Consider the following 48,191-nt stretch of genomic DNA (forward strand, 5'->3'; position numbering starts at 1 on the left):
AAGAAATTATTCTTGGGTTCATTCCCTTGAATATTATTGAAGCAATGGCAGAAGCAAACATGATTCAAGTAATTATTTTTTCTTTACTGTTCGGATTGGCCTTAAGTTTAATTAAAGAAGAAAAAACCAATCAGCTTATTCTGGAGTGGATTATCGCTTTTAACAATGTAATCTTAAAAATGGTTACTTTGATTATGAAGGCAGCTCCAATTGGAATCTTCTGTCTAATCGCTTCGGTGGTTGGTGAAGCAGGGATTCAAGTTTTAGGTACCCTAGTTCGATTTTTAGTAACTTTAGGTATTGCTTCACTCATCTTTTTAGTCATTTGGCTATTGATCACTGCTTGGTATTGTAAAGTAGGAGTTTTTCGTTTGGTAAAAAACATGTGGCGTATGTCCGTGATTTCTTTTACGACAACTTCTTCTGCAGTTTCGCTACCCGTCCAAATTGAAGACAGCCGAGAAAAATTGGGGATTAGTGATCGGATATCCAAGCTGGTTGTTCCATTAGGAATGAGTTTAAACAGCAATGGTTTGGCAATGTTCCTGTCTCTTTCCGTAATTACCTTTACACAGTTTTATAATGTTGAATTAAGCGTCGGCAAGCTTATCCAAATAGTTCTTTTGTCTACTTTGGCTTGTTTAGGAACGATTGTTGTTCCGGGAGGAGGCTTGGTTGCATTAGCCACTGTTATGCCAATGCTGGGATTACCAACAGAAAGCATCGCCTTGTTGGCAGGAATAGACTGGTTTTCCGGAATGTTCCGAACTTTGTTGAATGTGGATGCAGATGTTACTGTGGCAATGATCATTGCTTGTGACGAAAATGAATTAGACTACGCAATATTCAATGGAGAAAAAAGATTTTCAGATGATGCCAAGGAATTTAAGATAGGAGATATATAAAAAAATACTGTAGACTGCCCATCAAAAAAAGATGGGTAGTTTTTTGATGATGTTTGGTTAATTTAAGCAGCTTTGTAATAGCGATAATGAAACTTCATAGGTGTCATTATTTGCATATTTTCATTGATATCGTTCATTGTTATAATATTCGATGTATTGAATAATCATAGTGATAAGCGCTTTACGGTCTGTAAACTCATGGATATAATACTTTTCCCGCTTAAGCCCTCAAACAAGCCTTCTAATTTCTGATTTGAAGTTTTTGTGAGTAGTATACAGCTTGAGCCGGTTTGATAATCACTTTGGGCTGCTCCATTTAAACTGATTTTATGACTAAGATAGCTCTCTACAATTTTTAAGTGCTCTTCTGGCGCGTACTTCATTTGTATCTTTCCCATATAAAATACCCCTATCTAGGGTTTAATTATTTCTTTGTCCTAGATAAGGATAATACACTATAATGTTCTGTTATTATTTCACCCGTCTATTTCGCTGTCTTCTGCGTGCTCTCTTTCTTTTTGGTTTTTCAATGGTGGTTACAAAAAGGATAAAGGCGCTTGTACAGAATACAAAGAATAAAGCACCTGTTTTGAAGCCTTCTGGAAGATAGACCAGTTTAAGGGTATGCTTGCCGGCACTGACAGGAACACTGATAAACGCATTTTTAAATACTTCTATTGGTACTTTTTTTCCATCAATATAAGCTGTCCATCCTTTATCATAAGGGATGGTTGTAAGAACCATTTGATCTTCTTCTGCTGAAAAAGTACCGGTTGCTTTTCGGCCGCTGACTGTTAAATTCACACTATTGTCTTGAATCTCCTTCACAGCAGATTCAAAAGCAGCCGTATCAAGACCAACAACTTTTGGCTCCATAAAACTGACTGCTTCAGTTCCATAAAAACTGACAGTAAATGTGACAGTTGTTGGAACTTCATAGTAGCCGATATTGTAATATTGACCGGTGATATTAATCTGTGATTTCTGGGTGGTACCGTTGACCATCATTGTAGCAGTGGAACTTTGCAGCTGACCGAAATCTGTTGGAAACAGGCTAAGATAAGCTTGAGTATTAGCAGGAACATTAACGGTCCAGGTAATTTCTTTTGCAACATTGCTTTGTGTTTCACGATACGTTACAGAAGAAGCATTTTCTTCGATTTTTACATTTTGCTGATTTGTAATTGTCGGTGTATAAAATGTGAAAAAGTTCTGCTGTTGTTGAGAAAGAGCATTAATCAGATTTGATTGACTAGTCAGGTTATCCGTTTCTGGCTGCTCTATGTCATAGATTGATTCATTTGCCAGAAAACCTAAAGGCAGAGCATAACTGTTTTCATACAAGCCATATTCTCCAGAACGGGCTGTTTCCGTATAGCCGAATTTTAATGGATTGTCCTTGGATAGATTGTATTGTATACCCATCAGCGCATCCATGAGCAGAGTATTATTTGGATAGCGCGTATTCAAGCTGGTTCCTCTTGAGCGAAATCCAAGTGTATTCAAATAGGCTGATGAATTTCGGTTACGTATGGAAGAAAACAGGCTGATTCCGCTGTAGCCGTAATTAATACTGTCATTTGAAGAAACGGGGTTCAAATTTTCCAGTCGATAAAACGAATCATTTTCCTCTTTTGTCTGATCTACCAGTTTTTTGATATCCGGATAAGGTTCGGTGTACAAGCTTCTGGAAGCATAGTTCCAATCATCCAGCACGCCGTTAATCATGGCGCTTGTGTTAATAAACGCCTCTGCACAGACGACCAGCAGCAACAGAATGGATAAGTAGCGACCAGGTATTTTCTTCAACTGATAAAACGCAATTCCTGCTGTATAAAGAATCAAAAATAAAACAGTGATAACAAACGTAGTGAGTGAGATATAATCATAACTTCCAGTGGGTGCTGAACCTTCTGCGAGTGCGAAAAGGGCAATAACCAAAATGGCTGTCCCGGTGAAAATTCCCAGATCGTCTGTTTTAAATTTTTCCCAGCCATAGCCGGCCAGTAGGACAACCAGAAATGAAAACAGGAAGCTGTAACGAAATAGGAACATATTTGGTGCGTGCATTCCGTGCCAGAAAAGATTCAGCGGGACAATGTAAAAGCTGGCAATCAGCACAACAAACAAGCTGCCAAAAAGCAGTTTATTTTTTAATGGTGTCTGCCGGGTGACAAAGTAAAAAATACAAAACAGCAAAGGAAGAAGTCCGGCGTAAATAAAAGGGATAGAACCATATTTTGTCGTATCATAAACACCGACCATGTTTTTCATGACAATATCCCAGAAGGCTGTTGCTTCTGTTTTAAATTTAGTTACTTCCGTCAGCGTTTCACCATTAAAACGTAAATCAAAAATTGTTGGCAGTATGATAATCATAGACGCTCCGCCGGCAAGTAATGAAGTGATTCCATAAGGCAGAATGGACTGTTTATATTGTTTCCAGTTAGTAAACAACCGAACAATGAAATAAAGGAACGAAAAAATACCAATCATAAAGCCCATATAGAAATTTGAAATAAACAGCAGCAGATAGCTGACAAACAGAAGTGTGATTTTTTTCTGATCCATAACACGGTGGATGCCCCAAATAATCAGCGGCAAATAGACAAATGCATCCAGCCACATGATCAGCTCAGAATGAGCTGTGGCAAACGACATCAATGCATATGGGACACTTAGTGTGACATGTGCCCACTTTTTAATGTCAAATGTATGAGAAGCCAGAAACCAGAAAGACAGTCCTGCAGATCCTATTTTTAACAGAGTAATCAGATACAAGGCATCAGGCATATTTTGATTGCTGAAGAAAAAGACAAGCGGAGTAAACAGCCCGCCCAGATAATAAGAAATCAAAGATAAATAGTTCAGCCCTAAAGAGGCATTCCAGGTATAAAAAATACTTTGTTTTCCATGAAGCATGTTGTTGAAGCTCGCATGAAAATTTGAGAACTGAGAAAAAGCATCACTGGCAAGAACACTTCGGCTGCTGCCGGGATAAATACCGATACTTAGATATACAAAGACCATTATAAAAAAAGGGATAAAGAAGCTGGCAGCCATATAACGCCAATTTTCCTTAATAAAATTCTGTAGTTTATTTTTCATTAAAAGACCTCACAGCACAATTAGTATTCGTATCATCTAGTTTAGCATATTCAAATAAAATATAGCTAATAGAAGGAAAATTTCATAAAATATTCAAGAATTTTAAGCTGTATATGAAAATACTAGAATCCAAAGTTAAGTAAATCTTGAGAAACGAAGATCAAGATCCATTTTTTCTTGGCTTTCTGTTTGAAGAGATCAAGTGAAAGAAAATTAACAGCCGCAGAGTCAGTCTATATGTCCACAGCTGTTTGTTTATAATTGATGAGGAAGTTCAATGAGTCAGGTAACAGAGTTTTCATACTGTCAATGCACCTAAAGATTTTATAAGATGCAGGACTAGATAGGCGATGTCATTATTCGATAAATCAAAATCATAGGTTTCAGTAATAAATTTTCGAATATTTTCAGCAATACTGAATGCTTCCCGATGATTTTCCTCTAAAAAAAAATAAAGGTCATTATCTGATGTACTGTAGTCTATTTCTTTTTGTTGGATTTTGAGGGCTAGAAACTTAATATGATGAAGGAAGCTGGTGCGGCTGGATTCAAAAAACTGCGTTGAAACCTTAAGGCGGCAACTAATAATTTCCAGAAGGGAATGAATCAGTTCAATAAAGGACAGAATGTTTTCCGGCTGATTGGAATATTGCCAATTAGTGCGCAATACTGCTTCCAAAAGGCGAAGAAAATCATGATTGGCTAAAGAGCATTCAGAAATTAAATTGATTTCTGCAAAAGCCTCTTTTGTAAACAAATACTCTTCGTTGAATAAAAGTCGGATTATTTTTAGATAAGGCTCAGGGAATTGAAAATGGTTGTCAGCTTTATAATATGTATAAGCGCACAGTTCCCTTTTCAGAATATCACTTCTGTGCAACAAATATTTTTTCTCATAAAGAGTTACTAACCTCTCAATCATAGTTGCCTTCATTCTATCAGATTGTATGTTGGAAGGATTCATCTCAACTTTTTTTAATTGTTTTTGCATAATCGAAACCCCTTTCATATTAAATAGTGTAAACTGTATAGTAACCAGACAGTCAAGAGATGAATTTGAACAGGAGAGTAAATAAATGCAGAAAGAGGAAAAAGGCAATTATTTATCTATCGGAGAATTTGCCAAACGGTCCGGAATAAAAAGGAAAACATTAATTTATTATGATCAGATTGATTTGTTAAAACCAAGAGTTGTCCACAGCAACGGTTATCGCTATTACCATTATCATCAATTGTATACAGTGAATATGATTCATTTTTTTAAGGAAATTGGTATGTCGCTGGAAGAAATCAAAGAATATAATAAAATGAAAGCTGCCAGTCAGATTAGCGATCTGATTCAAAGACAGAGGGAAGAAGCCAGACAGAAACAAATGTTTTACCGTCGAATGGAACAAATGCTTGATTTGCAGCTTCAAACTCTGGAAGAAACGGAAATGTTTGAAGAGAAAAAGATATCTGTAAAGTATTCTGATGAGGTTCCTTTATTTTTCAGCAGTCATGTAAAATGTTTTTATGAAGGGGCAAGATCAAGATTTTCAGTTTCTTTAAATGATTTTTATCAGGAATGTATTGCAGCTGGTTATGAATTTCCTTATCCTTCAGGAATGCTTGTCATGTCAGAAGGAAAACAGGAGATAAGAGCTTCTGAGACCAAATACTATATCAAAATTCCAGAATCTGCTGATTTTCGACCAGAAGGAAATTATTTAACATGTTATTCCAGAGGGGTCTTTGATTACGAAGAAGGGTACAGAAAATTACTTGCTTTTGCTGCAGAACGTAATCTCTCACTTAAAGGAAATCTCTATGTGGATTTTATTCAAAACGAGCTGGTAGCTCCAAATTTTGATGATTTCATTCTTAAAATGATGATAAAGGTAAAATGATGGAAATTTTTTAAAGTCAAAATAGTACATATTAAAATAACAGGCTGTGCTATACTATTTTGAAAAAAGGATGGGATGGTTATGGGAAAGATTCAATTGGTTGCTCCTTCTATGGAGTATGAAGAACAAATCAGAGAGTATAGAAATGAGTTTTTAGCGAATAGCGATAGTATGGATGGGACTTCATTTTTACGTGAATATGAAGATATTCAGGACTGGCTGGACTTTATTGAACGCAATACCCGAGAAGAAACGGTGACAGAAGGTTTAGTACCGGCAACTGAATTTTTAGCCGTTCGAGTGAGTGATAATAAATTGGTCGGAATGATTGACATTCGTCATACATTAAATGATTTTCTGCTGAAATTTGGCGGTCATATCGGGTACAGCGTTCGCAGAAGCGAATGGAATCAGGGCTATGCCAAAGAAATGTTGAAACAAGCGCTGTTTTTTACTCAGAAACTCGGACTGGAAAAGGTTTTGGTAACTTGTAACAAAACGAATATCGCTTCTGCAAAAGTGATTCAGGCGAATGGTGGATTATTGGAAAATGAACTGCTGGAAGACGGTGAACCTGTGCAAAGATATTGGATTGATCTTTAAAAAGAAAAACTGAAAGTTTTTTTACGTGAATGAAAAAAGAGACAAACAAAGAGCTGCTCCCCAAACGATTGAAATTTTGGAAGCAGCTCTTTCCTGATTTTTCATTAATTCAGCCATTGTTCGACTTTTGCATAACCTTGACCCACAGTCTCCAAAGAATGGGTGTCAGAACCATAAATAAAAGGAATGCCCAAAATAGAAGCTTTTTCAAGAATCCATGCCTGTGGATAACTTTGTTGATAACCTGTTTTAATGAAGCCGGCAGTGTTTAAATCAAGCTGATAATTCTCCTTTTTGACTGCTGCCAAAAGCTTGTCGAGAACGGTCAGACTTTTTACCGAATAATCAGTTGCTTCATCAAAGAAATGTTCGAATTTTTGGCATAGAGAGATGTGTCCGAGTCGAGTGGGCTTCCACTTTCCGAGATCTGCCTGCAATGATGCAAGAACCCTTTGATAGTAAAGGGTTTGCGCTTTTTGGAATGATCCGTAAAAGTCACAAATTCCGTCCTGATATTCTTCAAAAGTATAATCGATGCCTCTTAAGCCGTTTTTCCCTGGAAGGAAATGAACAGAGAGGATACCGTCGTCTGTCAAAGGACCATATTCATTTAAAAAGTCGGTCGTCCATGCTTCATACTCGGAGAAATAATCCAGTTCGAAGCCAATGTGGATAACTATTTCAGAAGCATATTTTTTTCTTAATTTTTCCATTTTTTTAAAATAGTTATCCACATCATTTAAAGCCATAGAAGCAGTTGTCCACATTTCCGGTTCGCCGGCAGCAATTTCTGTAATTGAAGGAGGCAGAGGAGCATGTTCTGTTATGCTGTATTCTTTAAAGCCAAGTTGTATGGCTTTTTGAATAAGCTGTTCCGTATCTTCAACTATTCCGTGTGGACAGTATTCTGTATGGGTATGTCCATCGTACTTCATTTTTGCCCTCCGTTCTTAGTGACGGTATTGACCATCTCCGTAAACAATATATTTTGTGGATGTCAGCTCTTCCAGTCCCATTGGACCTCTTGCGTGAAGCTTTTGGGTGCTGATTCCTATTTCTGCTCCGAAGCCAAAGACAAAGCCGTCTGTGAAACGGGTCGAAGCATTGGCATAAACAGCAGCAGCATCTACCTGCTTCAAAAACTGCTGAGTTGCAAAATAGTTATCACTGACAATACTTTCTGAATGTTTGGTATTGTATTTATTGATGTGCTCAATCGCTTCATCAAGAGAATTTACCACTTTTACAGCAAGAATATAGTCTAAAAACTCGGTTGCCCAGTCTTCTTCAGTTGCCGGCACAGATTGCTTAAAGATAGCGAGTGCTTGTTCATCGGCCCGCAGTTCCACACTATACTCATTCAATGCTTTTTCAATAACTGGTAAAAAGTCTGCAGCAACATCCTTGTGAATTAGCAGTGTCTCCGCTGCATTACAGACGGAAGGACGCTGGCATTTAGCGTTGACAATAATATCTGTGGCCATTTTGAGCTGAGCATCTTTGTCAATGTAGATATGACAGTTGCCTGTCCCAGTTTCAATGACAGGAACTGTAGCTGTTTTCAGGACAGCATTAATGAGACTTGCTCCTCCGCGAGGAATCAATACATCCAGATAGCCATTTAAAGTCATCAATTTTTGAGCTGTTTCTCTGGAAGTATCATCGACAAATTGAATGGCGAAAGGAGAAAATTTCTGAGCTTCCAAGGCTTTCTGAAGAATACTCACCAGAATTTGATTGGAATGGAACGCTTCTTTTCCTCCTCTGAGGATCACCGCATTACCGGACTTGAAGCACAAGCTGGCAGCATCCGTTGTCACATTAGGTCGTGATTCATAAATGATACCGATAACGCCAAGTGGAACACGTTGTTTGCCAATCATCAATCCATCTTCATTTTTCCACATTTTCTCCACTTCACCAATTGGGTCATCAAGTGCGGCAACCTGACGGATTCCATCTGCCATATCTGAAATACGTTCCTCTGTCAGACGCAGGCGGTCCTGCATGGTTTCAGTAATGCTGTTTTCTTCTGCCTGAGCCAGATCTTTTTGGTTTGCTTCCAAGATAACAGCAGTCTTTTTTTCTATTTGATCTGCCATAAACAGCAATAATTCATTTTTTCGTTTTGTGTCCAGCTGTCCCAGCTGATAGGCTGCCTGTTTTGCCTGTTTTCCAAGTTGAATCAAATCAGTCATTCTTTTTTCTCCTTTCGATAAATAACGTGCCAATTGTTTCTCCTGCTAAAATATCAAAAATTATTTTGGGCTGCTTTCCATTTGCCAAAACCATCATACTGTTGTGCTCAAGTACCCGTTCTGCCGCTTTCAATTTACTGTACATACCGCCTGTGCCGAAACGGCTGCCTTTTCCTCCTGCCTGTTCCAGCAGCGTGTTATTAATCTGATTGATTTCAGAATAGAGTATGGCAGATTTATTTGTTACAGGATTATCAGAAAAGAAGCCGTCAATATCTGAGAGCATTACCAGTGCATCTGCATTAATCAGCTGTGTTACGATGGCAGAGAGCTGATCGTTGTCGCCAAATTTTGTCAGGTGATCCAGTTCATCAATTGCAACGGTGTCATTTTCGTTGATGACTGGAATAATGTTCATATGAAGCAGCTGCTCCATGGTATTCACAACATTTCGTCGACTTTCCGGGAATTCAATCACATCTCTAGTCAATAACAACTGTGCAATCTGCTGACTGTAGGTAGAAAAGCGCCGGTTATAAATATTCATCAGCTCAGCCTGTCCGACAGCTGCAACCGCTTGCTGTTCCGGAATGGTTGGCGGGCGCTGGTCCATATTCAGTTTGTGCAGCCCTACTCCAATCGCTCCAGAAGAAACCAGAATGATTTCTTTCCCCTGATTTTTTAAATCAGTCAGTGTAAATGCCAGCTGATCGATGGCACTTAGATTGATTGTTCCGTTGGGATAGATTAATGTACTGGTTCCCACTTTAATAACGATTCGATTTGCTTTTTTTAATTGTCTGCGCATAATAATCCTCCGCTGTTTTTGATAAACCAGCTGTATTCTGACAACGACTGCGGCTGATAACATTAAGTGAATGATGGGGCCTCTCTGAGTTAATTTTCCGACAGTTTTCTTATGTATTTGCTGTTTATCTTTTAGATGGTAAGAAAGCCGGGACTATAAATTACAGGCCCAGCTTCCAGTTGTCTTCTATTTTACTGCTTTATTGCTGTTTTGTCTCTAGATCATGTAAAAATAGTCCGCTTAATAGTTTTGGTTCGAACCACGTTGATTTTGGCGGCATAATTTTTCCCGCATCTGCAACATTTAAAAGGTCATCCATCGTGGTCGGGTATACGGCAAATGCAGCTGTCCACTGCTTGCTGTCCACCAGTCTTTCAAGCTCAGTCATCCCGCGAATTCCGCCGACAAAGTCGATACGTTTATCGGTACGGACATCCTGAATGTCAAAAATATCAGCAAATACATACTTTTGAAGCAGTGAAACATCCAGTCCATCTACCGGATCCTCTGATAATATCTGAGGTTTGGCTTTCAGTTCATACCACTGCCCATTTAAATAAAGCCCAAAATGTTTTGGCTGAGCAGGTTTCCCTTTATCAGTAGTGCTAACGGTAAAGTTTTCTTCAAGCTGTTCCATAAAATTTTCAGGAATCGGAGCATTCACAATCCGATTGTAATCTAAAATTTCCAGTTCTTCTTTTGGAAAAATGACTGACAGGAAATAATTTACTTCGTCTTCATCGCCAATTTCAGGATGAGCTTCCTTAATTTTCTTCCCAACCTTTACAGCTGATTCTGTCCGATGATGCCCATCTGCAATATACAGTGCCGGTACTTCCGTTTCAAAGGTTGTAACAAATGTTTGAATGACTGCCTCGTCATCGATTACCCAAACTTTATGAGTCACGTCATGAAAGCTGGTGAAGTCGTAAACAGGTGAATGATTCTGCTTCCAGTTGTCCATGGCTTGTTGAATGTTCTGGTGAGCCCGGTAGGTAAGGAAAATCGGGCTGGTATTTGCATCACAGGCTTCGATATGTCTAATTCTGTCTATTTCTTTTTCCGGACGGGTAAATTCATGTTTCTTAATTTTTCCCTCTTCGTACTCCTCAATGGAAGTACAAGTGACGAGACCTGTTTGAGAACGTCCATTCATAATCAATTCATAAAGATATAAGGCAGGCTGTTTTTCTTCAATCAGCCATTGCTCAGATAAAAATTTCCTCAGATTTTCTGCTGCTTTTGTATAAACCTGATCATCGTAAGGAGACAGAGTATCAGGCAAATCAATTTCTGCTTTATCAATATGAAGATAAGAATAGGGATTATCTTTTCCAAGTTCACGTGCTTCTGCAGAATTTAATACGTCGTAAGGCAATGTGGCGATCTGTTCGCCATGTTCTGCAGAAGGACGAATACTCTTAAATGGATGAATTCGGACCATTAATAGCTCACCGCCTCAATATTTTTAATCGTTCTGACTTTTATGATATGCTCTGCCTGTTGAATTTTTTGAGCGGCATCATGAATTTTCTGTTCGTCTGTTTCAGCAATATCAACCAGCGTATAAGCATAGTCATCACGGCTTCGGTTAATCATTGTATCAATGTTAATACCTAAGTCTGCGATTCCTGTTGAAATCTGTCCCAGCATATTTGGTACATTTTTATGAATAATAGTGAAACGGTAAGGTGAATTAAATGCCATTTCCACTGTAGGAAAATTGACAGAACGCTTAATATTTCCAGTCTCAAGGAATTTTTTTAACGTACGGGCTGCCATTTTTGCGCAGTTGATTTCCGCTTCCTCTGTAGAAGCACCCAAGTGCGGCAGCACCATGATTTTTTCGTTAGCCAGCAGTCTTTCATCGGCAAAATCAGTGACGAAATTATTGATCTCGCCTGTGTTAACTGCATCAAGCACAGCCTCTGTATCAACCAGCTCGCCACGTGCAAAATTCAGAAGCACCGCAGTCTTCTTCATTTTTGCCAACTCGTCTTTTCCAATTAGATGATGGGTATTTTCAGTTAACGGTACATGAATGGTGATGAAATCACAATTATTGAAAATTTCATCCATATTCTGAGCACGTTTCACCCGACGTGAAATACTCCAGGCAGTGTCTACAGAAACAAAAGGATCATAGCCGGTAACATCCATTCCCAGACGATAAGCATCATTTGCAACCATAGCGCCAATAGCACCAAGTCCGATGACGCCCAGTTTTTTACCTTCCAGCTCTGTTCCTGCAAATTGTTTTTTCTCGGCTTCTGCCTGACTTTCGATATCCGGACCTGAAAGCGTCTGAACCCAATTTGCGCCTTTGAGAACAGGGCGAACAGACAGCAGCAGGCAGGCAATAACCAGTTCTTTTACTGCATTAGCATTGGCGCCAGGTGTATTGAATACAACGATACCGTTTTCAGTACATTTTTGTACAGGAATGTTGTTTGTACCGGCACCGGCTCTAGCGACACCGAGAATAGAGTTCGGAAAATCGTAATTATGAAGTTTCTGGCTGCGCAGGATTACTCCAGCAGGTTGCTCTGTTTGATTGACTGTAAACAGAGGGTCTTCAAAACGAGCTAATCCTTCCGGGGCGATGGCATTGAATGTTTTAATATCGAACATCTTAGTTGTTTCCTCCATTTTCTGCTTCAAATTTTTTCATAAATGCTGTGAGAGCTTCTACACCTTTTTTTGGAAAAGCGTTGTACAGACTGGCACGCATGCCTCCTACGGAACGGTGTCCTTTTAGGTTTTCAAATCCTTCAGTGACTGCTTCCTGATTGAATTTTTTATCTAAATCATCACTTCCGGTAATAAACGGAATATTATTGATAGATCGATCTTTCGGATTTACAGGGGAAGAAAACAAGGCAGAAGCATCAATTTCATTATATAAAAGAGCTGCTTTTTCTTTGTTTCGTTTCTCCATTTGTGAAACGCCGCCGTTTTCTTTGATCCATTCAAAGACCAGCTTTGCCATATAAATTGCATAGGTCGGCGGTGTATTGTACAGGGAATCATTTTTGGCCTGAATATTATAGTCCAGCATGGCACTCAAAACCTCGGACTGACCAATCAGATCTTCTCTGACAATGACCACGGTTAAGCCGGCAGGTCCGATATTTTTCTGTGCTCCTGCGTAGATTAGTCCGAAGTCGGCAACATTGTAGTTAATGGACAAAATGTTGGAAGACATATCCGCAACAATCGGCACATCACCAGTATCGGGCAGCTTATAATAGGCAGTCCCTTCAATGGTGTTGTTTGTTGTGATATGAACATAGGCTGCATCCTGCGGCACATCTTCTTTTTTGATCTCAGGTATATAAGAAAAGTTTTTATCTTCGCTTGAAGCAATGACTTCAATGTTCACATTTCCAAGTTTTTTTGCTTCACTTATCGCTTTTTTAGACCATGAACCGGTATTAACATAGATCGCTTTTTTATTTTGAGCAAGATTTAGCGGAACCATTGTAAACTGCAGACTGGCTCCTCCCTGTAAAAACAGAACTTTGTAGTTGTCAGGGATATTCATCAATTCTCTTAACAGTGCTTCTGCCTGCTGAATAATGGTCTCAAACAAGGAGGAACGATGGCTCAACTCCATAACGGACATTCCGCTGTTTTGATAGTTTACCAATTCGGATTGTGCTTTTTCCAAAACACTTTTTGGTAAAACTGCTGGGCCTGCTGAAAAATTATAAATTGTTTTCATACATTTCTCTCCTTCTTCTTACCGTTTAGACGATAATAAATGTGAAAATCATTATAACAGAAAGCTAACATTAAAAAAAGATTAAAAACGATTGTTTTTTTGTAATTTTCGAAAAATGTTCGGTTAAATACTGAAAACAATCTGAAAATGCAATAAAATCAATTTCTGTATGCTAATGTATAGGATTCATTTTTAGAGAAAAGCTAGTCATAATGGTGAAAAATAGAGGCAGTTCATTCGAATTAAGGTGAGTAATTTTTTTATCAGTCTTTTTATTATTTGAACTTGAAACAGATAAGAAAGTCTTTGAATTATTCAATATCTCAACAGAATAAATGTAAATTTATCTAGAAAAGCGGTTGATTTTACAGAAGTTAAAGTTTCGTTTCAGAAAAATCCTTAATTCCAAAAAAAATCATCACAATTTTTTCACAAATAGAATCTATACTGGGAAGTGTTAGAAAGACAAAATAATTTTCAAGTGTATAACTCCTAAATTAAACAGCTGACGACCGGTGGGTTGTCAGCTGTGTGTGTTTTAAGCTGGAAGACCGCCTGTTCGCGTAATGAACGGACGGTCTCTTTCTATTTCTCATCACTATTATTATTTTGATTTTGTGCAGCCAGCAAATCACGAATTTCCTGTAGATAGTCTTCTGCTGTAGGAGAATCGATTTCTTCTTTATTCTGTCTATTCATTTTATTTGCTGCTTTAACAATCAGGAACAGTACAAAAGCTGTGATAACAAAGGTAATAATGGCACTAATGACATCACCAATATAAAAAGGTACGCCTCTAATTTTAAAGATCATGGAACCGAAGGCATCATCTGCACTGCTCTTGCCGGTTATTAATAAGATAATTAAATTGACAATAGGGGTAATCAGCCCCTCAACGATCTTAGTGACAATAGCAGTAAATGCACTCCCGATCACAACCCCAACAGCTAAATCAAGAACACTGCCTCTCATCATAAATTCTTTGAATTCTTTGAACATTCTATCTCCTCCTCTGTGACATTAGTATACCCAAGTTTAGAAAATTTTTAAATGAATAAAGTCTGGAGCCTTCAAAGAGCCGGAAGCTATGCTATAATTGAGAGTAGACACAGGAAGTTAAAAAAGTATTTAATTCCCTTGTTATTCTTGAATTTAGGATAGAATTTGATTAAGATAAAACAACAAAAGAAAGGTCTGAAATAATGACAGTTAAACTAGCTAAAGGTGTGAACCTTCATGTTCTTCCAACTGAAAAATATAAAACGATACGCATTTTTATGCGTTTTAATACAAAATTAGATCGTAAAATCATTACTAAACGTACATTGTTGTCCAGTTTGATGGAAACAAATAGTCTCAATTACCCAGATCAGACTCTGATGAGTGAAAAGCTGGCCGAATTATATGGAGCCGGCTTTGGATTGAACGTAAATAAAAAAGGAAATCTGCACTGGCTGAATCTTTCCATGAGTATCGTCAATGATAAATATCTAAATGGTACAGATGTATTGGGAGAGGCTGTTTCCTTTATTAAAGAAATTGTGTTTTTTCCACATATTATTGAAGATCATTTTGATCAGGAAACATTCGACAGGGAAAAAGAGAATACCGCTGCTTATTTGAAGAGTGTGAATGAAGACAAACAAACCTATGCGGCATTGTCACTGCAGAATCTTTACTTCAGTGATTCAGAAGATCAGCGAATTCCGAGCTTTGGAACACTGGAAGATCTTGAAAAAGAAACTGCGCAAAGTATGGCTGCCTATTATAGTCAAATGATTCGTGAGGATCAGGTGGATATTTTTGTTCTTGGTGATGTGGAAGAGAAACAGATTCATCAATTGTTTTCAGCACTGCCTTTTACTGACCGAGAAGAAGGGATAGGTGAAATTTACTATCATCATTCCATTAGTAATGTTATTAAAGAACGTTCAGATCAGGAAGAGTTGGCACAATCCAAATTGAATATCGGTTATGATACGAATATTTTTTACGGAGATCAGGATTATTTTTCCCTGCAGATTTTTAACGGTGTTTTTGGCGGATTTCCGCATTCCAAACTGTTTATGAATGTTCGGGAAAAAGAAAATTTGGCCTACTATGCATCCAGCAGTTTAGACACCTTTCGTGGGATGCTGACTGTTCAGACAGGGATAGATGGCAGAAATCGCGAGAAGGTATTGCGTCTGGTGGCGACGGAGCTGGAAAATATGCGTCGAGGACAGATCACGGAAGAAGAACTATCTCAAACAAAAGCTATGCTGAAAAATCAGTACCTGCTTTCACTGGACAACGGGGCTGCAGTTTTGGAATCGGCCTACATGGATTTCCTTCTGCCTGAAACACAATTATCAGCGGAAGAGTGGATTCGTCGGATGGAGGCTGTCACGATTAAAGACATACAGAAGATTGCTGAAGGAATAAGCATGCAGGCAATTTTCTTTTTGGAAGGGGAGCAGAAGAATGGATAAAAAAGTCTATCCGCAGATTAACGAAGTTCTTTATACAGAACGTCTGGATAACGGCTTAACGGTATATTTGCTGCCTAAAAATGACTATCATAAAACATATGGACTGTTTACGACGAATTATGGTTCGATTGACAATGAATTTGTTCCTCTCGGAGAAAATAAATTCACTCGTGTTCCTGATGGTATCGCTCATTTTCTGGAGCATAAGATGTTTGAGAAAGAAACCGGGGATGTCTTTCAGGACTTTGGCAGACAGGGAGCTTCTGCTAACGCATTCACAAGCTTTACTAAAACCAGCTACCTATTTTCAACAACAGATCAGGTGAAAAAGAATTTGGAAACACTGCTTGATTTTGTTCAGGAGCCTTATTTTACTGAAGAAACAGTAGAAAAAGAAAAAGGAATTATCGGACAGGAAATTCAAATGTATCAGGATGATCCAAATTGGCGGTTGTTTTTTGGTATTCTTGGCAATCTTTATCCCAAGCATCCGCTGCATATTGATATTGCAGGAACTGTTGAAAGCATCGATAAAATCACGGCGGAAGATTTGTATACATGCTATCATACCTTCTATCATCCTAGTAACATGACACTGTTTATTGTAGGGAAAATGAATCCGGATGAAATGATGTCCTTTATCAGAGCAAATCAGGGAAAAAAGAGCTTTGCGAAAGCTGTGCCGATCAAGCGCCATTTTCCTCAGGAAACAGCTGCGGACATTGTTCGGGAAAGCTCCATTGAAATGCCGATACAGCGTACAAAAATACTGGTAGGTTTAAAAGGGTTGGAAGATCTTCCAACAGACGGTCTGCAGTTGATAAAGTATAAAACATCTGTGAATCTGCTGCTTCAGCTGCTGTTTGGAAATACATCAAAAAATTATCTTTCTCTTTATAATGAAGGTCTGCTTGATGACAGCTTCAGCTATGAATTTAATTTGGATAGAAGCTTTCATTTCGCTGACATTGGCGGAGACAGCGATCGTCCGGATGAACTGGCTGAAGCGATTGAAAAGATTTTACTGACTTATGGAGAAAGTGCTGAATTAACGGAAGAGAATCTGAATCTTTTAAAGAAAAAAATGATCGGAAAATACTTCCAGTCACTGAATTCACTGGAGTATATTGCCAACCAGTTTTCTCAGTCTTTGTTTGGTGATGTAACACTATTTGATATGCTATCTGTGATTGACCAAATTCAGATGTCAGATATTAAAGAAGCGGCAGAGACTTTTATCAGAGAAGATGGGCTAAGCAGATTTTACATATATCCTAAGGAGCAGTAACTTTTTAATTGCAAAAGGATTGTAAAATATAAAAAATCGGAGCGATACTGATGAAAAATGTATTGATTATGGGTGCAAGCGGAGGCATTGGAGCAGCTGTTGCAAAGAAACTGTCGGCAGAAGGCTGGTCTCTGTGTTGTCACTACAATAAAAATAAAAAAAATAGAAAATTTGATTGAAAACTTTCAAAATTGTTATCCTCAGCAAGATTTTTTTATGTTATCCTTAGATATGTTGGATGAGCAGCAGCTGCCGTCTTTTTTTAACGGTCTGTTTCAAGTGGATGCCATTGTTTTTGCAGGTGGATTTACCTGTTATGGTTTATTAACAGATCAGGCAGAGACGGAAATTTCGAGCTTGCTGAACATTCATTTAAAAGTACCCATTTTGATTTGCCGAAAGCTGCAGAATAAATTGAGCCAAAGCGGTCACGGACGAATTGTGTTTATAGGTTCTGTCTATGGTCAGTTAGGCAGCAGTATGGAAGCTGTTTACAAGCTGTGTTAAGGGGGAGCAGGAAGCGTTTGTCCAAGCTTACAGCAAGGAAATTACAAGTCTGGAATTACTGTGAATGCAGTAGCTCCCGACGCAGTGGAGACAGCAATGAATCAACAATGGACAGATGAAGAAATAAAAGAAATAGAAGAGAATATAGCATTGGAGAGAATGGCCCGGCCGGAAGAAATTGCTGGAGCTGCAGCATTTTTACTCTCTGATCAAGCTGATTATATAACTAGAGCGACTATTCCTGTCAACGGCGGATGGTATTGAGGAATTTAGAAAGACTGGAGAAGATGAACGAGTGGCCAGCGTTAACATAGGACAAAAATTAAGAGAAGCACGACTACAAATGAATATGTCGTTAGATGAGCTGCAGCAAATTACCAAGATTCAAAAGCGCTATCTAATGGAAATTGAAGAAAATAATTTCGATTCTATGCCCGGAACTTTTTATGTCCGTGCGTTTATTCGTCAATATGCCAGTGCTGTAAACCTTGATGGTGAAGAGCTCATTAATCATTTTGATGGCAAGGATCTTCCAGAAGAAACTGAAGCTGCGACGGAATATCAGACACTGGAAGAATCGAGATTGCAAATTTACGAAGAAGAGCATGATAATCGTCTGCTTAAGAGTTTGCCGGCAATTATTCTGTCGCTATTTGGGTTGGCAATTGCCATTGTTGTTTTTTATATTATGTGGCAGGATCAAAAAGCAAATCCGATTATTGAACCGCCTGCTTCCAGCATTGTGGTGGAACGATCTTCAGAGGAAAGCTCGTCTGTTGAAAGTACCAGTACGGAGCCGCCGGAAAGTAGTTCATCTGAACCGGAGCAGAGCTCAACAACAGAAAGCTCTAAAGAGAAGCAGGCAGTTGTAACCTATCAGAATGAAGCAAACAGAATTGTGAATATGACTGCGACAGATGTACCTAAGCCAGGTAAATTTTCATTTACAGCTACTACAGGTAATTGCTGGGTTGGGGTGATTATTAATGGCGCCTATATGTTCCAGTCAACAATTCCAGCCGGACAGACACAGGAATATGAGATTCCTGCGGATGTAACCAGTCTGACAATTGCATTGGGTGCTTCAGAGTACATTGATATGAAGCTGAATGGACAATCAATCCTATTTAATCCTAACAATACCGGAATCGGTGAAAGAAATATTATTTTGACTCTTGCGTATCAGCAATAAGAAATTTAATCATGGAGAGGTTGTTCCAAAAGCATTCAGCTCCGAGAACCAAGGGCAGAAACGCTCACTACTTGTAAGCTATAAACTGTAACGAGTGTTTATGCAAGAAAACATCAAATAGTAGGATGGTATGCGAAGCGACTCTCTGATGAATGTGCAGAGATTGAAACACTGGAACACGCTTATTTGTTTTAGGAGAGGTTGTGACAGAAGTGTTCTGTCTCAAGAAATAAGTCGGACTATACGAAAATAGCTACTCATATTTTCAGTATAGTTCGACTTATTTCCGAATAAACGGTGTTCCAGTCTTTGTATGATTCGAGCATTCGAAGAAGCGTAGAAGCAAGTTCCTCCATGCTTCGAGGATCGGAATGAAGTCCTTCAATTCTTAATGGCTCTGCCGTTTAGAAAGTGATGAGATCGAAACGAAGTGTAGTGTAGTGAGCACCGCAGACGCAGAAAAATGGATACAGCTTAACGTTTTGTCTCGAGAATCGTTAGACTCGTAGAGACAGCAGTTCTTCTACGCTCCGCATACTGTTCTACTATCATAGGATAAAAAGGGTTTATCGTGACAGTGAAGAGTGAATAACGTAAAATAGAAATGGAAAGTGAGGGGAAAAATTTGAATTTGCCAAATAAATTAACAGTACTTAGAATCTGTATGATTCCAGTATTTATTTTAGTCGTCAGTCTGCCATTAAATTGGGGAACACTGACAATCGGAGATACGACTCTTGAAATCACACAATTGACAGCTGCAATTATTTTTGCTGTTGCCAGTGTAACAGACTGGTTGGACGGAAAGATTGCCAGAGCTCGGGGATTAGTAACGAATTTTGGGAAATTTGCAGATCCTTTGGCTGATAAAATGCTGGTTATGACCGCGTTTATTGTCTTGGTTGGACAGGGCAAAGCAGCTGCATGGATTGTTGCAGTTATTGTCTGCCGGGAACTTGCAGTAACAGGACTTCGTTTGCTTTTAGTTGAAGATGGTGAAGTGATGGCTGCAGCTTGGCCGGGAAAAGTAAAAACAGCTACACAAATGGTTGCCATTATTCTGTTGTTTATCAACAATATTCCATTTAATCTGATTGGAATTCCGGTAGATGTACTTATGCTTTATCTATGTCTGATATTTACTATCTATTCCGGAGTTGACTATTTTATAAAGAATTCAAAAGTGTTTAAAGGATCAATGTAGGAAAATATGCAATAAAAAAGAAGTGTTCGTCTGATTAGAGACGGAGCACTTCTTTTTTTAATCTCTTATTGTTTTAAAATGGCAGCCATTGTCCGGCAACAAAGGTGAATGTTGCAGCAGCTACAGCAATCAGCAGGCAAGTAACTCCAAGTATAAAAGCTGTTTGTTTTCTAGCTGTTGCCCGTTTGCGTGTTTGTTTTAATTTGCTGCTCTTCGTTTGAGAATATATCAACAACAGAATGGATAGAATGAGAAAGACTATACTGATTGCATACTCTTTCCATCTTTGCCTTATTTTACCAACAAAAGAGGTTGGAGAGGCAGCATTATTTCCCTCCTTATCAGCACCAGTGTCAGCTGCGGCTGTATCAGTGTTTTCAGTTTTCTTTTCCTGATAAGAGATACTTGGCGCAGGCAAACTTGGAGAAACCTTCTCCAGCTGGTTTGACAAAAGCAGCTGTTGATTGTCAGAAAGTATAAATTCGGGCTGTGTTCCTTTTCGCAACAGTCCATAAAAATCTTGTTCTAAAATAATTTCTTTATTATTAACGGTCTGAGTGCCGGCGGGTAGAACTATTTTATATTCAAAGTTGTTGAAGCCATAGTCAAACAAAGCATTCCCAAATACATGCCGATAGTTTTCACTTTCAGCATCTTCCCAGCTGCCAACGCCAAGAACCACTTCAATCAGCCGCATATCCCCTCTTTTTGCTGTTGCCGCATAGTTAAATGCAGCTTCCGGGCTTGCCCCTGTTTTTAACCCGTCTTCTCCTTCATAACCATAACTGTTGCCGGGAATAGAACGGTTTGAGTTTTCCAAAACTTCTGCGTACTCTGTATTTTCCATAACTGTTACTTGAAATTTATTTGTATATTCCAGAACCTCTGGGTGGTCTTTTAATAAATGATAGAACATCAAAGCAAGGTCTCTTGCAGTGGATGTATTATCTGCCTCAGGATCAATTCCTTCTGGGACATAGTAACCGTTAAATGCACTGGCGGCAGCTCCACTTGGGTTATAAAAAGTAGTGTTGGTCATTCCTAGTGTTTTGGCTTTTTCGTTCATCACTGTGATGAATGCTGCGGCATCGTTGCTTGTTATCAAGTTGGCGAGCATCACAGTTGCAGCATTGGATGAAGCCAGCGTTGTCATGTAGAGCAGGTCAGTAACTGGATAGGCTGCTCCTGCGACAATTGTTGTATTGCTTAGTTCATAAATTTGTGAAATTGCGGCATCACTTTCTGTTGCTGTCACTTGGGTATCCAAAGTCAGTTTGCCTTCTTTAATTGCATCAAGCACCAGATAGACAGTCATCATCTTGGCAATACTTGCAGGATACCAAGCTAAATCCACCTGATCTGCCCAAATAACTTGCCCGGAATTTGCTTCAATCACAATGGAGGCAGCAGGACGATAAACATCATCCACTGTATACCCGGCATTGCGGGCGATGGACATAATATCCTCAGCAATACTCTCTTGCTGAGTGGTGGTGGTTTCTGTTTCTGGAGCAGTTCCATCTTCAGCAAAGCTGACTAGGGGAAACAGCGCCGTAATTGATAGAATAAATAAACTAGATAATACCATCAAATGACTCAATTTACTTTTATGCATAATAACTCCTTTTCTCATTTGAAACCAGTTCATCATTAATACTTGAAAATGAACTGTTTCTATTTTTCAGGTCCGATGACCGTTATTTCTAAGCGATAGAATCGCTAAAAACTAAAGGCACTCCTTTTCTTATTTGAAACCAGTTCATCATTAATACTTGAAAATGAACTGCTTTTATTTTGCAGAATCGTGAGGTCCTACATTCTTTTTTTACTCTAAAAAGTATTTTTATTGGGCTAAACTCCTATGATTTATTGTTCTGCTTGTCATGCTATTTCATTTTATATTCGTCAAAACACAAAATTTTTTAAATCGTACTGTAAGGAAGTCTATACCATTATAATGCATTCCAGTCTTATAAAACCAGTTATTTTAGAAAAAAATGAACGATCAACTGATTAAATTTTCTAAATACACCGCAGATAAAAAGACTGTCTTCTATTTACTCTAATAAGTTGAAGAGGATGGATGTATCTTCTAAAAACTTCTTTTCACTTCCCTTAAAGGAAACAGCTATAACTAGAGACTGATTATTTCACTGCTTCTGCTTATCTGAACATCTATAGTTCTATTTTAAATGAAAATAGAAGAAAATTGGGTACTTTTTTGCAATTAATCTAATTAAGGTACAAAAAATTTGTAGAAGCCGGAAGCAAAAAGTTTTAACTTACTAAAAGTAAGTGATATAATTAAGTTAAGTTAGAGATATTAGGAGGCGGTCTCATGATGGCACAAACATTTACAATTAACAATGCAGCCCATATAGGAACTGTTGGGCTGAAAGTAGCCAATCTATCAAAGCAAGTGGCTTTTTATACAGAGATTATCGGTTTGGATATACTGGGAAAAGATGGTGACAGTGCAGTATTGGGTATTAAAGGCAATAGTACGGAATTGCTGAAGTTAAAAGAAGTACAGAATCCCAATATGAAAGCAAAAAAGGCTGGTCTATATCACACAGCTTTTCTTCTGCCGACAAGAAAAGATTTGGGCAATACACTTTTTTCCCTGTTGAAAAACAATACTGCAATTATTGGGGCGTCTGATCATGGTTATAGCGAGGCTGTCTATCTGGAAGATCCGGAAGGTAACGGGATCGAAATTTATAGCGATAAACCGGAAACAGAATGGGATGTTCGCCCAGACGGACAAATTATCGGTATCACAGTCGAAATGGATGCAGAAGGTGTTTTGGCAAGTCGTGATGAAAAAACAGATAAATTCCCTGTAGGTACAAAAATAGGGCACATTCATCTTTCTGTTTCAGATCTGGAGCAAACTGAAAATTTCTATATGAACACATTAGGCATGGGGTTGAAAGATCACTTTGGTCAATATGCCAGCTTTTTTGCAGCAGGAAGCTATCATCACCACATTGGAACAAATGTCTGGACAGGAAGAGGATTGCCGGCTCCTGATGAAAAAGATCTTGGACTCGATTTCTTTACGATACTTGTTCCGGATAAAGCCGCTTTGACTAAGGTAAAAAGGAATGTGGAAAAGAATGGAGAAATAATCATCAGTGAGACGGAAGCTTCTATTTTGCTGCCGGACCCAAGCGGAATTAACGTACGAATTGAAATAGAGTAACAAGCAGGTAAAAGTATGTAATTCAGGAACTGTTATCCAAGAGAGGGCAGTTCCTTTTTCATAATCTAAAGAAGCGTCTATCTAATTTATTTATTTTCATAATTAAGATATGCTAATTGAAAAATAAATTTCTTTTCAGAAATAAATTTTACAAGTTAAATAATAATGTAAATAACTGCAGGTCGAATACTCTGGATTTTATAAAGAATAATAGGGTGCAAAAAGAGTAATTCCTTTTTTTCTGCTATACTTTAGTGGAGGAGGTGTGTCATCGTGAATGTACTAAAACTGGTTTCTTCTGATAAGTATGATATTGCTTCAGCTATTCAGGTCAGCACTTTGCCATTACCTTTCTATAAAGAACATTCTGCTGCGCATCAGCAGTTTTTGGAACAGTTGGAAATAATGGAGGCAGATCATTATGTCGTGCTGAAAAACAGTCAGCCTGTGCTGTTTGCGACAATATCAGGAGAAAGTATTGTCAACTTAATGACGAGAGATATTTCCTGGATGAATTGGAAACTGATTTTCGATGGATTGGAACTCATCGGTAAAACAAGGTTTCAATCTGAAATACGAATGACATTTGCGCAGCCGTTATCACATATGGAACAAGCTGTATTGGAGAAGCATGAGTATTTTTTTACTGATGACGGAACAGCAAGCAGGAAACTTCATTACCACACGGCACTGGTTTTGGGTGGCGGTGGAGCAAGAGGCGCGTATCAGATCGGGGTCTGGCAGGCACTAAAAGAACTTGAAATTCCATTTGAGCTGATTACCGGAACATCAGTCGGTGCATTAAACGGGGCTTTGATTATTCAGGATGATTTTGAACGGGCCAAAGAAATGTGGGAAAAAATTGAGACTAAGAAAATCCTTTCTTTTCCAATGAAGGTGTCATCGAAAAATACATTGTCTGAATTATTGGGACAAATCGCTTCCTTCACTTTGGCAGCCATACAATCAAAGGGAGTTTCAACTCAACCTTTACAGCAGTTGCTGGATGATACCTTTTCAGAAGAAAAGCTCAAATCGGCAAAACAGGAATTTTATATAGTAACAACAGAGCTGCCTGGTGTGACTGAGCGGGTAATTCATTTCAATTCTTGTAAGAATAACCAGCAGAAACAATGGCTTTTGGCATCATCTTCTTTTTTTCCGGCAATGGCTGCTGCAGTGATTGATGAAAAATTTTATATTGATGGCGGTTATAGAAATAATGTTCCGATAGATGTTGCTTTTCAAAATGGAGCTACAGAATATATTGTAGCAGATGTAAAGGGACCGGGCTTTTCAAAACGAACGGAACTGCCGGACTCGCAACTGAAAATTGTGCTGAAAACCCCATGGACATTGGGGAATGTGCTGTTGTTTGATGGGATACGTTCAAAGGTAAATATCCAGCTGGGCTATTTGGAAACCATGAAAGCATTTCAAAAATATAGCGGTTATTGGTATACTTTTGATGAAGATTTAAAAAAAGCAGTCTCCATTCAGAAAAGCTTTTTCCGCTATATAAAAAAGAATTATTCACTGTCTTTGTGGAAAAACGGGGAATCCCGAAAGAGAATCTATCAGAAATTGCGTAGATATTATAAAGACAGGGTGTATGAGGAAAATATCAGTCTTGTTTTACTGGAGCTTCTTGGAAAACAAAGAGATATTCCTCCAAATAAGCTTTATACAGTTACTGAATTTATTCAACTGCTGGAAAAAGACGGAGAAGAAAGCCTGCCGGAAAATTCTTTTGACGGGATGATTTCTGTTCAGGAATGGCTGGGAAGATATTATGATGAATTCTTTCTTTTATCGGATAAGAGACAATTTCAGTTGATGACAAATTTTTTAAATGTAGAAGCTGAAGAGAAACAACGGCGTTTGTCAGTCTTGTTTGAACGACTGCCGGCTATGGTGCTGGAAGTATTGATGAACGAATATATACAAAAAGGGAGAAGATAACTATTGGCTGAATTTTCATATGAAATCGTAGAAGAAATTGCAGTACTTTCCGAAAATGCGAAAGGCTGGCGGAAAGAACTGAACTTGGTGAGCTGGAATGAACGTCCGCCTAAATTTGATCTGCGTGACTGGGCGCCTGGTCATGAAAAGATGGGTAAGGGCATTACACTGACAAATGAGGAATTTGAAACCTTGCGTGAAACACTGAAATCCATGTAGAAAGGACACCCTGTCAATGAAAAGTATGACTGGATTTGGGAAAGAAAAAACAGAATGTGAACACTATGAAATTGATGTAGAAATAAAAACCGTTAATCACCGTTTTTTGGATATGCAGCTTAGAATGCCGAAAGAGGCCAATTCTTTTGAACTGGCAATCCGACAAAAAATTAAAGAACGGCTTCAAAGAGGACGGGTAGAAGTCTTTATCAATCTGAAAAAAATAGGGGAAGGCAGTAAAGCAGTTCATGTTCACTGGTCATTAATCCATCAGCTGCTGCAGGAAATTAAAGAAGAAATATACACTCAATACGGAGAAAATACATTTGATCCGTCAGCAAGTCTGAATCAGCTGTTGAATAATTCCGACTATGTTGAAATAGTCGAAGGAAAAGAAACAGATGCAGAGCTTGAGTCTTGTTTACTGGTTGCTGTTGAAGCAGCTATTAATAAAGTGGACAGCAGCCGATATCAAGAAGGTGAAAAGATTAAACAAATTTTGTTTGAGTATTCAAATGATTTTTCCAATCTGGTTGCTCGGCTTGGAGAGTTTACAGAATTATATGAATCTGATTATCGTGATAAATTTGAACAAAAGCTGCGTGACTGGCTGGAAACATCTGTGGATGAAACCAGACTTCTGACTGAGATGGCTATCCTTCTGGAAAAAGGAGATATTCATGAAGAGCTGGACCGGCTGGCAATTCATATTAATAAATTAGAAGAATTGTTAGAGCAGGAAGAGCCTGTTGGAAGGGAACTGGATTTTCTTATTCAGGAGATCAACAGAGAAGTAAATACGATTGGTTCAAAATCCAGTCCGATAGAAATCAAAAATTATGTGGTACAGTTGAAAACAATTTTGGAAAAGATCCGTGAACAGATTCAAAATATCGAATAGGAGTGAGGGTGTGACAAAGCTTCTCCATGCGACGAGTAATCGCAGGAGCACATGCATGAACTTAACTGTGACGAGTAACCGTAGGAGCACGTGTATGAACTTAACTGCGACGAGTAATCGCAGGAGCACATGCATGAACTTAACCGCGACGAGTAATCGCAGGAGCATGTGTATGAACTTAACTGCGACGAGTAACCGCAGGAGCATGTGTATGAACTTAACTGCGACGAGTAACCGCAGGAGCACGTGTATGAACTTAACTGCGACGAGTAACCGCAGGAGCATCAAGAACCAGGCAGGTATTATCTACTCTGACAGGTCAATCGTAGTGATTTATGATAATAAGGCGGAATATCCGAAAATTGTCAAAGAACACTATTCATAGAATAAATAACTGAGAATGGATACACTCCGCTGCGCTTCGATCATATCAACTGATTTGGTTTTAGGGGACTCAGACATACTTATGTTACAGTCCCGTTTCCTTTAACGCTATAATTAAAGAGCAGAATGATAATGAGGTGAGAAGAATGACAAAATATTATGACATAACATTTCATGAATTGAGCGGAAAGTCAGTAATTAAAAGAGAGGTTCTGACTGAGAAAGAACCCTTTGAAGCATGGCAGGATGCCTGTGTTTCTTATACAGATCAGGTGTTGAATATTCAAGTCAATGAGGATAAGTTTATAACGATGGACCGACGTTACATCGTTCGAGTGGATGCAGAGGAAGTTGACGGACCCGCTGAAAAACAAATGAAACGCCGCGATGAATTGATGGGTGTGGTCAATATATTGTCCAATATGGGGATTTAGTTTGAGGAAGAAATGGCTGGAACAGCTGTGAGCCGAGCAGGTCAAACAGTGCTTCAGCTGTTTTAAACTGAGTTTTATTTCTTTGAATAAACTTTCTCATTTAGTTGGAAATTTTTTTCACTCAGTGCTTCAGCAGGTACCGGAATTTGTACATAGTTGTTTAGCACGGATTCTATTTTTTTCATGTATATTTCGATGGAATGGTTATGGGTGGAATGCGCGGTTTTATGAAAGAAATGATTTTCTTAGAAAACCTTAATAAGAAAGCCTTGAAAATTGTTGAAAAAAAGTGCATTATAGAAATAATGACAAAGAAACCATTTGAAAGGAAGTCATCATGACAGAGCGTGGGTTACTAATAGTATTGTCTGGACCTTCTGGTGTTGGCAAAGGCACGGTTCGAAAAGCAATTTTTGAAAGTGAAGAACATGATTTTCAGTATTCTGTTTCCATGACAACTCGGGCAATGCGTGAGGGAGAAGTGGAAGGTGTGGACTACTATTTCCGTACGAGGGAAGAGTTTGAAGCAATGATTGAAGCCGGAGAGATGCTGGAATATGCGGAATATGTTGGTAATTATTATGGCACACCGCTCTCCTATGTAAACCAGACATTGGATGAAGGGAAAGATGTCTTTCTTGAAATTGAAGTGCAGGGAGCTCAACAGGTAAGAGATAAAGTTGGCAAAGCCGGTGTGTTCATTTTTTTAACGCCTCCAGACTTGGCTGAATTGAAATCCCGTATTGTCAATCGCGGTACAGATGATCTGTCTGTAATTGAGAAACGAATGCAGGTCGCAAGAGAAGAGATTGAAATGATGGCATTGTATGACTATGCTGTAGTAAATGATGAAGTATCACTTGCTGTGGAACGAATCAAACGGATTATTGCAAGTGAACACTTCAGAGTAGACCGAGTGATCGGCAAATATATTAATATGTTAAAGGAGATGTAGCCAAAATGATGCTAAAACCGTCTATTGATTCATTATTGGAAGAAGTTCCGTCGAAATACTCTTTGGTTATTCTGGCAAGTAAACGTGCTCATGAATTGGAAGCCGGAGCGCAGCCGACCATTGAAAGCTTTGAATCTGTAAAAAGTGTTGGTCGTGCATTGGAAGAAATTGATGCTGCAATGGTTATCAATGATCCAAATCCTGAAGAAAAACGCGAGCGCATCCGTGCAGCGAAAGAAGAGCAGCGAATGGCGAAAGATCAGGAACAGAGAGAACTGGAAGAGCGTATTCGGGAAGAAAGCAAGTTATAAAATAGAACTAGTTGGCTGGGGCAATTACTGAATCCCAGCCGTTTTTTTATTTAAACTAATTCAGTGAGAATACCTAGGACATGTCTGAAAATTCAAGCGGCGAATAGTTTGATGATTTTTATCGAACTCATCGTCATAAATACCCGCTTATGAACCACATAAGCTGTGTTTTCTTCCTTGATTTCAACAAAAATCACTGAAAAATTCGAATGCCATTAACTTTTCAGACACGCCCTAAAACTAATTGGAATTAGGCTGCAGCTGCATAAAGCACTGTGTCTTTTTATTAAGAAACGGCGGAGCAGCAAGACAAAAGTCGGATTCTTTAGTACAATAAGCAAAGAGATTTTCAGTACATAGAAAGGAAGGATCAGAATGAAGAACGCTGCACAAATAGTTGTAGACATTCCGGCGATGCAGACAGATCAGCCGTTTACCTATCTGATTCCTTCAAACTTAAGCAGTCAGATAGTTGTGGGCATGAGAGTGGAGGTTCCCTTTGGTCGGGGAGATCGTCATGTTCAGGGCTTTATAGTTGGTCTTGGACAGCTTTCTGATGAACAGCTCTCTGAGTATGAATGGAAAGAGATTATTTCAATCCTCGATTTAAAGCCCGTTTTGGATGAAGAAATGCTGGAACTGGCAGAATATATGAAAACTAAAACATTTTCCTTTAAAATTACATGTTTACAGACGATGCTGCCAAGTGTTATGCGTGCAGCCTATCATAAATATATTTATCTGACTGATGAAATTGCGGAAGAACTTCAAGATGAGCTGTTTTATGGTCTTGATGAAATTCCATGGGAAGAAGCAGTTGAGAGAAACATTCTGCCGAAACTGATGCAGCTGCGTGCAGAGCAAAAAGTTGATATTCGCTATGAAGTCCAAACGAAAAATAAAGTAAAAACAGTTCGGTATATTCAGGCAGCGATGGATTTTGAACGGCTTCAAGAGGAAAAGGAAGCATTGCGCAAAGGAGCCAAAAAAAAAGAAGAGCTGTTATATTATTTACAAAGCCTGGGACAGGAGCGGACAGTCGCTGTAAAAGAAATGAAGGATCTGGGATTCAGCACGGCTGTATTAAACGATGCGCAGAAAAAAGGCTGGCTGCGGTTTATAGAAAAAGAAACTTACAGAGATCCCTTTGCTGACCGGGAATTTGAAAAGACAGAAGCACTGCTGTTGAATGAAGAACAGCGGACAGCAGTAGAAGAAATCACGTATTCCATGAAAACAGAATCATCTGATACATATTTACTGGAAGGAATCACCGGAAGCGGGAAGACGGAAGTTTACCTTCAGGTGATTGCTGAAGTGCTTGAACAGAAGAAAACAGCGATTATGCTGGTACCGGAGATTTCATTAACACCTCAAATGGTTCAGAGATTTAAAAGTCGTTTTGGGGAACAAGTAGCAGTGCTGCACAGTGGATTGTCTCATGGCGAACGTTATGACGAATGGCGGAAAATTGAGCGGGGAGAAGCGCAGGTAGTGGTTGGTGCGCGTTCGGCAATATTTGCCCCGTTATCTGGTCTAGGGGTCATCATCATTGATGAAGAACATGAAGCCAGCTATAAACAGGAAGAAACGCCCAGATATCATGCCAGAGATTTAGCTATTTGGCGGGGAGCATATCATCATTGTCCTGTCATCCTGGGAAGTGCCACTCCTTCACTTGAATCCAGAGCTCGTGCACAGAAAAAAGTCTATAGGCATTTGCTGTTGACCCAACGTGCAAACAGTGCAGCGTCACTGCCTCAGATTGATGTGATTGATATGCGCTCAGAGGTCAGACAAAAGAACATTTCAACCTTTTCTCAGCTGCTTCAGAATAAGCTTCAGGAGAGACTGGAGCGTAAAGAACAAAGTGTGCTGCTGCTCAATCGGAGAGGATATTCCTCCTTTGTTATGTGCAGGGACTGCGGCTTTGTTGTGCCTTGTCCAAACTGTGATATCTCACTGACGCTGCACATGGATACAAAAACAATGAAATGCCATTACTGTGGACATGAGGAAGGGATTCCCCATCAATGTCCAAACTGCAGCAGTGATAAAATCCGCTACTATGGTACGGGTACGCAGAAAGTAGAAGAAGAACTGCAGCAGCTTTTACCTGGGGCACGAATTTTGAGAATGGATGTTGATACGACGCGTCGTAAAGGAGCACATGAACGGATTCTTTCTGCTTTTGAGAATCAGGAGGCGGACATACTACTTGGTACGCAGATGATTGCAAAAGGGTTAGACTTCCCTAATGTCACACTGGTAGGGGTTTTAAATGCAGATACCGCGTTGAATCTGCCTGATTTTCGTTCAAGTGAACGAACGTTTCAACTTCTTACACAGGTCAGCGGCAGAGCAGGGCGGGCAGAAAAACCCGGTGAAGTAGTGATTCAGTCCTTTAATCCGGACCACTATGCGATTCAGCTGGCAAGAATCCAGAATTATGAAGCCTTTTATCAAAAGGAAATGCAGATTCGTCATCGAGGGGATTATCCGCCGTTTTATTTTACAGTTCAGATTACGGCCAGCCATCCAGAAGAAAATGTTGCTGCCAAGCAAATGTTTTCGATTATGAAAGAGCTTCAGGAAGGACTTTCAGATCAAAGTCTTTTGTTGGGGCCGACACCTAAAGCAATTATGAGGATAAATAATCGCTATTACTATCAAATGATTATCAAATATAAAAAAGAAGCTCGGCTTCAGGAACTGCTGGAGAAAATCTTAACGGATACGCAGGCAGGAGCAGCCAAAGGGTTAAAAGTATCGATTGATGCAGAGCCGATGAATTTTATTTAAGTTTTCATAAGAAGTGCAAAAGCAGGAAATATTCAATTAATGACGAAATAGATGTTAGAAAAGAGGAAAGCGAATGCGTTATCCAATCGTGCTTTACCCTGATAACAAGTTGACCGCAAAAGCAAAACCAGTGACACTGATTACAGATGAGATTATACAGCTGTTAGATGATATGTATGACACCATGACAGCCCATGACGGCATCGGGATTGCAGCTCCGCAGATAGGAAAGAACCTTCAACTTGCAGTCATTGAAATCGATGAAGAAACTGGACGTTTTGAGCTGATCAATCCTGAAATTATTGAAAGAAACGGGGTAGATATTGATGTGGAAGGCTGTCTCAGTATCCCCAATAGATATGGGACTGTTGAACGTTCTGAAGAGATAACGGTTCGTTACTTTGATCGGGAAGGCGAAGAAATTGAAGTGACTGCCTATGGTTATTTGGCGCGTGCATTTCAGCATGAAATTGATCATTTGAATGGGAAAGTGTTCATTGATAAGATCATTGAAGAAATTGCTCCAGAAGATCTGGATGCATATATGGAGGAGAAGTTGGATGACTAAAATTATTTTTATGGGAACGCCCACATTTTCAGTTCCCATTTTAGAAGGTCTTTTAGAAGCCGGGTATGAAGTAGCAGCAGTAGTAACACAACCAGATCGTCCTGTCGGAAGAAAAAGAATTTTGACAGCTCCTCCTGTAAAAGAGGCAGCATTAAAGCACGGTCTGAAGGTACTGCAGCCGGAAAAAATATCTGGCTCCGAGGAAATGGAAACAGTAATTGCTCTTAAGCCGGATATTATTGTAACCGCAGCATTTGGTCAGTTCTTGCCGGAACGCCTGCTGCAGGCACCTGTATTGGGGGCGGTGAATGTACATGCATCCCTTTTACCAAAATATCGCGGTGGTGCACCTGTCCACTATTCCATTATAAATGGGGAAAAAGAAACAGGTGTAACCATTATGGAAATGATCAAAAAAATGGATGCAGGAGGGATCTATGCTCAACGAAGTATTCCTATTTCGACACAGGATGATGTAGGAACAATGTTTGACAAGTTGAGTGTTGTAGGAAAAGAACTGCTTTTGGAAGTATTGCCTGAAATCCTGTCTGGAGCGCTTAAGCCTGTTCCTCAGGACGAGTCACAGGCAACATTCTCTCCGAATATTACCAGAGAGCAGGAAAAAATCGACTGGCAAAAAACTGCGGAACAGATTGATTGTCAGGTCAGAGGAATGAGACCTTGGCCGACTGCTTTCACGACCTATCAGGGAATAAACTGGAAATTATGGGAGGTTTCTCCGTTATTGGAAACTACTGAAGCAGAACCAAGGACGATTATTAAACGAACTAAAAAAGAGTTGTGGATTGCCTGCGGGGAAGGTACAGTTCTTTCTTTGAATAGTCTTCAACCTTCCGGAAAAGGCAGACTGTCTATTCAAGAATTTTTAAACGGCTCAGGTCAGACAGTGAAAGAAATGGAGAAGGTGGACTAGATGGGAAAGAAAATCTCGGCGAAGATCAGACACTCTGTCCGTTATGCTGCGCTGGAAACAATTGAACGTGTTGATACAGGCGGTGCGTACTCCAATCTGCTGTTAAGTGAAATGATTGAAAAATCAAAGCTTTCTGCTCAGGACGGCCGCTTGTTTACTGAACTGGTATATGGTACACTCAGCAGAAAATTATTGTTGGAGTATTATTTGTCTCCATTCATAAAAAAAGCAAAAAAAGTAGATAACTGGGTAAAAAATCTGCTGATTCTTTCGATTTATCAATCTGTTTATCTGGATAAAGTTCCGGATCATGCGATTATCAATGAAGCAGTTGAGATTGCCAAAGAAAGAGGCAACAGCGGTATCGGCAAGTTTGTAAACGGTGTTCTGCGAACGATTCAAAGAGAAGGTCTTCCAGAAGTGGAAAAAATCAGCGATCCTATGGAACGGCTCTCTGCAGAGATCAGTATGCCTTTGTGGCTGACAGAAAAATTAGTGAGTCAAATTGGAATAGACGAAACAAAAAAGCTGGGTTTGTCATTGTTTGAACGAAGTCATGCCAGTGCACGGGTGGATGTACAGCGTTTGGATCGCACCACAGTGATTGAAGAATTATCTGAAGATGGAATTGAAGCTGTTCCAAGTGAGATTTCGCCTTATGGAATTGTCGCAGAAAAAGGATTTTTGGCTGGCAGTCAGTTGTTTAAAGCCGGAGAAATTACTATTCAGGATGAAAGCTCCATGCTGGCAGCCCCAGCATTACAGGTGGAAGCACAGCATCGAGTTTTGGATGCCTGTGCAGCTCCGGGGGGTAAAACAACTCACATTGCCGCTTTTCTAGATGCAGCAAAAGGCGGGAAAGTTACGGCACTGGATATTCATCCCCATAAAATAAAGCTGATTAAAGAAAATGCAGCAAGATTGGGACTGACTGGACTGGTAGAAACGAAAGAGCTGGATGCCAGAAAAGTAAATGAACACTTTCCGGCAGAAACGTTTGATCGTATTTTAGTAGATGCGCCATGCTCAGGACTTGGACTAATGAGAAGAAAACCGGATATTAAATACCATAAGACCGCTGGGGATTTTGAACAGCTGCCGAAAATTCAGTTGGAAATCCTTGAAAATACTGCGCAGACCTTAAAGCAATGGGGTATAATGGTCTATAGCACATGCACGATCGCGAAAGAAGAGAATCAGGAAGTGGTGGCAGCATTTTTATCGAAGCATCCCGAGTTTAAAAAAATTGATGTGCAGGTTAGTGAGATTCTTGAAACTTCAATAGAAGATCAAATGCTGACAATTTATCCGCACCAGTTTTTAACAGACGGTTTCTTTATTTGCTGCATGCAGAAAGTTTCTTAAATGAGGTGGAACAAGTGAAAATCAATTTTCAAACAGATATTGGGCGTAAACGAAATACAAATCAGGATTATGCAGGCGTATTTGAGAATAAAGCCGGCATTTCGCTGGCACTTCTTGCTGACGGAATGGGTGGGCATCAGGCCGGTGATGTTGCCAGTCAGATGGCAGTCAATTACCTGGGAGAACGGTGGACAGAAAACGATATTGATTCAGCTGATAAAGCCGCACAATGGCTGATTCAAATGATTCAGGAAGAAAATGAAAAAATCTATGAAAAAGGCCAGTCTGTTCCGGAATATTCAGGAATGGGCACAACAATCGTCAGTGCAGTTTTACTGGGTGAGACATTTGTTTTGGCTAATATCGGAGACAGCCGCGCATATTTAGTACGGAATCAGCAGATGATGCAGTTGACTGAGGACCATTCTCTTGTCAATGAATTGGTGAAGTCCGGAGAAATTACGCAGGAAATGGCGTTCAATCATCCTCGAAAAAATGTACTGACCCGTTCGCTGGGAATGCCGAAAACCGTTGAAGTGGATGTTGCCAACCATGGCAGTGCAGAAGGCGATTACCTGCTGCTGTGTTCGGATGGTCTGACAAACATGGTTTCTGAAGAAATGATCTTAACTGTTCTTATTTCTGGAATTTCGCTGGAAGAAAAAGTGGCAATGCTGATTTCTTTGGCAAATGAAGCAGGAGGCGTTGATAATATCACCGTTCTCGTAATACACTTTGACAAGAGTGAGGAGGAGTAACCGATGATAGAAATCGGCAGAAAATTAAACGGCCGCTATCAGATTATCGGTAATATCGGCAGCGGCGGAATGGCCAATGTCTTTTTAGCCCATGATTTGATTTTGGATCGGGATGTTGCAGTGAAAGTCCTGCGGTTTGACTTCCAAAATGATCAAGCGGCCATTCGGCGTTTTCAAAGAGAAGCATTGGCTGCATCCGAGTTGGTTCATCCTAATATTGTCAGTGTATATGATGTCGACGAGGAAGATGGACTGCAGTATCTGGTAATGGAATATGTTAAAGGAATGGACCTTAAACGATACATCCATACCTATTATCCAATTATGTATGCGCAAGTTGTTGATATTATGGAACAAATTTTATCAGCTGTTTCCCTTGCACATGAACACCGCATTATTCACCGGGATCTGAAGCCGCAAAATATTTTGATTGATGAAAATGGTGTTGTTAAAATTACAGATTTTGGTATTGCAATTGCGCTGTCTGAGACATCAATTACTCAAACCAATACAATGCTGGGCTCTGTTCATTACCTTTCTCCAGAACAGGCCAGAGGCAGCATGGCGACAAACCAGTCAGATATTTATGCAGTAGGTGTTATTTTGTATGAAATGCTGACAGGAACTGTTCCGTTTGATGGAGAATCAGCGGTAACTATTGCTTTGAAACACTTTCAGGAGGAAATGCCGTCTGTTCGCTCATTTGACTCCAATGTTCCTCAATCGCTGGAAAATATCGTTTTGCATGCGACAGCCAAGGATCCTGCCGACCGCTATAAATCAGCGGAGGAAATGTCAAGAGACCTTTATACTGTCTTGAATGTGGACCGGCTAAATGAGTCCAGATGGGAACCAACAGCATTGAACGGCGAAACAATGGTTTTGACCCCTTTGGATGAAACTCAGGCGGCAGAAGCTCTTGCTGCTTCAGAAACTCTGGGAGATGAAACAGAAGGAGCCTCTGTTGAAGAAAAACCGGAAGAGAAAACAAAGCCGAAAAAGAGACGAAAGAAATTTATTATAATTTTCTTTGTTCTGTTATTTATAGCGTTGGCAGTCGGAGCTGTTCTATTTTTTGCCGGTGGAGGCAAGAACGAGGTGATGGTTCCTGATGTTAGAAACAAAACACAGGAAGAGGCTCGAAAAGAGCTGGAAGCCGCAGATCTTGAAGTAACAGATGAAGTAAAAAAACTTCCGGATGATGAGATTGAAGAAGGAAAAGTGGTTAAGACAGATCCTGCTGCAGGTGCCAGCGTGAAGAAGAAGAAGTCTGTTGTTCTTTATATTAGTACCGGCAACAAAAAAATCAAGATAGATGATTACACAGACTGGACACAAAAAGATGCGATTGAAGCGATGAAGAAGCTGGGCTTCCTTGAGAGCAATATAAAAATTGAAAAAGAAAATAGTCTGGAAGTCGATGCAGATAAAGTTATCCGTCAGACACCGGAAGAGGGAACAGAAGTTGATCCTAAGAATGATCAGGTGACTCTGGTAGTCAGTACCGGCCCGAAAAATGTTTCTTTGGATAATTATGTTGACTATTCTTACGAGAATGCAGTAGCCGCTTTACTGGCTTTGGGTATTAAAGAAGAAAATATTTTATATGAAGAAGAAGCAAGTGATACAGTAACAGAAGGCTATGTTATCCGCCAAAATCCGGGAGCCGGAACTTCTTTTGATCCGGTGAATGATGAAATCACACTGACAGTCAGCAGCGGATCGGATAATACGACACTGATCAATTATAAAGACTACAGCTATGACAATGCTGTAAATGCACTGGTTGCTTTAGGGGTGAGTCAGGATCGTATTTCTAAAGAAGAAAAATCCAGCAGTACTGTAGCCAAGGGCAATGTGATTTCTCAAAGCCCGGGAGCTGGTTCAACGTTTAACCCGAAGACAGGAAAAATCACTTTGGTAGTCAGCTCCGGTGCTGAAATGGTGGAAGTACCTGATGTAGTGAGGATGTCACGATCAGAAGCTAAGTCTGAGCTGGAGAAAAAAGGATTTAAGGTATCTGAACAGGTGGAAACTTCGAATGAAACAAAAGATTCAGTAATCAGAACAAATCCGTCCTCCGGTACAAGTCTTGAAAAAGGAGAAACGGTTACGATCTATTATTCCAGCGGACCGACACAGAATGAATCTCCTTCATCAGAAGATTCCGAAGGTGAATAGAAAGACCACAGCTGTTTGTTTTTACAAGTAAACTTAAATGCAGCATCGGAGCATGTCAGAAATTGGCGGTTCCGGTGCTTTTTCAATTATCAGAGGGGGAGAACAGCAATCAATTTAGGTGAAAGGATTTTTTTATCAAAGAGGTAAGAGTGCAGCGACTTTCCGAAAAAACGGCTCTTTCGGGTTGTTTTATATGTTTAAAGAGTTTCAATTATAATTGCTTATTCAAAATTTTTAATGAATGATATGTTCAATTCGGTAAAAAACATGGACAGTCCTTGCATCTTCTCGATTTTTCTTGTATATTCGGATTGGTTAGGAGGGATACATTGAACGGTCAAATTAGAAAAGCATTGAGCGGGTTTTATTATGTTTATGCAGAAGGTGAAACATTTCAAACAAGAGCCAGAGGGAATTTTCGCAATCGAAACATTACTCCCATGGTTGGAGACGATGTAATTTTTGAAAGCGATAACTTGACAGATGGTTACCTGCTGGAGATTTTACCGAGAAAAAATGAATTAGTTCGTCCGTCAGTTGCCAATGTCGACATTGGTGTTGTCGTGATGAGTGTAGTAGAACCGAATTTTTCCTATAACCTGTTGGATCGCTTTTTAGTGACATTGGAATACAAGGAGATCGAACCGGTCATTTATTTAACAAAAATCGATTTGTTTAGTGAAGAAGAAAAAGAACTGCTGAAGGAAATCAAAAAGGTGTATCAGCCATCCTATCCTATTATTTTTGGAGACGATTCTATCGATGATCAGGCATCGATTCGAGAACTGGAGCAATATTTTCCGGACCGTCTGACCGTTTTTATGGGGCAGTCCGGTGCAGGGAAATCCACCTTATTAAACAAAATTTCACCGGAGCTTCAATTGGCAACTGGAGAGATTTCCGAATCTCTTGGGCGCGGGAAGCATACAACTAGACATGTGGAGCTTATTCCTCTGTACGAAGGTCTGGTTGCAGATACTCCTGGGTTTAGTTCGATTGATTTTCTTGAAATGAATGCAGTCGAATTACCCAAACAGTTTCCTGAATTTGTAAAAGCTGCGCCCCATTGTAAGTTTCGAGAGTGCATGCACAGAAAAGAACCTGGCTGCGAGGTCAAAAAGCAAGTTGAAACAGGAGAAATTGCTCAGACAAGGTATGATAATTATTTGCAGTTTCTTTCAGAAATTGAAGACCGCCGACCCATTTACAAGAAGAAAAAAGGAAACTGATTTATTTAATGGAGACGGTCTTATTAAAAATAATAGCAAGTAGCTGAAGAAGAAATCCACTCATCCTTCATGGATTGAAAGAGCGGGCGGATATCAATAAAATCAAAGGAGATACATACTATGAAAATAGCCCCATCAATTTTGAGCGCAGATTTTGCAAATTTGGAAAGAGATATTCAGTTAGTAGAGAAGCTGGGTGCCGATTATATCCATGTGGATGTAATGGACGGACAATTTGTTCCGAATATTACGCTGGGTCCAAATGTTGTTTCAGCGATTCGTCCGACAACTAAGCTGCCTTTAGATGTACATTTGATGATTCAGCAGCCGGAAAACTATATTAAGGCATTCGCAGAAGCAGGTGCAGATATTATTACTGTACACCAAGAATCCACGCCGCATATTCACCGGGCAATGCAGATGATTAAACAGGCTGATGTCAAAGCCGGCGTAGTAGTTAATCCAGGTACACCTCTTTCCGCTATTGAAGAGGTATTGGATTTAGCAGACCTTGTTTTAATTATGACTGTAAATCCGGGCTTTGGCGGACAAAGCTTTATTGAAAGCCAGCTGAGTAAGATTGCTCAGTTAAAAGAGTGGAGAGAAACAAAGGGGTATACTTATGAGATTGAAGTAGATGGAGGGATTGTTCCTGAAACAGCTCAAAAATGTAAAGATGCAGGTGCAGACGTATTTGTAGCAGGTTCTTATATTTATAGTGCAGAGGATCCAAAAGAGCGGATTGATGCATTACGGGCTGTGTTGAATCAATGAATTTATTAATCGTTGCTGGCGGCTCAAATGAAGAATGGCCGGCGATTCATTCTTCTGAATTTGATTATTTTGCCGGTGTTGACCGTGGAAGTCTGTTTATCTTGGAACAGGGCTGGCCTTTGGATTTAGCTGTAGGTGATTTTGATTCTTTGAGTGCCAATGAAAAAGCTTATGTAGAAAAGGAAGCAGTCGAGGTTATCACGTCCAAGCCTGAAAAAGACGATACAGATACGCAGCTGGCTCTTGATCAGGTTTTTAAACGGTTTCCGAAAGCAACAGTGACAATTATTGGTGCAACGGGCGGACGTTTAGATCATTTTCTCGCGAATCTCTGGCTGCCGCTGGAGGAGCGTTTTCGTTCATATACTCAACAAATTGGTTTAAGGGATCGACAGAATAGCATCCGATATTTTTTGCCGGGAGAATATACAGTTGGAAGAGAAGTCGGAATGAATTATCTGGCTTACTGCTGTCTGACACCAGTGAATGATCTGACACTTAAGGACAGTAAGTATCTGCTGAATCAGCATCAGGTTCCAGTTCCAACTTCATATGCAAGTAATGAATTTGTTGGACAGACAGCATCTTTCTCCTTTACCTCTGGAGTGATTGCAGTCATCCAAAGCAGGGACTAAACTTTATTTTAAAAAAGTGTACCGAGAGTACATCAAAACAGAAATAATTGAATAAGCAAACAGAACAGCTGGCCAAATAAAATCCAGCTGTTTTTTTATTATCCATTTTGTTCAATACATTCGCTTGAGTTTCAGTTATATAGAAGGAAAATGAGAAGGACTGTGGAACAAAGAATTACGACGTTTGATAGCAGGCTGTCAATCTAAGCCTATCAGTTTAAGGGGATTAAACAAAAATTTTCCAATCACTTCCATGAGCTCTATGTACTGAGTTTTGAAAGTAGGTGAGTTTTTCTTTCCTGCAGATGGCAAGAGTATGTGGCTGTAAGGGTCAATTTTCTTCTGATTAATCCATATGACAATCACTATTGTGAGCAGATCAGTGATGAGCTGATGGATTACAGAAGAATTCATGCTGCACCGAATATAATGCAGCAATTGACGAAACAAGTTACCGGAGAAAAGGAGCTTCTCTTCTTCTCTCAGACTGCGGTCTCGGACTATCAGGGATTGGGTTTGCTGTCAGAGCTTTATTCGTTGATAAATAATGCAGGAGATTATCTAAAAAAGGTGGAGCAGCCTTATTAGTCTCTGAATGAGATTTTAATGGATTATTCAAGTTATAAGGCAAAAACACACAGGAGACAACCACTGTATTGAGCCGATACTTAGTGAGTTGAGTCATAAGAATCAGTTCATGCTGATACAGCATTTTACAAAGCTGAAGGGGGACATTTTTTGTCAATATCTGTCAGTATATTGGGAGGTTTTTTTCTTACCTCGCTGGAAGCTCTCCTGAACCATCGGTGTAGCATGTGGTTTTCAACACATACAAAAAAATCCTGTTTTCTCATGTAAGAAAACAGGATTTTGATTTGTATATATTCTATTAAACACGCTCGATTTTACCAGATTTCAAAGCACGAGTTGACACCCAAACTTTTTTTGGTTTACCGTCTACAAGTACACGAACTTTTTGCAGATTTGGTTTAACAGTACGCTTTGTCGCATTCAGAGCATGAGAACGGTTGTTTCCGCTGCTTGTTTTACGACCAGTGAAATAACATACTTTTGCCATTGTGAATTTCCTCCTTTGCTTTGATCTTGGAGCGATGGTTTTCTGCTCATACCTGACTAATTTATCATATTTGGAAGGGATTAGCAAGAAAATTTTAAGAATTATAAAAAATCCGCTCTTTTTTACGTTCAGGAATTCCTAAACGTTTATATAGGAGAAAAAGAAAGGAAATAGATAGTTTAAGAGAATATCACCTGATACTGAAAGAATTAGCTAGAATATAAGTAACCTATTTATTTGATTGCTTTAGTGTAATCATAAATGAGAAGAAGGTGATGATAATGATAAGAATGGATGTGGAGAAAGAGGTGTTGGAGGAAGTAACAGAAGATAGAGATAATTTATTGACACTTATTAAAAAGGGACAGCATAGGCTTCCGATGATTCCCTATGAAACATTGGAAATGATCCAAGAGGCAAATGGAAAGAAATTACCTTTACTTAGACTTTTTAATTGTTTAGAAGAGCAGGAAAGTATGATGCATCCTTCGGAGGAGTTAGATTTTCGGCTCATTATTATTTTTGAAGAAGTTTCCTACGTGAAGCGGGCTTCGGGGAGAGAGTTGTTTCTAGGAAACTTGGCATATGGTGACCAGTTGGATAGAAACTACCATTATATCATTTTGCTGAAAAATTCTCGTTTGCAAAAGGTTGATTTTTTAGCGAAGATAACGTCTGTATTGGATGAAGAAATGATTGATTACAAGAAGGAAACAATCGATGCTTGTCTTTTTAACGTCTCCCCACCTTGGGAGGTGGAACACATCATTAAAACTAAGTTAACCATTACAGAAAAACTCTGACTGCTTAATTTCCAGCAGTCAGAGTTTTTTACGGGTTTAATTAGGACTAGTCTGAAAACTCTAGCGGCAAGTATTTTCGAAAAAATAAATATAGGCTAGTTTCGTTTAAAGAAGGAATGTTGCCGCATTTTCGACTTGTCATACACATAGAGCGTGTTTTGTATGACCCTAGGACATTAATGCAACGATCATTTTGAAGAAGCGTAGAAGCAAGCTCTTAATTTCAATTCAACTTGATTTTATGACCACAAATCAAGTTTATTCTCAGTATATGTTTGTCTTTTGTAAAGCGAGCTATTTCCTCAAAAAGATGAGATATTTTCTGTTTGATTAATAGATATTCCTAATTGAAGAAGTATCTGTTTGATGAAAGAAAAGAGAGAACAGTAAGTTATATTTGACGGTCCAATGATTTTATATGTTTTTAATAAAATAGTTAGTAGGATTTCCAAAATGTTATACGTTTAAGTATGCATCAGTGAAAAAGACTGTCACTGAAAACGTTTAGGGAACCATTAACGTTTAGAGCGTTGCTAAAAATAACGATAATGCTTGCTTTCTTCTATTTTAAGTCAAAAAGAGTTACAGCATTTTATTCTGAATATAATAAGTAGTGTAAGGCAGAGCCAAAAGAACACCCTAATAAAATGAGGTTATTCTAAAGGAGGAAACTAAAAATGCAACTAGTCACTAAAAGCAATTATCTAATTAAAACAAATAATTTATTTAAAACTTATAAAGAACAGCATGCGGTAAATGAAGTATCAATGACAATTAATAGAGGTGATATTTATGGCTTTATAGGAAAAAACGGTGCAGGAAAAACGACCTTTATTCGCCTTTTAACACAACTGATTGAAAAGAGCTCCGGGGATTTGAAATTTAATACAGAAGGAAAAATGAAGATGGGGGCAGTGATTGAAGGACCGGTTTGTTACCCGTACATGTCTGCAAGAGACAACCTGAAATACTATGCCATTCAACGAAATATAAAAACAGAGAAACGAATTGATGAAGTACTTGAATTTGTCGGGTTGGCAAATGTAGATAAGAAAAAAGTATTTAAGGATTATTCATTAGGAATGAAGCAGCGTTTGGGGATTGGTTTAGCGATACTGGATAATCCGGAATTTTTAATTTTGGATGAACCTGTTAACGGATTAGACCCACAAGGAATTGTTGAGATCAGAAAGATCATTCATCGTTTGAATGAAGAATTTGGAACGACGATTTTGATTTCCAGTCATATTTTATCAGAGTTATCACTCGTAGCGACAAGATACGGAATCATCAATGAAGGAAAGCTGGTTAAAGAGTTGACAAGTGAGGAATTGGCAGCAGAATGCGGAAGGTCTATCTCTTTAAATACCTCAAACAATCCTTTGGCAGTTCAGCTTTTAAAAAGTTATGAGTACCAGCTGGAAGAGAAGGAAGGATTGATTTCCATCAAAGAAGAGAAGGAAGCAATGACTGGAATCGCAAAGCTGTTATTTGAAAATGGTATCTATGTAACCTCCTTAGGCTACAAGGAAGAGAATTTAGAAGAATACTATTTAAATTTAATAAGTGGAGGAAATAGCAATGATTAATACATTAAAGGCAGATTTTTATAGAATTATTAAAAGCTCATTGGGATTTTATTCAATAGCTGGACTTATCGTTTTAGGGATTGTTTTTGGTTTTCTTGCTTCTACAGATAACCCGCCACAGCTCATGGTACAGTCTGGTTTGTCAAATGGTGCGTTATTAATACCTGTTTTTTTAACAAATATATTTATGATTGCATGGGGACATGAGTTTAGCTATCGTGTGGTCAATAACTCCTTGATTGCCGGTATGAAACGCAGTACATTCTTTTTCAGCAAAACATTATTGACATTTTTACTAACTATTCTTTTTGTAACGACATTTGCTGGAAGTCTGATTGGAACTACATGGTTTCTCAAAGGTGGATTTTCATTGACAGTAGCGTTAAAACCATTAGTGGCGCAGATACCGCTGTATTTAGCAGCAAGTTGTTTAGGGATTCTACTATTTAATGCACTCAAGGCATCTTACCTCTCAGTAGCAGCATTCATCTCTATTGCCTTTGTCGGAGATACTATTTTTTCAAATATTGTGTCGACATACCTTGGAAAACTAGATTTTATTTTAGACACATTATTCTTTTCAAACTTGCGCATGGTAACAGATTTGTCCGCTGTTTCGTCCAATCAGTTTCAGACGATCATGATTAGTAGTGTTCTATACGGTGCAGCTGCATTGTTCATCAGCTTCAGTTTGTTTAGTAACAGGGAATTCAAATAAGGCGATTGATTAAAAGAATAAAAAATTAGGGAGAGATATATTATGAAGAAAAAATTGATAATTTTGGCAGCGGTATTGGTGACAGGAGGATTCTTTGGATATACAAGCTTTGCAGAGATGAAAACGGAGAATAAAATCAATCTTTCATGGGAGTTGGACGATACTAAAATTGAGAAGATAGCTTTAATTGGTGCGGAACAACATATAGTTGTTGATGTTTTAGAGACGGAAAATGAGTATACTCGGGTGGCACTGTCAGGGAAAGTGTCTGAAGACAATGAAGCATATCTAAAAAATACTGTGGTAAAAGAGGACAGTATTGAAATCACATTAGCAGAGCTGAATCAGTTTCGTTTGATGACAACTGCCAATGGAAAGGAACAATTGAAGCTGACAGTGGAATTAGGGAAAAATGCTTCCTGTGAAGTGCTGGAGGTTAACAGTGTTGTGGGCGATGTGCAAGCAATGATCCAAGAAAACTTTGATGGCGAGTATCATTTAGAGACGAATGAGCAAGGAGAAGTTAAAGCAGTTCCTGAAACTAAGGGAACAAGTAAAGAACAAGTACGAATCGATACGATGGGAGACATCACAGTTGAAAAATAGGAAGGAGCAGAAGCTATGTATGCGCATTATATGCAGAAATCAAGTACAGATTGCGGTATAGCTTCACTGAGGGTCATTTTATCTCAGCTGGAAATTAAGATAAAAAATGTTAGTGAACTATATAAGCACTACAATCTTAAGAAGGATCAGGGGTTGTCATTAGGTGAGTTGAATGAAATTCTGCTCCAATATGGTGTCGTTTCAAGCGCCTATGAAGTCAGAGAATTTGAGGAATTAGAAAAGGTAGAGCAGCTGCCGATGGTATTGGTGGTTGAAAATGAAGGATACGCGCATTATGTTGTTGTTCATGCAATAGATGGAGAGCATTATACGGTTTCGAATCCGGCAGAACCCACTCTAAGAGTTTATGAAAAAGAGGATCTACGAGCGATTTTTCTGGGCTATGCCTTGTGTATTGAAGAAATAAATCCTGCATCTCAGCCGATTAGTAAAAAAACAAAATTTCGCTTTAGTTGGAAAAGAGAAGCAGAGGCAGGCGTTGCGCAAATTCTTTATAAAGAAGTAATGAACAATTTATCCTTTAAAACAAAAGCAAGCATGATTGTACTTCTTTTTCTGAAATATGTATTGCCGTTTGCTACAACAATGTTTATCCAGGCGTTGATGCAGGGAATCACGACAACATCAACAACACTTGATATTTTGAAACCGATCTTTGTTGTCGGGTGGCTGATCTTCTTCTTCTTTATTGTGAATGTGAGAGAAGGGAAGCAGAAGGTAAAATTGGAAAATGAGATTCAGGAGAAAATCTTGATGAGCTACTATAATCAAAAAATCAGCGACTTGGATTCAGGGAAAAATCTAGAAAATATAACGGGTTATTTCTGGAATTTGGTCAATTCAGTTTCCGGTCTGTTTCAGAAATTTTATTTTAAGATCAATATTAGTTATGTTGTTGTTTTGACTGTTATTCTGGCAAATATTTCTAGTTGGCTGGCATTGGCCTTACTGTTTTGGAGCAGTGTCTACACATTGTATTTACGGAAAAATATACAAACAATTCGAAATAATGAGATGGATATTATTGGAAAATCATCAGTATTTTCCTCTGCAATTGAAAATAACATCAAGTCTTCACTGGATATCAATGTTTTTTCAAAAACAAGACAGTCTGGTAATTACGTAAAAGACAAAATGAAGAGCTTTCTGTCTACTCGCTTGAATAATAGTGTAACCGAATTGAATATCGTCTCTGTTTATCAGTCATTAGTTACTATGATGAGTTTAAGCGCATTTGTTATTCTAGGGACTATGACATTCTATGGAGAACAAGATATTCTGATTGATACGACAACTGGAATATTTATCATCTCAATCATATTGAATAGTCTGTCACCAGTTGTGCAGAGCTGGCTGATGTATCAAAAAAGTACAGTAGCTATCGACTTCATTCAAAGCTCCAATGATTATCGCAGCAATATGGAGATTGTGGACAAAGAAGTGTTAGGTATGGAAACGATTGAAATGATTGCAGCAGATCATTTGGATTTCAGCTACAGTCAAGGAAAAGAAATTTTTAAGGACTTTACCATAAAAATGAAAGCTGGAAAGATTTATGGAATAAGAGGAGAAAACGGTTCGGGAAAATCAACGCTGATCAAATTGTTGTCAGGTGTATTACGACCAGATGACGGAGAATTTATCATCAATGATGCTTATCACCTGCCTTCATTGAAGGAAACAAATATTAGCGAGTATATCGGAATGTACTCCCCGGAGTTTAATCTTTACAGCAATACAGTAGGGCGGAATATTCGCTACAAAGTATTTAACGAAGAACTGGAGGAATGGGAGAAAAATCAGTATGAAGATATTTTTGGCCTGAAGCTTTCAAATAATCATTTAGTTCAAATGGATGCTGCGAATTTGTCCCAGGGGCAAAAACAAAAGATTCTTTTGATGAGAGCTTTGTATGAAGAAAAGAGTATCTATATTTTTGATGAACCCACGGGTAACTTGGATAGTAATTCTAAAGCTGCGTTGTTGAAAAAAATTATTGCATTGGCAAAAGAGCAGAATAAAATCGTCATTTTGATCAGTCATGAAAAAGATGTATTGGATTGCTCAGATGAAATCATTGAAGTGTACAAAAAAGGGGGAGCGCTATGAAGAAACTTATTAAAATTATTGTTCCGTTAGCTTTGATAAGTATAGGAATAGTGTTTATGGGATTTAATCAAAAAAGCGACTATACAGAAAATAAAATAGAAGCAAAGAAATTAGAGGAAATGAAAGCAGAGAATGAGACGATTTTTGTTGTGGTGGGTAATCGCTCCTGTTCATCATGTCAGGAATATAAACCGATAATGGAAGAAGCGATTGGAAAAACGAATACCACCGTCTATTACATGGATACAGACAATTCTAAAAACAGTGGCTTTCTAAAAGAAAACAATGTGACCGTAACGCCGACAATTTTGATAGTTAAAGGTGGGGAAATGAAACGATTAGAGGGCAGCCGCAAATTAGAAGAAACGGAAGAGATTTTGCTTGGTAGAGCAGAATTCTAGATAAGGAGAAAAAAATGAAGAAGAAATTGATGATTGCAGCTATATTAACGGGAATTTTTACTATTAACTTATTAACAGCAAACCATGCATACTCTTTAAGCAATGAGGTAGAGGTAAAAGAAGCAGAATTGATCGAATCAAAAGGGGCGTATCCAGAAATTTATGATGCAATTAATGCGATAACAGTTCCTACATTCAAACAAAAGCTTGTACGAGAAGAGTCATTTTATCTTTATGTTGGACGTCCAACATGTGGAGATTGCAATGATTTTGAGCCTGCTCTAATTGATTTAATCAACGAGTATGAGCTGGGAGATAAACTGCTGTATTTGAATGTAGCCAAGCTCAGAATGGATGAACCGGCTTGGGAAGAGTTTAAGGGAACCTATAACCTGATCTATACGCCTACCCTTGCTAAATTCGAGGGTGGAAAATTGATCAGCAAAGTTGAGTGGACACCCGAAGATGGGATTTCAGCTGACGTAGTAGAGACTTGGATCAATAATCATGTAGCAAATGGAAAGAACGAAGGGACGAATAGATAGCATGAAAAAACTTAGTATGAAACAAAGCAAAGAAATACAAGCAGGAAAATATCTTGCGCCAGCTAGTTCATGGTGGTTATATCAGGTTCTCTGCCGCTCATGGAGGTAGGAGTACGCAAAGATTAAACCTAATGTGAGGAGCATAAAATGAGAAAAGTGAACAAGAGACGACTGGAAGAAATACAAGCATGGAAAGTAACAACACTAGGATGGTTCATTAATAACGTATAGTGGATTTAATAGATTTTGTTGGCGAACACCAACAATCCAATCAACATAGAAGTAAATGAAATCAATAAAAAATCAGGAGGAGATATCATGTTTAAATTAAGTATAAAAAAAGGTACAGAGATCAAAGCAGGAAAAATGTTCTGCGTATTCGATATTTTTGGTCATAAATTACTCTGTTTTACTATTAAGTAGATAGTTTTAAAAGTAAAAAATACCAATCATGGTTATGAATACCGATCAATAAAGAAAGAATCCAAGAGAGGGGAGTGTGACTATGTTCAAATTGAGTATGAAAAAAGGTACAGAAATCAAAGCTGGAAAACTGTTTTGTCTATTCGATATCAATGGTTACAGATTGTTCTGTATTAATTATTAAGTAATGAGCATTATAATTGATAATAAAAAAAACAAAAAATAGAAAGTGAGGGAAATAAAATGAAAAAATTAAGTAAAGAAATGAATACGGAAATTAAAGCGGGAATACGAATCTGTGCATTTAATGTCTTTGGGATCAAGCTGTTTTGCTACTACACTTAAGTAGATGACAATAAAATATAAAAAATGGAAGAAGAGGGA

Annotated in this window: 48 protein-coding genes (1 of these 48 only partly in view); 35 read left to right on the forward strand and 13 right to left on the reverse strand. The window is 38.8% G+C overall.

The genetic code is table 11. The features are described from left to right. Window positions 1-905: the 3' portion of a dicarboxylate/amino acid:cation symporter gene (locus LI954_RS07630; protein WP_202065551.1), read on the forward strand. 367 nt of this gene lie to the left of the window's left edge; the window shows 905 of its 1,272 coding nt (coding positions 368-1,272); its start codon lies off the left edge, out of view; it ends in the stop codon at window positions 903-905. 120 nt (window positions 906-1,025) lie between these two features. Here the strand turns inward: LI954_RS07630 and LI954_RS16330 are convergent, their stop codons facing one another. The 4 genes from LI954_RS16330 to LI954_RS07645 form a co-directional block, all read right to left on the reverse strand. Continuing rightward, a complete protein-coding gene (locus tag LI954_RS16330; RefSeq protein WP_202065623.1) occupies window positions 1,026-1,109 on the reverse strand; it encodes an IS3 family transposase in 84 nt (27 codons plus the stop codon). Further along, complete coding sequence (locus tag LI954_RS07635) at window positions 1,070-1,303, reverse strand: hypothetical protein (RefSeq protein ID WP_202065550.1); 234 nt, start codon at window positions 1,301-1,303, stop codon at window positions 1,070-1,072. The genes LI954_RS16330 and LI954_RS07635 overlap by 40 nt, the downstream gene beginning before the upstream one ends. A 73-nt stretch (window positions 1,304-1,376) precedes the next feature. Continuing rightward, window positions 1,377-4,013 (reverse strand): YfhO family protein, encoded by a 2,637-nt coding sequence (locus tag LI954_RS07640; protein ID WP_229444095.1) that lies wholly within the window; start codon window positions 4,011-4,013, stop codon window positions 1,377-1,379. Between the two features lie 298 nt (window positions 4,014-4,311). Next, window positions 4,312-5,004, reverse strand: coding sequence for a PRD domain-containing protein (locus LI954_RS07645; protein WP_229441345.1), 693 nt, complete (start codon window positions 5,002-5,004; stop codon window positions 4,312-4,314). A gap of 85 nt (window positions 5,005-5,089) precedes the next feature. On the opposite strand from LI954_RS07645, the gene LI954_RS07650 reads away from it, so the two are divergent. Continuing rightward, on the forward strand, window positions 5,090-5,902 hold the full coding sequence (locus LI954_RS07650; protein ID WP_229441344.1) for a MerR family transcriptional regulator: 813 nt from the start codon (window positions 5,090-5,092) through the stop codon (window positions 5,900-5,902). 81 nt (window positions 5,903-5,983) lie between these two features. Next, on the forward strand, window positions 5,984-6,505 hold the full coding sequence (locus LI954_RS07655) for a GNAT family N-acetyltransferase (protein WP_202065528.1): 522 nt from the start codon (window positions 5,984-5,986) through the stop codon (window positions 6,503-6,505). Window positions 6,506-6,609: 104 nt separating this feature from the next. Here the strand turns inward: LI954_RS07655 and hisJ are convergent, their stop codons facing one another. The 7 genes from hisJ to mscL form a co-directional block, all read right to left on the reverse strand. After that, window positions 6,610-7,440: a histidinol-phosphatase HisJ gene (gene hisJ, locus LI954_RS07660; RefSeq protein WP_229441342.1), complete on the reverse strand. Its 831-nt coding sequence runs from the start codon at window positions 7,438-7,440 to the stop codon at window positions 6,610-6,612. A 15-nt stretch (window positions 7,441-7,455) separates the two neighbouring features. Further along, window positions 7,456-8,703, reverse strand: coding sequence for a glutamate-5-semialdehyde dehydrogenase (locus tag LI954_RS07665; RefSeq protein WP_229444096.1), 1,248 nt, complete (start codon window positions 8,701-8,703; stop codon window positions 7,456-7,458). Further along, the gene (gene proB / locus LI954_RS07670; protein ID WP_202065521.1) at window positions 8,696-9,511 is read right to left on the reverse strand and encodes a glutamate 5-kinase; all 816 of its coding nucleotides are present in this window, start codon (window positions 9,509-9,511) and stop codon (window positions 8,696-8,698) included. Before proB ends, LI954_RS07665 begins: the two co-directional genes overlap by 8 nt. A gap of 199 nt (window positions 9,512-9,710) precedes the next feature. Beyond that, window positions 9,711-10,955, reverse strand: a complete 1,245-nt coding sequence (locus LI954_RS07675) for a DUF1015 domain-containing protein (protein WP_229444097.1) — start codon at window positions 10,953-10,955, stop codon at window positions 9,711-9,713. Beyond that, window positions 10,955-12,142, reverse strand: a complete 1,188-nt coding sequence (locus LI954_RS07680; protein WP_229441339.1) for a phosphoglycerate dehydrogenase — start codon at window positions 12,140-12,142, stop codon at window positions 10,955-10,957. The genes LI954_RS07675 and LI954_RS07680 overlap by 1 nt, the downstream gene beginning before the upstream one ends. A 1-nt stretch (window position 12,143) precedes the next feature. Continuing rightward, window positions 12,144-13,235 (reverse strand): 3-phosphoserine/phosphohydroxythreonine transaminase, encoded by a 1,092-nt coding sequence (serC, locus tag LI954_RS07685; RefSeq protein WP_229444098.1) that lies wholly within the window; start codon window positions 13,233-13,235, stop codon window positions 12,144-12,146. A gap of 585 nt (window positions 13,236-13,820) precedes the next feature. Further along, entirely contained in the window at window positions 13,821-14,234 is a 414-nt protein-coding gene (mscL, locus tag LI954_RS07690; protein WP_229441337.1) for a large conductance mechanosensitive channel protein MscL, read from the reverse strand. A gap of 203 nt (window positions 14,235-14,437) precedes the next feature. On the opposite strand from mscL, the gene yfmF reads away from it, so the two are divergent. The 7 genes from yfmF to pgsA all read left to right on the forward strand — a co-directional run bounded on the left by yfmF (window position 14,438) and on the right by pgsA (window position 19,897). Further along, complete coding sequence (gene yfmF, locus LI954_RS07695) at window positions 14,438-15,706, forward strand: EF-P 5-aminopentanol modification-associated protein YfmF (RefSeq protein ID WP_229444099.1); 1,269 nt, start codon at window positions 14,438-14,440, stop codon at window positions 15,704-15,706. Then, window positions 15,699-16,994 (forward strand): EF-P 5-aminopentanol modification-associated protein YfmH, encoded by a 1,296-nt coding sequence (gene yfmH / locus LI954_RS07700; protein ID WP_229444100.1) that lies wholly within the window; start codon window positions 15,699-15,701, stop codon window positions 16,992-16,994. The genes yfmF and yfmH overlap by 8 nt, the downstream gene beginning before the upstream one ends. Window positions 16,995-17,044: 50 nt before the next feature. After that, entirely contained in the window at window positions 17,045-17,173 is a 129-nt protein-coding gene (locus LI954_RS16055) for an SDR family NAD(P)-dependent oxidoreductase (protein WP_267491449.1), read from the forward strand. Further along, entirely contained in the window at window positions 17,166-17,501 is a 336-nt protein-coding gene (locus LI954_RS07705; protein ID WP_236671777.1) for an SDR family NAD(P)-dependent oxidoreductase, read from the forward strand. The genes LI954_RS16055 and LI954_RS07705 overlap by 8 nt, the downstream gene beginning before the upstream one ends. Window positions 17,502-17,597: 96 nt before the next feature. Continuing rightward, window positions 17,598-17,765, forward strand: coding sequence for an SDR family oxidoreductase (locus tag LI954_RS07710; RefSeq protein ID WP_229441333.1), 168 nt, complete (start codon window positions 17,598-17,600; stop codon window positions 17,763-17,765). A gap of 31 nt (window positions 17,766-17,796) precedes the next feature. Next, on the forward strand, window positions 17,797-18,693 hold the full coding sequence (locus LI954_RS07715; RefSeq protein ID WP_202065492.1) for a helix-turn-helix domain-containing protein: 897 nt from the start codon (window positions 17,797-17,799) through the stop codon (window positions 18,691-18,693). A 625-nt stretch (window positions 18,694-19,318) separates the two neighbouring features. After that, entirely contained in the window at window positions 19,319-19,897 is a 579-nt protein-coding gene (gene pgsA / locus LI954_RS07720) for a CDP-diacylglycerol--glycerol-3-phosphate 3-phosphatidyltransferase (RefSeq protein ID WP_229444101.1), read from the forward strand. 73 nt (window positions 19,898-19,970) lie between these two features. Here the strand turns inward: pgsA and LI954_RS07725 are convergent, their stop codons facing one another. Then, window positions 19,971-21,512, reverse strand: a complete 1,542-nt coding sequence (locus tag LI954_RS07725) for a DUF1958 domain-containing protein (protein WP_229444102.1) — start codon at window positions 21,510-21,512, stop codon at window positions 19,971-19,973. 723 nt (window positions 21,513-22,235) lie between these two features. Here LI954_RS07725 and LI954_RS07730 point away from each other — a divergent pair. From LI954_RS07730 to LI954_RS07810, 18 genes are all read left to right on the forward strand, one after another. After that, window positions 22,236-23,102 (forward strand): VOC family protein, encoded by an 867-nt coding sequence (locus LI954_RS07730; RefSeq protein ID WP_229444103.1) that lies wholly within the window; start codon window positions 22,236-22,238, stop codon window positions 23,100-23,102. A 273-nt stretch (window positions 23,103-23,375) separates the two neighbouring features. After that, complete coding sequence (locus tag LI954_RS07735) at window positions 23,376-25,064, forward strand: patatin-like phospholipase family protein (RefSeq protein ID WP_229444104.1); 1,689 nt, start codon at window positions 23,376-23,378, stop codon at window positions 25,062-25,064. A gap of 3 nt (window positions 25,065-25,067) precedes the next feature. Beyond that, window positions 25,068-25,283 (forward strand): YdbC family protein, encoded by a 216-nt coding sequence (locus LI954_RS07740; RefSeq protein ID WP_202065479.1) that lies wholly within the window; start codon window positions 25,068-25,070, stop codon window positions 25,281-25,283. A 16-nt stretch (window positions 25,284-25,299) separates the two neighbouring features. Beyond that, window positions 25,300-26,184 carry a YicC/YloC family endoribonuclease gene (locus tag LI954_RS07745; protein ID WP_229441327.1) on the forward strand — a complete coding sequence of 295 codons (885 nt, stop codon included), beginning with the start codon at window positions 25,300-25,302 and terminating at the stop codon, window positions 26,182-26,184. Window positions 26,185-26,434: 250 nt separating this feature from the next. Next, window positions 26,435-26,569, forward strand: a complete 135-nt coding sequence (locus LI954_RS16060) for a hypothetical protein (RefSeq protein WP_267491450.1) — start codon at window positions 26,435-26,437, stop codon at window positions 26,567-26,569. A 145-nt stretch (window positions 26,570-26,714) separates the two neighbouring features. Continuing rightward, window positions 26,715-27,002: a hypothetical protein gene (locus tag LI954_RS07750; RefSeq protein ID WP_202065473.1), complete on the forward strand. Its 288-nt coding sequence runs from the start codon at window positions 26,715-26,717 to the stop codon at window positions 27,000-27,002. A 337-nt stretch (window positions 27,003-27,339) separates the two neighbouring features. Next, complete coding sequence (gmk, locus tag LI954_RS07755) at window positions 27,340-27,957, forward strand: guanylate kinase (protein ID WP_229444105.1); 618 nt, start codon at window positions 27,340-27,342, stop codon at window positions 27,955-27,957. A 5-nt stretch (window positions 27,958-27,962) separates the two neighbouring features. Then, window positions 27,963-28,268: a DNA-directed RNA polymerase subunit omega gene (rpoZ, locus tag LI954_RS07760; protein WP_202065469.1), complete on the forward strand. Its 306-nt coding sequence runs from the start codon at window positions 27,963-27,965 to the stop codon at window positions 28,266-28,268. A 375-nt stretch (window positions 28,269-28,643) separates the two neighbouring features. Beyond that, the gene (priA, locus tag LI954_RS07765; RefSeq protein WP_229444106.1) at window positions 28,644-31,070 is read left to right on the forward strand and encodes a primosomal protein N'; all 2,427 of its coding nucleotides are present in this window, start codon (window positions 28,644-28,646) and stop codon (window positions 31,068-31,070) included. Window positions 31,071-31,143: 73 nt separating this feature from the next. After that, window positions 31,144-31,638: a peptide deformylase gene (def, locus tag LI954_RS07770; RefSeq protein WP_202065464.1), complete on the forward strand. Its 495-nt coding sequence runs from the start codon at window positions 31,144-31,146 to the stop codon at window positions 31,636-31,638. Beyond that, window positions 31,631-32,572, forward strand: coding sequence for a methionyl-tRNA formyltransferase (gene fmt / locus LI954_RS07775; protein ID WP_229441325.1), 942 nt, complete (start codon window positions 31,631-31,633; stop codon window positions 32,570-32,572). The genes def and fmt overlap by 8 nt, the downstream gene beginning before the upstream one ends. Then, complete coding sequence (rsmB, locus tag LI954_RS07780; protein ID WP_229441324.1) at window positions 32,573-33,937, forward strand: 16S rRNA (cytosine(967)-C(5))-methyltransferase RsmB; 1,365 nt, start codon at window positions 32,573-32,575, stop codon at window positions 33,935-33,937. A 14-nt stretch (window positions 33,938-33,951) separates the two neighbouring features. Beyond that, window positions 33,952-34,695: a Stp1/IreP family PP2C-type Ser/Thr phosphatase gene (locus LI954_RS07785; RefSeq protein ID WP_229441323.1), complete on the forward strand. Its 744-nt coding sequence runs from the start codon at window positions 33,952-33,954 to the stop codon at window positions 34,693-34,695. A 3-nt stretch (window positions 34,696-34,698) separates the two neighbouring features. Further along, entirely contained in the window at window positions 34,699-36,876 is a 2,178-nt protein-coding gene (gene pknB, locus LI954_RS07790; protein WP_229441322.1) for a Stk1 family PASTA domain-containing Ser/Thr kinase, read from the forward strand. Between the two features lie 329 nt (window positions 36,877-37,205). After that, a complete protein-coding gene (gene rsgA / locus LI954_RS07795) occupies window positions 37,206-38,105 on the forward strand; it encodes a ribosome small subunit-dependent GTPase A (RefSeq protein ID WP_229441321.1) in 900 nt (299 codons plus the stop codon). A gap of 120 nt (window positions 38,106-38,225) precedes the next feature. Next, window positions 38,226-38,879: a ribulose-phosphate 3-epimerase gene (rpe, locus tag LI954_RS07800; protein WP_202065449.1), complete on the forward strand. Its 654-nt coding sequence runs from the start codon at window positions 38,226-38,228 to the stop codon at window positions 38,877-38,879. After that, complete coding sequence (locus LI954_RS07805) at window positions 38,876-39,514, forward strand: thiamine diphosphokinase (protein WP_229441320.1); 639 nt, start codon at window positions 38,876-38,878, stop codon at window positions 39,512-39,514. The genes rpe and LI954_RS07805 overlap by 4 nt, the downstream gene beginning before the upstream one ends. A gap of 318 nt (window positions 39,515-39,832) precedes the next feature. Further along, window positions 39,833-40,102 (forward strand): hypothetical protein, encoded by a 270-nt coding sequence (locus LI954_RS07810; RefSeq protein ID WP_229441319.1) that lies wholly within the window; start codon window positions 39,833-39,835, stop codon window positions 40,100-40,102. A 301-nt stretch (window positions 40,103-40,403) separates the two neighbouring features. Here LI954_RS07810 and rpmB read toward each other — a convergent pair whose 3' ends face one another. After that, the gene (gene rpmB / locus LI954_RS07815; RefSeq protein ID WP_202065437.1) at window positions 40,404-40,592 is read right to left on the reverse strand and encodes a 50S ribosomal protein L28; all 189 of its coding nucleotides are present in this window, start codon (window positions 40,590-40,592) and stop codon (window positions 40,404-40,406) included. Between the two features lie 281 nt (window positions 40,593-40,873). On the opposite strand from rpmB, the gene LI954_RS07820 reads away from it, so the two are divergent. The 7 genes from LI954_RS07820 to LI954_RS07850 all read left to right on the forward strand — a co-directional run bounded on the left by LI954_RS07820 (window position 40,874) and on the right by LI954_RS07850 (window position 47,384). Beyond that, window positions 40,874-41,395: a hypothetical protein gene (locus LI954_RS07820; protein WP_229444107.1), complete on the forward strand. Its 522-nt coding sequence runs from the start codon at window positions 40,874-40,876 to the stop codon at window positions 41,393-41,395. Window positions 41,396-42,072: 677 nt separating this feature from the next. Further along, on the forward strand, window positions 42,073-42,984 hold the full coding sequence (locus tag LI954_RS07825; protein ID WP_229444108.1) for an ATP-binding cassette domain-containing protein: 912 nt from the start codon (window positions 42,073-42,075) through the stop codon (window positions 42,982-42,984). Beyond that, a complete protein-coding gene (locus tag LI954_RS07830; protein WP_229444109.1) occupies window positions 42,977-43,702 on the forward strand; it encodes a hypothetical protein in 726 nt (241 codons plus the stop codon). The genes LI954_RS07825 and LI954_RS07830 overlap by 8 nt, the downstream gene beginning before the upstream one ends. Before the next feature lie 42 nt (window positions 43,703-43,744). Next, on the forward strand, window positions 43,745-44,308 hold the full coding sequence (locus tag LI954_RS07835; RefSeq protein ID WP_229444110.1) for a hypothetical protein: 564 nt from the start codon (window positions 43,745-43,747) through the stop codon (window positions 44,306-44,308). Window positions 44,309-44,323: 15 nt separating this feature from the next. Then, window positions 44,324-46,438, forward strand: a complete 2,115-nt coding sequence (locus LI954_RS07840; RefSeq protein ID WP_229444111.1) for an ATP-binding cassette domain-containing protein — start codon at window positions 44,324-44,326, stop codon at window positions 46,436-46,438. Continuing rightward, on the forward strand, window positions 46,435-46,839 hold the full coding sequence (locus tag LI954_RS07845; protein WP_229444112.1) for a thioredoxin family protein: 405 nt from the start codon (window positions 46,435-46,437) through the stop codon (window positions 46,837-46,839). The genes LI954_RS07840 and LI954_RS07845 overlap by 4 nt, the downstream gene beginning before the upstream one ends. A gap of 14 nt (window positions 46,840-46,853) precedes the next feature. Next, the gene (locus tag LI954_RS07850) at window positions 46,854-47,384 is read left to right on the forward strand and encodes a thioredoxin family protein (RefSeq protein ID WP_229444113.1); all 531 of its coding nucleotides are present in this window, start codon (window positions 46,854-46,856) and stop codon (window positions 47,382-47,384) included. Window positions 47,385-48,191: the final 807 nt, after the last annotated feature.

This window comes from Enterococcus sp. CWB-B31 (genome assembly GCF_020567645.1).
Lineage (GTDB): Bacteria > Bacillota > Bacilli > Lactobacillales > Enterococcaceae > Enterococcus_L.

Coding starts and splice junctions, on each gene's coding strand:
- LI954_RS07850 (WP_229444113.1), top strand. CDS start 46,854: ATGAAGAAGAAATTGATGATTGCAGCTATATTAACGGGAATTTTTACT.
- LI954_RS07835 (WP_229444110.1), top strand. CDS start 43,745: ATGAAGAAAAAATTGATAATTTTGGCAGCGGTATTGGTGACAGGAGGA.
- gmk (WP_229444105.1), top strand. CDS start 27,340: ATGACAGAGCGTGGGTTACTAATAGTATTGTCTGGACCTTCTGGTGTT.
- LI954_RS07725 (WP_229444102.1), bottom strand. CDS start 21,512: ATGCATAAAAGTAAATTGAGTCATTTGATGGTATTATCTAGTTTATTT.
- serC (WP_229444098.1), bottom strand. CDS start 13,235: ATGAAAACAATTTATAATTTTTCAGCAGGCCCAGCAGTTTTACCAAAA.
- rpe (WP_202065449.1), top strand. CDS start 38,226: ATGAAAATAGCCCCATCAATTTTGAGCGCAGATTTTGCAAATTTGGAA.
- LI954_RS16055 (WP_267491449.1), top strand. CDS start 17,045: ATGAAAAATGTATTGATTATGGGTGCAAGCGGAGGCATTGGAGCAGCT.
- LI954_RS07825 (WP_229444108.1), top strand. CDS start 42,073: ATGCAACTAGTCACTAAAAGCAATTATCTAATTAAAACAAATAATTTA.
- yfmH (WP_229444100.1), top strand. CDS start 15,699: ATGGATAAAAAAGTCTATCCGCAGATTAACGAAGTTCTTTATACAGAA.
- LI954_RS07840 (WP_229444111.1), top strand. CDS start 44,324: ATGTATGCGCATTATATGCAGAAATCAAGTACAGATTGCGGTATAGCT.
- hisJ (WP_229441342.1), bottom strand. CDS start 7,440: ATGAAGTACGATGGACATACCCATACAGAATACTGTCCACACGGAATA.
- yfmF (WP_229444099.1), top strand. CDS start 14,438: ATGACAGTTAAACTAGCTAAAGGTGTGAACCTTCATGTTCTTCCAACT.
- LI954_RS07635 (WP_202065550.1), bottom strand. CDS start 1,303: ATGGGAAAGATACAAATGAAGTACGCGCCAGAAGAGCACTTAAAAATT.
- rsmB (WP_229441324.1), top strand. CDS start 32,573: ATGGGAAAGAAAATCTCGGCGAAGATCAGACACTCTGTCCGTTATGCT.
- pknB (WP_229441322.1), top strand. CDS start 34,699: ATGATAGAAATCGGCAGAAAATTAAACGGCCGCTATCAGATTATCGGT.
- LI954_RS07655 (WP_202065528.1), top strand. CDS start 5,984: ATGGGAAAGATTCAATTGGTTGCTCCTTCTATGGAGTATGAAGAACAA.
- LI954_RS07640 (WP_229444095.1), bottom strand. CDS start 4,013: ATGAAAAATAAACTACAGAATTTTATTAAGGAAAATTGGCGTTATATG.
- LI954_RS07680 (WP_229441339.1), bottom strand. CDS start 12,142: ATGTTCGATATTAAAACATTCAATGCCATCGCCCCGGAAGGATTAGCT.
- LI954_RS16060 (WP_267491450.1), top strand. CDS start 26,435: ATGAACTTAACTGCGACGAGTAACCGCAGGAGCATCAAGAACCAGGCA.
- mscL (WP_229441337.1), bottom strand. CDS start 14,234: ATGTTCAAAGAATTCAAAGAATTTATGATGAGAGGCAGTGTTCTTGAT.
- LI954_RS07830 (WP_229444109.1), top strand. CDS start 42,977: ATGATTAATACATTAAAGGCAGATTTTTATAGAATTATTAAAAGCTCA.
- LI954_RS07650 (WP_229441344.1), top strand. CDS start 5,090: ATGCAGAAAGAGGAAAAAGGCAATTATTTATCTATCGGAGAATTTGCC.
- LI954_RS07665 (WP_229444096.1), bottom strand. CDS start 8,703: ATGACTGATTTGATTCAACTTGGAAAACAGGCAAAACAGGCAGCCTAT.
- rpoZ (WP_202065469.1), top strand. CDS start 27,963: ATGATGCTAAAACCGTCTATTGATTCATTATTGGAAGAAGTTCCGTCG.
- LI954_RS07730 (WP_229444103.1), top strand. CDS start 22,236: ATGATGGCACAAACATTTACAATTAACAATGCAGCCCATATAGGAACT.
- LI954_RS07820 (WP_229444107.1), top strand. CDS start 40,874: ATGATAAGAATGGATGTGGAGAAAGAGGTGTTGGAGGAAGTAACAGAA.
- proB (WP_202065521.1), bottom strand. CDS start 9,511: ATGCGCAGACAATTAAAAAAAGCAAATCGAATCGTTATTAAAGTGGGA.
- rpmB (WP_202065437.1), bottom strand. CDS start 40,592: ATGGCAAAAGTATGTTATTTCACTGGTCGTAAAACAAGCAGCGGAAAC.
- def (WP_202065464.1), top strand. CDS start 31,144: ATGCGTTATCCAATCGTGCTTTACCCTGATAACAAGTTGACCGCAAAA.
- fmt (WP_229441325.1), top strand. CDS start 31,631: ATGACTAAAATTATTTTTATGGGAACGCCCACATTTTCAGTTCCCATT.
- LI954_RS07745 (WP_229441327.1), top strand. CDS start 25,300: ATGAAAAGTATGACTGGATTTGGGAAAGAAAAAACAGAATGTGAACAC.
- LI954_RS07645 (WP_229441345.1), bottom strand. CDS start 5,004: ATGCAAAAACAATTAAAAAAAGTTGAGATGAATCCTTCCAACATACAA.
- LI954_RS07675 (WP_229444097.1), bottom strand. CDS start 10,955: ATGGTCCGAATTCATCCATTTAAGAGTATTCGTCCTTCTGCAGAACAT.
- LI954_RS07710 (WP_229441333.1), top strand. CDS start 17,598: ATGAATCAACAATGGACAGATGAAGAAATAAAAGAAATAGAAGAGAAT.
- LI954_RS07805 (WP_229441320.1), top strand. CDS start 38,876: ATGAATTTATTAATCGTTGCTGGCGGCTCAAATGAAGAATGGCCGGCG.
- priA (WP_229444106.1), top strand. CDS start 28,644: ATGAAGAACGCTGCACAAATAGTTGTAGACATTCCGGCGATGCAGACA.
- LI954_RS07845 (WP_229444112.1), top strand. CDS start 46,435: ATGAAGAAACTTATTAAAATTATTGTTCCGTTAGCTTTGATAAGTATA.
- LI954_RS07750 (WP_202065473.1), top strand. CDS start 26,715: ATGACAAAATATTATGACATAACATTTCATGAATTGAGCGGAAAGTCA.